This window comes from Chimaeribacter coloradensis (genome assembly GCF_002858715.1).
Lineage (GTDB): Bacteria > Pseudomonadota > Gammaproteobacteria > Enterobacterales > Enterobacteriaceae > Chimaeribacter > Chimaeribacter coloradensis.
The window spans coordinates 55,439-111,744 of the sequence record NZ_PJZH01000013.1 but is presented as its reverse complement, the minus strand read 5'-3'; the positions used below and the strand labels follow the sequence as shown (position 1 = coordinate 111,744).

Below are 56,306 nucleotides of genomic sequence, written 5' to 3'. Positions count from 1 at the left end.
ATCGGGAACATCACCCGTTCGCGGAAACGGTCATAAACCCGGCCCTGGTCGTTGGTGACGAGCATACCGGCGTCATTCAACGCGGTGCGGCTGTCACTGTTTTTACCAAAGCGTTTCAGGGTGTTATCCCATCCGGCCGGGGCGAAGCCGATGGCGAAATGCTGGACAATCTCCTGGCTCAGCCCGCGCTGTTGCAGATAGTCGCGGGCGACCTGCGCAGTGGGCTGGTTCAGGGCTTGCTGATAATGGGCACTCAGTTGTTCCATCAACTGATACAGGCTCTGGCGCTGATGGCGCTCAAGCTGGGAAGGGCCGGACCCCGCCTCGTAAGGCACGTCCAGGCCATGCATGGTGGCCAGCTCCTCAATGCTTTCGACAAACTCCAGCCTGTCGTAATTCATCAGGAAATCGATGGCATTGCCGTGCGCGCCGCAGCCGAAACAGTGGTAAAACTGCTTCTCGCCGTTGACGGTGAAAGAAGGGGTTTTCTCATTGTGGAACGGGCAGCACGCATGATAGTTCCTGCCCTGCTTTTTCAGCTTCACCCTGGCATCGATCAGATCGATGATGTCAGTGCGCGCCAGCAGGTCATTGATAAATACACGCGGGATTCGTCCAGCCATAAGCCCCTTGCTCACCAGCCTATAAACGACAACAAGCCGCGCATTCCTTTCGGAAAGCACGGCCTTCGTATACAACTACTCAGTCTGCGCGTTTTTCGAAATTAACAAACCACGCTGTGGGGTCGCCCCCGAAAAATTAGTACAGACGAGTGCGGCGTGCGTTTTCGCGAGCCAGTTTCTTCGCGTGACGTTTCACAGCAGAAGCTTTAGCGCGTTTACGTTCGGTAGTCGGTTTTTCATAGAACTCACGACGACGAACTTCAGCTAAAACACCCGCTTTTTCGCAGGAACGTTTGAAACGACGCAGAGCTACGTCGAACGGCTCGTTTTCACGTACTTTAATTACCGGCATGTGCCTCTCACCTCAATAAAATCGGTTTGTCGCTGGCCTGTGGCGCCAGCCATTTTCAAAATGGTGCGGAATTTTACTTCAATGGGTGCTGCTTTGTAAAGCACCGCAGCAAATTGCAATGGGCAGGACGGCCAGCAAATGTGCTCGCTTATGCGCAAGGGGGCGATTATATACCAATCAATCGCCATTACCCGTGATTAATCAACGCCGGGCGTAAATTTCCCCGGTTTTGCCCCTGGGGAAGCGCCGTGCGGGGTACCGGAATGGTGTTGGGCTGCGCCATATAGTGGTAAACTGCGCGCCGCGCCGCCCGCGACGGGGCGCCGAACGAAACAGGTGGAAAAGGCAATGCGTGTATTAGGTATCGAAACCTCCTGCGATGAGACCGGCATCGCAATCTATGACGATCAACAGGGCCTGCTGGCCAACGAATTGTACAGCCAGGTGAAATTGCACGCGGACTACGGCGGCGTGGTGCCGGAGCTGGCCTCGCGTGACCACGTCCGCAAGACGGTGCCGCTGATCCAGGCGGCGCTGAAGGATGCGGGCCTGCAGGGCAGTGACATCGACGCCGTGGCCTACACCGCCGGGCCGGGGCTGGTGGGCGCGCTGCTGGTCGGGGCGACCATCGGCCGTTCGCTGGCGTTTGCCTGGGGCGTGCCGGCGGTGCCGGTGCACCATATGGAAGGCCACCTGCTGGCCCCGATGCTGGAAGATAACCCGCCGTCGTTCCCGTTTGTGGCGCTGCTGGTCTCCGGCGGCCATACGCAGCTGATCAGCGTCACCGGCATCGGCGAGTACCGGCTGCTGGGCGAGTCCATTGACGACGCCGCCGGCGAAGCCTTTGACAAAACCGCCAAGCTGCTGGGGCTGGACTACCCCGGCGGCCCGATGCTGTCGAAGATGGCGCAGCAGGGCCAGGCGGGGCGCTTCACCTTCCCGCGGCCGATGACCGACCGCCCGGGGCTCGATTTCAGCTTCTCCGGCCTGAAGACCTTTGCGGCCAACACCATCCGCGGCAATGAGTCTGACGACCAGACCCGGGCGGACATCGCCCGCGCCTTTGAGGATGCAGTGGTGGACACGCTGGCGATCAAGTGCCGGCGCGCGCTGGATGAAACCGGCTTCTCCCGGCTGGTGATGGCAGGCGGCGTGAGCGCGAACCGCACCCTGCGCAGCCAGCTGGCGCAGATGATGCAGAAACGCAACGGGGAGGTGTTCTACGCGCGCCCGGAATTCTGCACCGACAACGGCGCGATGATCGCCTATGCGGGCATGGTGCGGCTGAAAGCGGGGAATACCGGCGGGCTGGGCATCACGGTGCGGCCGCGCTGGCCGCTGGCGGAGCTGCCGCCGGTCTGATGGGCTGACCCCTGCCGCGCACGCCAGGAAACGGTACGCCAGGAAAACAGCACGCAAAGAAAAAGCGCCGGGCATCTGCACCGGCGCTTTTTTTATCTTTCCCCGGCGCAGGGCCGGGGGGAAGAGGGGTCAGAGCTGCATATCGGTCGCGGCTTTGGCCTCAACCTTGCTCTCGCTGGCCGGCACCACGTCTGCCGGGGAATCCTGCGGGATCATCGGCGGTGGGGTCAGTTGCAGCGTCTGGCTGGTCACCTGCCACTCCTGCTCGGTCAGCTGCGGGTTACCGTTCAGCTTCTGGCCGTAGGTTGGGATGATTTCACGCATCTTCGCCTGCCAGGCCGGGGTGGCCATCTTGTCTTTGAACGCTTTCTCCAGCAGGTTCACCATGATAGGTGCTGCGGTGGATGCGCCCGGAGACGCGCCCAGCAGGGCTGCCAGGGTGCCTTCTTTGTCGCTTACGATCTCAGTACCGAGACGCAGCACGCCGCCTTTCTCTTCATCTTTCTTGATGATCTGCACGCGCTGGCCTGCCTGCCACAGACGCCAGTCTTCTTTACGCGCCTGCGGGAAGTACTCCTGCAGCGCCTTGAAGCGGTCGTCGTCAGACATCATCAGCTGGCCGGCCAGGTATTCCACCAGCGGGAACTCGTCGATACCCACATGCATCATCGGCACGATGTTATGCACGGTGGTGCTCTTCGCCAGATCCCACAGCGAACCCTCTTTCAGGAACTTGGTGGAGAAGGTAGCGAATGGCCCGAACAGCACAACACGTTTGCCGTCCAGCATACGGGTATCCAGGTGCGGAACCGACATCGGCGGGGAGCCGACAGAGGCTTTGCCGTAGACTTTCGCCAGGTGCTGGTTCGCCACTTCCGGGTTCTCGGTCACCAGGAACGAGCCGCCCACCGGGAAACCGGCGTAGTTTTTGCCTTCCGGAATACCGGATTTCTGCAACAGCGGCAGAGAAGCACCGCCCGCCCCGATAAAGACGAATTTCGCATCAATGGTGTGCTCTTCGCCGTTATTTTTCAGGTCAGCCACGGTCACGTGCCAGCTGTTGTCCGGGTTGCGTTTCAGATCGCGCACTTCCGTGGAGAGATCCAGCGTGAAGTTTTTCTTCTGTTGCAGGTTGCCGACGAACTGGCGGGTGATCTCGCCGAAGTTAACGTCAGTGCCGATCGGCATCCAGGTCGCCGCGACTTTCTGCTTCGGATCACGGCCATTCATGACCAGCGGGATCCACTTCTGGATCTCTTTCGGATCGTCAGAATACTGCATGCCCTGGAACAGGGTGCTTTTCTGCAGCGCCAGGTAGCGTTTGTGCAGGTAATCGACGTTCTCTTCACCCCAGACGAAGCTCATGTGCGGCGTGGAGTTAATAAAGGAGTGCGGGTTTTTCAGGACGCCCTGTTTAACCTGGTGAGTCCAGAACTGGCGGGAGATCTGGAAACCTTCATTGATCTCAACCGCTTTGGCGATCGCAATTTCGCCGTTCTCTTTTTCCGGCGTGTAGTTCATTTCTGCCAGGGCAGAGTGACCGGTGCCGGCATTATTCCAGCCGTTGGAACTCTCTTTAGCCACACCATCCAGGCGCTCGACCATGGTCATTGACCAGTCAGGCTCCAGCTCACTCAGATAGGTGCCCAGGGTGGCGCTCATAATACCGCCGCCGACTAACAGGACATCCACTTTCTGGTTTTCCGCTGCGTGCGCGAGCGTGCTGCTGAGCAGGACGGATGAGCACAATAAAGCAACAACTTTCATCTTCATTACGACTACCTTGCCAGAACTTATTCAGGGAATAGATTATTTATCAATAACATGAAAACGCCCCTCGTCGCTGGAGGAGCCTTTTGAAGATATGATAATGACTAAGCAAATGTGCAACCTTTATGCAACGCGGCGGAATATATCATTTAACAGCGGTTTAATTAAAGCCTCTTTCTCAGGAATTGGCGCGATAAGTCAATAACCCTTCAGTAACGCCTTGTTATTAACCTTGAGCAACCTGCGGAACTTAAATCAAATCATGTCAGGCGGCAGAATAAATGTGCGTAATAACGCCGGAAAGCGGTGTGGAAATAAACCGCAAAGTAAAAAGGGAAATAGGGCAGACTGAATGGAAGAAAAAAAGGAAATAAGAAGCGGAGACTATTTCAAGGTTAATGACATGTTAAATTAATGTAATAATTAACAAGCCGGAAATAACACGATCGTCCGGCCTGCAACATTATTCGTCAGTGTAGAGCCGGTCAAGGGTCTGCTGCCAGACAAACGGCGTTAACTGCGCATAGGTGAGATCGCGCGCCGCCAGGGCGTCGGCCAGTCCCTGCTGGGTCTGCGCGGTGGCCTGGCTCATGGCGGCGGGCACCTGCACATCCTGCAGGGTTTTCACCACCTCCTGCATCTCCTCGGCGCGGCGTCGGCCATGCTCCGCTACCCGGCTGATCAGGTAGTGCGGGAACTGCGCGTTCCAGCCGAGGGAAGGGAAGCTGGCGTGCAGCGAATCAAGCACCGCCTGTTCAACGCCATACCGGCGTGCAGCGCTCAGGCACTCAGTGGTCAGTGCTTCCAGCCCTTTGATCATTACACTGCGGCACATTTTAATGGCGGACGCCTCGCCCACCTCCCGGCCCCAGACCCGGCTGTTAAAACCCAGCCCATTCAGCAGCGGGCCGATTTCCTCTGCCCGTGGGCCGCCAATCAGCAGCGGCGTCGCGAGGCGCTGCGGCGGCACCGGGGCCATCACCGCCACGTCGAGGTAATCCGCGCCATGCTGTTCGACCTGCGCGGCAGCAGCGCGTTTGGTGTTGGGGGCCACGGAGTTGAGGTCAAGAAACACCTGCCCGGCAGTCAGCAGCGGGGCGCACTCGGTGGCCACGCCCAGCGCATTGGCGGCGGTAACCGTGGAGAAGACCAGCGCCGCGCCGCGCAGGGCATCCGCCAGTGACAGGGCGGGGCGCACGCCGCAGCGCGCCGCTTTGGCCAGCATCGCGTTGCGTGTCCCGCCCAGCAATTTGATGTCCCAGACGGTGACCTGCACGCCGCGCGCCTGTATCTCTTCCGCCAGAATGGCCCCGGCTTCGCCGAAGCCTACCAGCGTCACATGGGATAGCTTCATGATGTCGCTCCTTCACCCGGCCACACCGCAGCCGGAATCAATACATTGCCGTCAACGATCAGCCGGGCGGTGCGCAGCAGGCCGCAACCGGCCAGCTGTTGTTGTGCATCCAGCCGCAACAGCACGCTGAACTCGCCGCCCGGGTGCTCCACGCTCAGCCGTTGCGGGTTTTGCCCCGTGTTCAGCTGCGCCAGCCCCTCTGCCACGCTGCCGGGGATCAGGCAGGCGCTGGCGACGCTCACCGCGCCCAGCACCCCGATGGAGGCGTGGCAGCGATGCGGGATAAAGGTACGGCTGGAGATCGTGCCGCCCTGGCGCGGCGCGGCCAGCAGCGTCATTTTCGGCACCGTGCGTTCACTGACGTCACCGAGGTTCATCTTCGGCCCCATTTGCAGGCGAATCGACTCCAGCCGCTGTTTCAGCTCACTGTCGGCGTCGAGCTGCTCGCGGCTCTCGTAGCCGCTGCGATCCAGATCGGCGGCACGCACCAGCACCACCGGCATCCCGTTATCGATGCAGGTCACCTCGATGCCGTCAACGCGGTCACGGGCCGCGCCGGTCGGCAGCAGCGCGCCGCAGCTCGACCCGGCGATGTCGCTGAAGTTCAGCACCACCTCGGCGGCGGTGCCGGGCACGCCGTCAATGTGCAGATCGCCGTCATAATTGACCGCGCCATCCGGTGTGGCGACCTGGGCCACCGCGATCTGGCCGGTGTTCTCCATGAAAATGCGCACGTCGGTCACGCCCTGCCGGGGAGCCACCAGCCCGCGCTCAATGGCGAACGGGCCAACGGCGGCGAGGATATTGCCGCAGTTCTGGCCGTAATCCACTACGGCTTTATCCACATTTACCTGGGCGAACAGGTAGTCCACATCGGCGTCCGGCCGTTCAGAGCGCGCCACAATCGCGACCTTGCTGGTCAGCGGGTCGGCACCGCCGAGGCCGTCGATCTGGCGCGCATCGGGAGAGCCCATCACCGCCAGCAACACGCGGTCACGCAGCGCAGGGTCGGCGGGCAGATCGGCGGCCAGGAAACAGGCCGCTTTCGAGGTGCCGCCACGCATCAGCAAACAGGGGATCCGGCGCTGGCGCATCTTACTCCTCCACCTCATCCAGGTTGTCGACATAGCGTAGCCCCTTCTCCGCCAGGCGCGGGCGCATCTGGTAGATGTCCAGCCCCAGCTCCCCGGCGGCCATACGGGCGCGTTTGCCCTCTTCAAGCGCCGCGCGTTTGCGGCTGGCTGCGGCCACATCTGCCGCCCCGGCGTGGCGCACCACCACGACGCCATCATCATCCGCTACCACCACATCACCGGGGTAAATCAGTTGACCGGCGCACACCAGCGGCACGTTAACTGAGCCGAGCGTCTCTTTGACGGTGCCCTGGGCATAGACAGCACGTGACCAGACGGCGAACCCCATCTCGCGCAGGGTGCGGGTGTCACGCACCCCCACATCGGCGATCAGCCCGCGCACGCCGCGTGACTGGAGTGAGGTCGCCAGCAGGTCGCCGAAATAGCCGTCACTGCACGGGGAAGTGGGCGCAACCACCAGCACATCGCCTGGCCGGCACTGCTCCACCGCCACATGGAACATCCAGTTGTCGCCGGGGGCCACCAGCACAGTGACGGCGCTGCCGGCGATGCCGTGATCCTGCTGGATCGGGCGGATCGCCGGGTCCAGCAGCCCTGTGCGCCCCTGCGCCTCATGCACCGTCGCCACGCCGAACTCTGCCAGCGTGTCGATCACCTGCCGATCGGCGCGGGGAATACGGCGCACGACCACACCGCGTTTGCCGATATCACTCATGCCAGATCCTCCGTCACGCGCGGGAAGATGCTCTGATAGCCTTCGCCATAGATGATGTCGCGGCTGCTGGTGATGCCGACGTTGCGTTTGGCCTGCACGCCGCGCTGCTGCGCCACCCGGGTGTAGTATTCCCACAGGTGCTCCTGCCCGGCCATGCACTGGATCGCCTGGTATTTCTTGTCCCAGACGGAGGTGATGTCGAGCAGCACATCCGGCTTCCAGTCACACTGTTCCGGCTGGTGCGGTTCGAAGCAGTAGACCGGCGGCGCGCCGACGATCGGCTCACCGGGGCGGTAACCTTCGGCCTGGGCGATGATGCGCGCCTCCTGCGCCAGGTGGGTCGCCAGCGGGTGATCGTAGTTGTAGGGGTCTTTCAGCGAATGGGTCAGCACAACGTGCGGCTGCACGCGGCGGTAGACGTCCGCCAGGCGGAACAGCGCCTCTTTGTCGGCCCGCAGCGGGTAGTCGCCCATGTCGAAGAACTCAATGCTGGCCCCGAGGATCTCCGCGGCCGCGTTGGCCTCTGCCCGGCGCGCCTCTTTGACTTTCTCTTCCGTCATGTTGCCTTTGCGCCACAGCTTGGCGGACTCGCCGCGCTCGCCAAAGGAGAGGCAAACCACATGGACATCGTAGCCCTGGGCATGGTGCAGGGCGATGGCACCGCCGGCGCGCCAGACGAAATCGGCAGAGTGGGCGCTGACGACCAGCGCGCTTTTTTTCAACGTTGCATTGCTCATGATGACCTCCGGGTTTTTTTCCATGCTGTCACTCCGGCGGGGGCGGCGATAATTCATTCGATTGCAGCAGGTATGCGTTTTATTTATATTGCCGGACGGGTCCGCGTTTTGGCGCAGGGGAAAATGATGCAGGAAAACGAAGGCGGGGATGGCGTAAACCTGATGCAGATCAGGGCGTTCATTCAGGTGGTGGCACAGGGCAGCGTTTCACGCGCGGCAGATGAATTATTCCGTACCCAGTCGGCGGTGACGCGGGCGATCCGCGATCTGGAGCAGCGGCTGGGGGTGCCGCTGTTTGAGCGCCATGCGGGCGGCATGATGCTCACCGACTTCGGCAAATGCGTGCTGCCGCGGGCGCGCCGGGCGCTGGAGGAGCTGCATCAGGTACCGCTGCTGCTGGCGCGGCTGCGCGGCCGCCCGCTGCCGGCACGGGGCGAGGCGGAGCCGCTCTGGCTGTTCAACGTGCGGCGGCTGCACATCTTCACCACCCTCTGCCAGACCCGCCACATGCAGACGGTGGCCGCCCAGCTCGGCCTCAGCCAGCCGGCGGTCAGCGCTGCGCTGAAAGTGCTGGAAAACGGCGCGGGCATTGCGCTGCTGGAGCGTACCCCGCACGGCATGATGCCGTCGCTGGCCGGGCGCGAGATGGAGCCGAACATCCGCCGCGCCCTGAATGAGCTGCGCCACATCCCGGCGGACATCGCCGCCCGGCGCGGGGTGCTGGCGGGCACGGTGCGCATCGGTGCGCTGCCGCTGGGGCGCACCCGGCTGCTGCCGCAGGCGATTATCCGCCTCACGGCGCGCTACCCGGCAGTCCGGGTAATCACCAACGAGAGCGCCTTCGGCACCCTGGCCGCCGAGATGCGCGCCGGAGACATCGATTTTATTTTCGGGGCGCTGCGTAACAGCAATGATGCCGCCGACATCACGCGTGAGACGCTGTTCCGGGAGGATATGCTGCTGCTGGCGCGGCGCGGCCACCCGCTGGCGGCGCGCCCGCCCGGCACGGAGGATCTGCGCCGGGCGCGCTGGGTGCTGCCGCGGGCCGCGACCCCGGCACGCCGGTTGCTGGACAGCTGTTTCCGGGCGATGGGCATCCCGGCACCGGAGCCGGTGGTGGAGAGCGGCGATCTGGCGCTGGTGCGCGGGCTGTTGCTGCATTCGGAGATGGTGGCGGCGGTCTCCGCCCATCAGCTGGAGCATGAGCTGGCCAGCGGCGAGCTGGTGGCGCTGCCGCTGAGCCTGCCGGACACCGGCCGCGACATCGGTTTGACCTGCCGCGCGGGCTGCCTGCACTCACCCGCCGCGCAGGCGATGATCGACTGCCTGCGCGAGGTGTGTGCCGAAGGGGAGGGTCAGGCCGGTTTGCCGGAGGGGGCTTTGCCCGCCACCGAGTAGAGCACCTGCTGGTTACGGGTTTTCTGGAACTCTTCCAGCGTCTGGCCGCGCATCGCGGAGTAGATGTGCAGGTTAGAGACGCCCACCACGGCACCGAGCTTCTCCAGCAGGAAGAAACTGACGCCGTAATGGATCAGCCCGCGCCAGTCCAGGGCGCTCAGCAGGGCCTGCTCCTCCGGCGTCAGCCCGCCTTCGGCATAGAGCGCCTGCGGCTCAGCGAGGAAACGTTCACGCCAGGCGGGCTGGATAAGCCGGTGCAGGAAACGGTTGAGGCGGATCGCCTTCAGGCTGCGCGCATGGGTGAAGGGGTAGGTACCCGGCAGCGTTTCCACCCCGGCCAACTGGGCGTTGATCTTGTCGCGCTGGCGCTGGTGGACATCCACCGGGGCCTCCCGCGCACGGTTTTCCAGAATCAGCGTGGCGATGCCGGTCATCGACGGCAGGTAGTAGGCCTCGTGCAGCTTCTCCACATTGGCAGAGAGCGCGCCGCGCATCACCAGCCACATGATCACTTCCGCCCCCTCCAGGCCGCCCAGTGTGGCGTACTCCGCCAGCGTCATCTCCGTCAGCCGTTCCGGGTCGTTGACCAGCATATCGATGAACTGCGCGTCCCACGCCGGGTTATTGAAGCCGCAGCGCTCGCCGTGCACCTGGTGGGAGACGCCGCCGGTCGCCACCACCGCCACGTTCAGATCCTCCGGGAAGCTCTCAATGGCGCGGCGCAGCGCCTGGCCCAGTTTGTAGCAGCGGCGCGCGGTCGGGATCGGGAACTGCAACACGCCGATCTGCAACGGCACCACCGGCACCGGCCAGCCGTTTTCCCACGGCAGCAGCGCGGAGAGCGGCGAGAAGAGGCCGTGGTCCAGCGCTTTGTCCTGGAAGAAGGCCATGTCGAACTCATCGGCCATCAGGCTGGCACCGATGTGCTGGGAGAGCGCGGCGTGGCCCGCCACCGGCGGCAGGTCACGCGGGCCGCCGCCCTCATCCGCCACCTCGTAGTGGTCATCGATCCCCAGCACAAAGGTGGAGTAGTGATCGAAAAAGAACGAGGTGACGTGGTCGTTGAAAATATAGAGCAGCACGTCCGGCTTTTTCTCGTCGAGCCACTGCTGCATCGGCGCGAAGCCCTCAAAAATCGGCGCCCAGGCCTGCTCCTGCTGTTTGTTGTGATCCACGGCGAAGCCGATCGTCGGAGTGTGTGAGACTGCAAGCCCACCAATTATCTTTGCCATCGTTGACCTCGGGTTATCGGTTATTCAGGGTGCGGGAGAGGGCGGGCAGATCGTTGAGATCGATCCCTTTGACCTGCTCCGGCGGATGCGCTTTCTGGTGCCGGGTGATGGTGATCGCCGCCAGCAGGGCCGGGATCGCCAGAATAATAAAGATGCTGGTGGTGCCGGGGAAGGTGACCAGCAGCACGCCGCCCAGCGAAGAGCTGAGGATCGCCCCGCTGCGGCCGATGCCGTGCATCCAGCTGACGCCGGTGGCGCGCATCTCCGTCGGGTAGAAGGCGGGGGAGAAGCCCTGCAACCCATTTTGCGCGCCGTTGATGCAGAAGCCGCTGAAGAACACCAGCACCGCCAGCACGGCCGGGCCGAAGGCACTGAACCCCTGCGCCAGCAAACAGGCCATGCCCAGCAGGTAGAAGAGGCCGATGACATATTTCGCGGCGAAGCGGTCCATCAGGTAGCCCACCAGCAGCCCGCCGAGCGGGCCGCCGAGCTGGAACAGCCCGGCGATCATCGCGGCGCGCTCCAGGGAGAAGCCACTGGTGCGCATGATGGTCGGCAGCCAGCCGTTCAGCAGGTAGATGACGAACAACCCCATAAAGTAGGTGATCCAGAGCACCAGGGTGCCGCCCGCATAGCCTTTGCTGAACAGCTGCAACACCGCGGCACGTTTGCGGATCACCGGGGTATTCAGCACAAACGTCGTGCCGGGCGCGAAGCGGCCCCCGGCGCGCCGGAGCACGGCGGCGATCTTCTCGCGGCTGACGCGGCGCACCACCATGTACATCGCCGACTCCGGCAGGACGACGATCAGCACCGGCAGCATCAGCAGCGGCACCAGCCCGCCGAGGGCGAGCACCGCCTTCCAGCCGAAGTCCGGCAGCAGCCCGGCGGCGATAAACCCGCCTGCGCCGGAGCCGATATTAAAGCCGCTGTACATCAGGGCGATGGTCAGCCCGCGGCGGCGCGACGGCATATACTCCGACACCAGCGTCACGCAGTTGGGCATCACCGCGCCCAGCCCCAGCCCGGCCAGGAAACGCAGCACCGCCATCTCCAGCGGCGTGCGGGCAAAGGCGCAGAGCAGGCTGAACAGCGCAAACCCGAAGACGGAAACCAGCAGCACCCGCTTGCGGCCGAGCCGGTCTGACCACGGCCCGGCAATCAGCGCGCCAATCGCCACGCCGAACATCGCCGCGCCGAGGATCGGCCCCATCTCTGCCCTTGATATGCCCCACTGCTCAATCAGCGCCGGGGCCACAAAGCCCATTACCGCCGCGTCATAGCCATCAAACATGATAATGATGAAACAGAGCCCCAGCACCAGCCACTGATAGCCGGAGATGGGGCGGGAATCTATCCAGCCTTTTACGTCAACAATCGGGTGATCGCTCATCGGGTACGCTCTCTGTTTTTTTTATCAATAACGTGATCGGGTTAAAAATTCTGCCGGCTGCCACCGGCGAAAGCGGCACGTACCCTGACCGCAGCAGGGGACGCATTTTGTTATTTTTATAAATTTATCAATAAATTATGTGTGGGCTTATTCTTGGTGCAGTTAACACGTTAGGCAGGTGAGGAGGCTTTGTCTGCTGTAAAACAGTGATTGAGGTATGCGTTTTATTTATTTGGTGAGCGGTGTCGGAAAACCGGGAAAGCAAAGTGAAAAGGCGGCAGGGCAGGGAAGATCACAGGGAAACAGAGGGCGGGGGAAAGCAGCGTGCGCCGCGCGGGCGCACGGGGATCAGGAAGGTTTGCGGTCAGCGGCCGCTTTGCGGGCTTCGCGACGCTTGCGCAGCTTCTGCCAGATTTTGGTCTCCTGGCCGCGCCACAGGCGCTGGATGTTGTCATGGTGGCGCATCAGGATCAGGCAGGAGAGCATCGCCACCGGGAAAGTGAACTGCGGCTTGAACCACCAGACGTAGAACGGCGCAATCAGCGCGCTGACGATCGCCCCCAGCGAGGAGTAACCGCTCAGCAGCACCGTCAGCAGCCAGGTGCCGGTGACCAGGCCGGTCAGGTCCCAGCCAATCGGCGCGATCGCCCCGAACGCCGTCGCCACCCCTTTGCCGCCGCGGAAATGGAAGAACACCGGCCAGATGTGGCCGAGGCAGGCGGCAATCGCCGTCAGGCCGAGGTAGAAGGGCGGCACGTGGGATTTATAGGCCAGCCAGACCGGCAGCATCCCTTTCAGCACATCGAAGATCAGCACTGCGGCAGCGGCAGCCCGCCCGCCGATGCGCAGGACGTTGGTGGCACCCGGGTTGCCGGAGCCGCTCAGGCGCGGATCGGGCAGGCGGGCGATGCGGCACACCAGAATAGCACTGGAAATTGAGCCACACAGGTACGCGAGGATAATCATCCCAAGCGCGGTAGCACTCATAACGTGGTTCCGTTCATTAGGGGTCGTTTTAATCGCAGCATCTATGGATAATACGTATATTCCGCTGGAAGTGGTATCCGGCCGCGCCAAAAACAGAGAATGAGATGATGGACATCGTATTTATAGAACAGCTCACCGTGATCACCACCATCGGCGTTTACGACTGGGAGCAGACCATTCAGCAGAAGCTGGTGTTTGATATTGAAATGGCGTGGGACAACCGCCCGGCCGCTGCCAGTGATGACGTCAACGACTGCCTGAGCTATGCCGATGTCAGCCAGGCGATTTTGCAGCATGTTGAAGGCCAACGCTTTGCGCTGGTGGAGCGGGTGGCAGAGGAAGTATCTGAATTGTTGCTCACACGCTTCAAATCCCCGTGGGTACGTATTAAGGTCAGTAAGCCCGGCGCGGTCGCACAGGCGGCGCGGGTTGGGGTGATCATTGAGCGTGGCAGTCGCCGGCACTGATTCTGCGGCCAGCAAAATGTCACTGAAATGAAACCAACGGCCGGTAAGCTGGTCATAACGTGAAGAAATTTAGCGGCATCTCCTTATGCCGCTTTTTTATGACGTTAATTTTAGGGGAAAGGAAGATTTCATGACGGATGTTCATTCGTTGGTGGTGGCGTTTATTCTGGGCGTGGTTGAAGGGCTGACGGAGTTCCTGCCGGTATCCTCTACCGGGCATATGATCATCGTAGGCAGTTGGCTCGGCTTTACCGGTGACAAAGCCAAATTCTTTGAAGTGATTATCCAGTTAGGGTCGATTCTGGCCGTGGTGGTGATGTTCTGGCGCCGCCTGTTCGGGCTTATCGGCATCCACTTCGGCCAGGTGCCGCATGAGGGCGTGACCAAAGGGCGGCTGACGCTTATCCATATCCTGTTGGGGATGCTCCCGGCGGTGGTGATTGGCCTGGCGCTGCATGACAAAATCAAAGCGCTGTTTGAAGTCGAGAACGTGATGTATGCGCTGGTGGTGGGCGGTGTGCTGCTGCTGGTCGCGGAGTGGCTGAAGCCGAAACAGCCGCGTTCGCCGGGGCTGGATGACATCACCTACCGTCAGGCGTTTATGATTGGCTGCTTCCAGTGCCTGGCGCTGTGGCCGGGCTTCTCGCGCTCCGGGGCGACGATTTCAGGCGGGATGCTGATGGGCGTCAGCCGTTATGCGGCGTCGGAGTTCTCGTTCATCCTGGCGGTACCGATGATGCTGGGTGCCAGTATCCTTGACCTCTACAAGAGCCTGGGTTTCCTCAGCATGGCTGACCTGCCGATGTTTGCCGTGGGCTTTATCACCGCCTTCGTGGTGGCCCTGATCGCCATCAAAACCTTCCTGGCGGTGATCAAACGCTTCTCCTTTGTCCCGTTCGCCATCTACCGCTTTATCGTGGCCGGTGTGCTCTATATGGTCTTCTTCTGAGCCCCCTGACCCCGTGACAGAAAAAAGCCCCGCATTGCGGGGCTTTTTTTATGGGCGGGAGAGTCAGGTTTACCCCTCCACCGGCAACAGCTGTTGCTGCTGCTTCCAGTCGGTGAGCGCGGTGATGCGGCGGCGGCGCAGTTCGTCGCGGATCGCCGTGCCCTGGAAACCGGCATCCAGCACCTCTTTGATCGAGACGCTGTGAGCCGCGCGATACGCAGCGCGCAGGTAGTCGCCCTGCGGGTAAGGGTTGTTCTCCAGCCCGGTGCGGCCGCGGGCATCCGCTTCGCTGGTGAGGATCATCTGCTCCAGCCGCTGCGGTTTACGCCACACATCAATGCTGTCGAACAGCTTGAGCAGCGTCTCCGGCCGCAGCCGGTTGATGGTGTGGATCAGGTCATGGTGCTCCGCCACCAGCAGCGCCAGATCGCGCACCGGGTTCGGCACCCGCAGGCGGCGACAGACCTCGTCGACCAGCGTGACCCCGGCCGGGCCGTGGCCGGGGTGGTGCGGCCAGTGCTCCGGCGGCGTCAGCCCTTTGCCGAGGTCATGGCAGAGCGCCGAGAAGCGCACATCCACCTCCGGGCTGAGCTGGGCGGCGATTTTCAGCGTCATCAGCGTATGGATGCCGGTGTCGATCTCCGGGTGCCACTTCGCCGGGGCCGGTACGCCAAACAGCCGGTCGACCTCCGGGAACAGCACCTTCAGCGCGCCGCAGTCGCGCAGCACCTGGAAATAGACCTGCGGGTCCGGCGTCAGCAACGCTTTCTCCGTCTCCTTCCAGACCCGCTCCGGCGTCAGGTGTGCCAGCTCGCCGCCGCGGGCCATCTCCTGCATCAGCGCCTGGGTTTCCGGCGCGACGGTAAAGCCGAGGTGGGCGAAGCGGGCGGCAAACCGCGCCACCCGCAGCACCCGTAAGGGGTCTTCGCTGAAGGCGGCGGAGACGTGGCGCAGCACCCGGTCATTCAGGTCACGCACGCCGTGGTACGGGTCGATCAGTGTGCCGTGCGCGTCGCGGGCGATGGCGTTGATCGTCAGGTCGCGGCGCAGCAGATCCTGCTCCAGGGTCACATCCGGTGCGGCATGGCACTCAAACCCGGTATAGCCATTGCCCGATTTCCGCTCGGTGCGCGCCAGCGCATACTCCTCACGGCTGACCGGGTGCAGGAACACCGGGAAATCGCGGCCGACCTGCTGGTAACCCTGCGCAAGCAGCTGGTCGGGTGTGGCACCGACCACCACCCAATCCTGCTCGGTGACCGGAAGATGCAGTAACGCGTCGCGGACGGCACCGCCCACCAGGTAAATCTTCACGTTTAACTCCTGACATGATGACGGCCGGGCAACGGGAAGCCCGTCGTACCGGCAAGGTAACTGCTTTCAGTGTAGCGTGGTGCGTGCGGGAAAGACAAAAGGGCACGGATGTGCCCTGACGTGCAAAAAGCGGGGGAGGCAGCGGGGCCTCAGCTCATCCAGCGATCTTTTTTCTTGCGGCTTGGGATCAGGTGCGGCAACAGCAGGCCGAGGATCAGGCCGGCACCGAGCACGCCGCCGCCGTACATAAACCATTGCAGGATAATGGTGCGCTGCTTGTCATCCAGCTGGACGTTCACCGCATTGACCTTTTTATCCGCCACGATCAGCTGATCTTTCAGCTTCTGGTTTTCGCTTTTCAGGCCGTTGATGATGCCGTCACTGGCTGCGACTTTATGCTGCATCTCAGCGGTGCGCTGGTTCCAGCTGCTGTCGATGTTGGTCAGCTTGTCGGTCAGGGTTTTGACCTGCTGCTCCAGCGCCGGGACCCGGGTGCGCAGGCTCGGCTGCTCGCTGAGCTGGTCCAGCGGGATCCAGGTGGTGCGCCCTTTGCTGTCCTGAATCTGGCCGTAATGGGTGCTGTCATTGGTGCTCAGCAGGGTAACTTCGTCACCGGCGTTCAACGTGCCGACGATACGGTATTGGTTGCCGGGGCCGCTGTGAACGTAGGTATTCAGTTCATCGGAGATATAGCGCTTTTCTTCGGCATGGGCGCCCCAGGTGACGCTCAAAGTGAGCAAAGTAAGGCAAATCAGGCGTAATTTCTGCATTATTCCATCGTATTTGGCTAAATTTAGGGGAACGATACTAATAAGTTAAGTGTGACGACGCAACGCAAAAACCGGAATGAGAACTATCTTACTATCCTGCTGCCGGCCGCCGTCTGTGCCACAGGCAATCACGCCTTTACCGGCCACTCCGGCAGGAACCCCGTACTTAAGCGAAATTTCCCGGGGGTTGTGCGGAAGTGCCCGGTGAATGCGCGACAGCGCAGCGGTGGCGTCATCGGTAATCTGACAGCGGGCAGGGCAAAAAAGTTTCGTAGGTAACCGCGCGGGGGCCTGTGCGGCGCGAGACTCATTGCGGCTCTTGCGATACTATTTAGTAAAATAAATGGCTTAGTGAATGCTTAGTCGGCCATATGGCACCAGCCCCCGGGTGGGGCTGCCCCTCTCAGGCCCGCCCGGCTGCCGCGGCGGTGCCGGAAAACTTCGGTGTGAAAAAACCATGACTGTAGAAATTGAACTGAAATTTATTGCTGCGCCGGAGGCCATCGCGGCATTGCCGGGCAAAGTTTCTACCCTGAAAAGCCGGCACAGCGCCCCGCAGCAGCTGACCAACATCTATTACGAAACCGCAGACAACACCCTGCGTGAGCAGGGCATCGGGCTGCGCATCCGTGGCTTTGACGGCCAGTATGAGATGACGGTGAAAACCAGCGGGAAGGTGGTGGGCGGGCTGCACCAGCGGCCGGAGTACAACATCCCGCTGGAGGAGCCGGTGCTGGATCTGGCGCGCTTCCCGGCGGAGATCTGGCCGGAAGGGTGCGACGTGGCGATGCTTCAGGCGGAGTTGCAACCGCTGTTCAAAACCGATTTCATGCGTGAAAAGTGGGTCGTCACGTACCAGCAGAGCGAGATTGAGATTGCGCTCGACCAGGGCGCGGTGCAGGCCGGTGAACTGAGCGAGCCGCTGGCGGAGATTGAGCTGGAGCTGAAAGAGGGCAACGTGGCAGACCTGCTGCACCTGGCCGCCTGGCTGGGTGAAGAGGGCGGCCTGCGCCAGGGCGGTTTCAGCAAGGCGGCGCGCGGCTTCTGGCTGGCGCGGGGCAACGGCGCGCGCAAAATCCGCCCTATCCCGGTCTGGACGCCGCCGGCCAAGGCCACGGTGGAGCAGGGCATGGCGGGCGTGCTGGAGCAGGCGCTCAGCCACTGGCAGTATCATGAGGAGCTGTGGTTGCGCGGTGACAAGCAGGCACGCCATGCGATGATTGAGGCGCTGGGCATGGTGCGCCAGGCGCTGGCGCTGTTTGGCGGGCTGGTGCCGCGCAAGGCCACCAGCGAGCTGCGTAACCAGTTCAATGCGCTGGAGCCGCAGCTGGCGGAGCCGGAAGCGAATGCCGCCGCGCTCTGCTTCAGCACAGACTACCTGAAATGCAAGTTAGCGCTTACCCGCTATCTCGCCAATGCGGAGTGGCGCACCTTCGTTGATGAGAAGAGCCGCAAAAAACTCGACGGCTCCTTTAAGCGTTTCGCCGACATCATGCTGAGCCGCGTGGCCGCCGACATTAAAGAGGCGTTCAGCCAGCCGCTGACGGACGAAGGCTACCGCGACCAGTTACCGCGCCTGACCCGCCAGATCATCGCCCTGCACCTGCTGGCCGGGGCCTACCCGCAAAGCGCCTGGCAAGGCTACATCGAAAACTGGCAGGCGCTGCAACAATCCATTGTGCAACAGCAGCAGGCCTGGCTGGAGGCCGCCCGCAAACATGCGGTGCAGCAACCCGCCTTCTGGCTGAATGGTGCCCCTGCCAAAGCTGACTGATTCCCCTGATTTCCGGCCCGCCTTGTGCGGGCTTTTCTCACTAAGGAATTTGACATGTTACCTCTGCCCTCCCTGCTGCGTGCGCATGCTGACGCGCAGGCCGCCCGCCTGCCTGACCCGGCCACCCTGACGCCACAGGCGGTAAGCGTGCTGGCGCTCAGCGATTTTGTCAGTGACAGCCTGGCCGCCCACCCCGACTGGCTGCCGGCTTTGCAGGCGGCCCCGCCGCAGCCGGAGGAGTGGCAACACTACGCCGGCTGGCTGGCTGAAGCGCTGGCCGGGGTGACAGAGGAAACCGCGCTGATGCGCGAATTGCGGCAGTTCCGCCGCCGGATCATGACGCGCATCGCCTGGTCGCAGGCGTTGCAGGCGAGCAGCACCGGGCAGACCCTGCAACAGCTCAGCACACTGGCTGAGACGTTGATCGTCGCGGCGCGTGACTGGCTCTACGCCGCCTGCTGCCGTGACTGGGGCACGCCCTCCAATGCGCAGGGCGAGCCGCAGCCGCTGCTGATCCTCGGCATGGGCAAGCTGGGCGGCGGTGAACTCAACTTCTCCTCCGACATCGACCTGATCTTCGCCTACCCGGAAAACGGCGAAACCCGCGGCGGGCGGCGGGTGCTGGACAACGCCCAGTTCTTTACCCGGCTGGGGCAGCGGCTGATCAAGGCGCTCGACCAGCCCACCGTGGACGGCTTCGTCTACCGCGTGGATATGCGCCTGCGGCCGTTCGGCGACAGCGGCCCGCTGGTGATGAGTTTCCCGGCGCTGGAGGATTACTACCAGGAGCAGGGGCGGGACTGGGAGCGCTACGCGATGGTGAAAGCGCGGCTGATGGGCGGGGCGGACGACGCCTACAGCCAGGAGCTGCGCAAAATGCTGAAGCCGTTCGTGTTCCGGCGCTACATCGACTTCAGCGTGATCCAATCCCTGCGCAACATGAAAGGGATGATTGCGCGCGAAGTGCGGCGGCGCGGCCTGAAAGACAACATCAAGCTTGGGGCGGGCGGCATCCGCGAGATTGAGTTTATCGTGCAGGTGTTCCAGCTGATCCGCGGCGGGCGCGAGCCGCTGCTGCAACAGCGCGCGCTGCTGCCGACCCTGCAGGCGCTGGGCGAACTGGGGCTGCTGCCGCAGTCGCAGGTGGCCGATCTGCGTGAGGCCTACCTGTTCCTGCGGCGGCTGGAGAACCTGTTGCAGGCGATTGCCGATGAACAGACCCAGACCCTGCCCACGGACGCCCTGAATCAGGCGCGGCTGGCGTGGGGGATGCAGAAAACGGGCTGGCCGCAGCTTATGGCCGACACGGATGCCCATATGCAGGCGGTGCGGGCGGTGTTTGACCAGCTGATTGGTGATGACGCGCCGGAGCAGGGGGAAAACGGCGTGCCGGAGCACTACACCAGCCTGTGGAATGATGCGCTGGAGGAGAGCGAACTCGCGCCGCTGGTGCCGCAGCTCGCCGCGCCGCGCCAGGCGCAGCTGCTGCGCAGCCTGCGTGATTTCCGGCTGGATATGGACAAGCGCACCATCGGCCCGCGCGGGCGTGAGATGCTCGACCTGCTGATGCCGCGCCTGCTGATGGAAGTGTGCGCTTACCCCCATGCGGATGCGACGCTGGCGCGCCTGACGCCGCTGCTGCTGAACATCGTCACGCGCACCACCTATATCGAGCTGCTGGTGGAGTACCCCGGCGCACTGAAACAGCTGATCCGCCTGTGTGATGCCTCGCCGATGGTGGCTGACCAGCTGGCGCGCTACCCGCTGCTGCTTGATGAGCTGCTCGACCCGCAGACCCTCTATCAGCCGATTGCCCCGGATGCCTACCGCGATGAATTGCGGCAATACCTGATGCGGGTGCCGGAAGAGGAGGAGGAGCAGCACCTTGAGGCGATGCGCCAGTTCAAACAGGCACAGCTGTTGCGCATCGCGGCGGCGGACATCGCCGGGGTGCTGCCGGTGATGAAAGTCAGCGATCACCTCACCTATCTGGCTGAGGCGATGATCGAGAGCGTAGTGCAGCAGGCGTGGAACCAGATGGTGGCGCGCTACGGCGAGCCGTCGCACCTGGCGGGGCGCGACGGGCGCGGCTTTGCGGTGATCGGGTACGGCAAACTGGGCGGCTGGGAGCTGGGCTACAGCTCCGATCTCGATCTGGTGTTCCTGCTCGACTGCCCGGAAGAGGTGATGACCCTCGGCGCGCGCAGCATCGACGGCCGCCAGTTCTACCTGCGGCTGGCGCAGCGCATTATGCACCTGTTCAGCACCCGCACCTCCTCCGGCATTCTGTATGAGGTCGATGCCCGCCTGCGCCCCTCCGGCGCGGCCGGGATGCTGGTAAGCACCGTGGAGGCGTTCGCCCTCTATCAAGAGCACGACGCCTGGACGTGGGAGCATCAGGCGCTGGTGCGGGCGCGCATCGTCTATGGTGACCCGCAAATCCACCGGCAGTTTGACGCGATCCGCCGGGAGATCCTGTGCCGCCGCCGCGACGGCGACACCCTGCGGCAGGAGGTGCGCGAGATGCGCCAGAAGATGGTGACGCACCTCGCCAGCAAGCAGCCGGACCGGTTTGACCTGAAATCTGACCCCGGCGGCATCACCGATATTGAATTCATCGCGCAATATCTTGTCCTACGCTACGCCGCAGACGAAACGGCGCTGACCCGCTGGTCAGACAATGTGCGGATTTTTGCCCTGATGGCGCAGTACCGGATCATGGACGAGCAGGAGGCCGCTGCCCTGACCCACGCCTACGTGACCCTGCGTGACGAGATCCACCACCTGGCGTTGCAGGCGCTCTCCGGCAAGGTGGCCACCGGCCAGTTTGAGGCGGAGCGGCAGCAGGTGCGCCGGAGCTGGCAGGCGTGGCTGGGGTAAGCGGCACAGGGGCGGGGGATGCCCGCAGAATGTCATAAATCTGTTGCCTGCGAGCGCGGGGATAAACCGCGCTTATGTTAATATCACGCGAATTTTTCAGTTTTGATCAGTCTGGAGTATGGGATGAAAGTAACACTGCCTGATTTTCGCCGTGCCGGTGTGCTGGTGGTTGGTGATGTCATGTTGGATCGCTACTGGTACGGGCCGACCAGCCGTATCTCGCCGGAAGCCCCGGTACCGGTAGTAAAAGTCGATACCATTGAGGAGCGTCCCGGTGGTGCGGCCAACGTGGCGATGAACATCGCCTCCCTGGGGGCGGCGTCGCGCCTGGTGGGGTTAACCGGCGTGGATGACGCCGCGCGCGCGCTGAATGCCAAGCTGGGCGAAGTGAATGTGCAGTGTGATTTCGTCGCGGTGCCGACCCACCCGACCATCACCAAGCTGCGCGTGTTGTCACGCAACCAGCAGCTGATTCGCCTCGATTTCGAAGAGGGGTTTGAGGGCGTTGACCCGCAGCCGATGCTGGCGCGGATGCAACAGGCACTGCCCACCTGCGGCGCGCTGGTGCTCTCCGACTACGGCAAAGGGGCGCTGGCCGATGTGCAGGCGATGATCGTGCTGGCGAACGCCGCAGGCGTGCCGGTGCTGATCGATCCCAAAGGCAACGATTTTGAACGCTACCGCGGTGCCACGCTGCTGACGCCGAACCTCTCTGAGTTTGAGGCCGTGGTAGGCCGCTGCAAAGATGAGGCGCAGCTGGTGGAACGCGGCATGCAACTGATTGCCGATTTCGACCTGTCGGCGCTGCTGGTGACCCGCTCCGAGCAGGGCATGACGCTGTTGCAGCCGGGCAAAGCGCCGCTGCACCTGCCGACGGAAGCGCAGGAAGTCTACGACGTGACCGGTGCCGGCGATACGGTGATCGGTGTGCTGGCGGCCGCGCTGGCGGCGGGCAATTCGCTGGAGGAGTCCTGCTTCCTGTCGAATGCCGCAGCGGGTGTGGTGGTCGGCAAGCTCGGCACCTCCACCGTCTCCCCGGTGGAGCTGGAGAACGCCATCCACGGCCGCGCGGAGAGCGGCTTCGGCATCATGACCGAAGCGGAGCTGAAGCAGGCGGTGGCGGATGCCCGCAAACGCGGTGAGAAAGTGGTGATGACCAACGGGGTGTTTGACATCCTGCACGCCGGGCACGTCTCCTACCTCGCCAACGCGCGCAAGCTGGGCGACCGCCTGATTGTGGCGATGAACAGCGACGCCTCCACCAAACGGCTCAAGGGCGAGTCCCGCCCGGTGAACCCGGAAACGCAGCGCATGATCGTGCTCAGCGCGCTGGAAGCGGTGGACTGGGTGGTGCTGTTTGAAGAGGATACGCCGCAGCGCCTGATCGCGGAGATCCTGCCTGACCTGCTGGTGAAAGGCGGCGACTACCAGCCGCATGAGATCGCCGGCAGCAAAGAGGTGTGGGCCGCAGGCGGTGACGTGCGCGTGCTGAACTTTGAAGATGGCTGCTCCACCACCAACATCATCAAATCGATCAAAGAGGGGCGTGGCTGACAGGCTGCCCTGACAAAAAAGGACACCTGAGGGTGTCCTTTTTTTATGGCTTACTGTTTGTCCGATGGTGCCGGCGGGCTGTCCGGGGTCACGATGATTTCCGGCGCGGCGGTGGGTTCGCTAATCACAGAGCTCTCCGGGATCACCGCCGTCGGCGGGGTGACCTGCCGGCTTTCCAGCGCTTCCAGGCGTTGTTCCAGCAGCGCCAGCTTTTCGCGGGTGCGCAGCAACACCTGGGTCTGCACGTCGAACTCTTCGCGGTTGACCAAATCAAGGCGGGTCAGCTGGGATTGCAGCACTTGCCGGATCTTCTTCTCGACATCGCCCCCGAAGTCGCGGATGCCTTTCGGCATGGACTCATGCACCTGACGTGCAATTTGTTCTATTTTTTTCGGGTCAATCATGATCGTTCCCTTGTTTGGATAAAATTATCTTAAGCGTTCTTTTAAGCGTAGTGTAATCCGAGTTCGGCATGGGATAAACCCTTGCAAATGATTCAGCGGATGAATCAGATAAACCGGCCGCGGCCCCGGCGAATTTGCCATGAAAAGCAGCAAAGCTTAGCGAAAAACGTGAATTGCCCTGTTAAAACATTGGCGCTATAGTGATCACGCTTATTCTCAGGGCGGGGTGAAAGTCCCCACCGGCGGTAAACCATACACCACGGCTATCAATGGCCGGTATGGAAGCCCGCGAGCGCTTGCGGCTTTCACAGCGTAAGGACAGCAGATCCGGTGTAATTCCGGGGCCGACGGTTATAGTCCGGATGGGAGAGAGTAACGGCTGTTGCCGGGCATGACGCCCGCATTGCGTTATTTTTTAAATCGCCCCGTTCTGTGTTGGGTGCGATTGGCCTCCTAAGCTCGCCCTGATTCTGGTAATCCATAATTTTAATGAGGCTTTTTACCATGAATCAGACGCTACTTTCCGAATTCGGTACGCCGGTTGAACGTGTTGAACGTGCAATTGATGCGCTGCGCAATGGCCGCGGCGTGATGGTGCTGGATGATGAAAACCGCGAAAACGAAGGTGACATGATTTTTGCCGCCGAAACCATGACCGTCGAGCAGATGGCGCTGACTATCCGCCACGGCAGCGGCATCGTCTGCCTCTGCCTGACCGAGGAGCGCCGCCAGCAGCTTGAGCTGCCGATGATGGTGGAGAACAACTCCAGCCAGTTCCAGACGGCGTTCACCGTGACCATTGAAGCGGCCGAAGGCGTGACCACCGGCGTCTCCGCCGCTGACCGCATCACCACCATCCGCGCGGCCACCGCCGATAACGCGAAACCCAGCGACCTGAACCGCCCCGGCCACGTCTTCCCGCTGCGCGCGCAGAACGGTGGCGTGCTGAGCCGCCGCGGCCACACGGAAGCGACCATCGATCTGGTGTCGCTGGCCGGCTTCAAACCGATGGGCGTGCTCTGCGAGCTGACCAACGATGACGGCACCATGGCCCACGCGCCGGAGGCGATCGCTTTCGCCAAACAGCATGCTATGCCGGTGGTGACCATTGAGGATCTGGTGGCATACCGCCAGGCCGCGACGCGCCAGGCGAGCTGATCCGCGAAGGGCAGTGTGGTTGATGAAAAAAGGGCTGCCGGTTGGGCAGCCCTTTTTTATGGCGGCGTTTATGGCGCGCTCGTCAGCCTGCGCCGCCGCTCTGGAGCAGGGTCAGGCTGAAGCCCATTACCGACATGCCGCACAGCACGCCGTAGCTTGGGTTATTGTTCGGGTCGATCTCTTTGGCCAGCGGCATCAGCTCATCCACCGACAGCGCCACCATAATCCCCGCCACGGCCGCCATGATCGACGCCATCAGCACCGGTGACACCAGCGGCCCAAGCAGGCTGAAGGCCAGCAGGCCGCCGAGGATCTCCGCCATGCCGGAGACGCCTGACCAGAGCAGCGCCTTGGTTTTCGAGCCGGTGGCGGCATACACCGGCCCGGCCACCGCCAGCCCTTCCGGGATATTGTGGATGGCGACCGCCAGCGCGATGCCCAGCCCCAGCTCCAGATCGGTGCTGGCCGTGACAAAGGTCGCGATGCCTTCCGGGAAGTTGTGCAGGCTGATGCCGAGCGTCAGCAGCAGGGCGGTGCGTTTCAGGCTGCCCGGCGATAACTGGCCGTCAGTGAGATCCTGTGGGTGGGCGTGGGGCAGCAGCCGGTCGAGCGCGAAATAGCCCAGCAGGCCGAGCATAAACATGCCGTAGCCGAGCATCGGTGACATGCCCGGGGTGTGCAACGCGGCGGGCAGCATCTCCATCAATGAAATTAACAGCATAATACCGGCAGCGAACCCGAGGGCAAATGCCAGCACCCGGTTGGAGGGCTTCTGCCCGATAATGCCCAGCAGCGCCCCGGCAAAGGTGGCTCCCCCGGCCAGCAAGGTAAGGATTAGCGGTACTGACATGACAGCTCCTTTCAGTAAATTCCATTAACCGCGGGCCATATCGCCCGGCATCATGGCCGGAAGCGCACTGCCGGCGGCATAAAGGTTCAAAATTTCTGAACATCTCCTTCACGCTTATCCGGCTGTAAGCCCCTGTAAAAGAGAGTAACGTATTTTGTTATCGGCGGCAGGGGCTTTTGCCTTTCGCTGCATTCAAAATAATCGCAGCAAGGATATTTTATGACTACCCCACGTATGCCCGCGCTGTTCCTGGGCCACGGCAGCCCAATGAACGCGTTACAGGAGAACGCCCATACCCGCGCCTGGCGCGCCCTGGCGGACAGCCTGCCGCGGCCCACGGCGATCCTGGCAGTCTCCGCGCACTGGTACACCCGCGGCACGGCCGTCACGGCGATGGCTGAGCCGCGCACTATCCACGATTTCGGCGGCTTCCCGCAGGCGCTGTTTGACATCCGCTACCCGGCACCCGGCTCACCGGCGCTGGCTGCGCAGATCCAGCAAGTGCTGGCCCCGGTCCCGGTCGCAGCCGATCAGGGCGAATGGGGGCTGGACCACGGTGCCTGGGGCGTATTGATCAAGATGTACCCGGAAGCCGGTGTGCCGGTGGTGCAGCTCAGCATCGACGGCACCCAACCGCCGGAATACCACTACGCGCTGGGGAAAAGGCTGGCCGCGCTGCGTGACCAGGGGGTGTTGATCGTGGCGAGCGGCAATGTGGTGCATAACCTGCGCATGGCGAAGTGGCAGGGCGATGCCCCGGCGTACCCCTGGGCGGAATCCTTCAATAATTATGTGAAAGCGAACCTGACCTGGCAGGGCGACCACCACCCGCTGGTGCATTTTATGGAACATGAGGGGGCGGCGCTCTCTAACCCGTCGGTAGAGCACTATCTGCCGCTGCTCTATGTGCTGGGCAGCTGGGACGGGCAGGAGCCCATCACCACGCCCACCGACGGCATCGAGATGGCGTCACTGAGTATGCTGTCTGTGCGGGTCGGGTAAGGGGTCAGCCGCTGAACCCACAGGAGCCGCGGATCACCAGCGTCGGCGGCAGGATAATGCGTTTCGGCGGCTCATCATTGCCCTGCATCCGGCTGAACAGCAGCCCACCGGCGGTGCGGCCAATCTCCCGCGCCGCCACCGAAACGGTAGTCAGCCCCGGTTCCACCAGCGATGCCTCAATGATGTCATCAAAGCCAATCAACGCGACGTCGCGGCCAACGTGCAGGTTCAGCGCGCGCAGCGCCTGCATCACACCCAACGCCACGACATCCTGATAACAGAGCGCCGCGGTGATCGCCGGGTGCGCCCTAAAGAGCTGCGCCGCGGCCTCGCGGCCCGCGCCCTGTCCGGCATCACAGCACACAATCCAGTCAGGGTGAATCGCCAGGCCGTTTTCCAGCAGGGTGCTGGTGTAGCCGCCCAGCCGCTGTGCACGGGTGGCTGAGGCCGCCGCGCCGCCGATAAAGGCGATATGCCGGTGGCCCATGGCGATCAGGTGGCGGGTGGCGAGCTGGGTGCCGAGAAAATTATCGGTACCGACAAAATCGAAACAGGCGTCATTGACCGGCCGCACCACCATAATGGCCGGGATGTTGCGCCGCTTCAGCACTTCGAAAAACAGCGGCGGCGTCTGGCGGGCGGCGCAGAGCACCATGCCGCCGGCGCTGTGCTGTAACAACGATTCAACGAATTTCTGCTGGCGCGGCACCGACTCTTCGCTGTTTGCCAGAAACAGCATCAGATCGTGGCGCTCCATCTCCTGGCTCAGCCCGGCCGTCATCTCCGCATAGAACGGGTTGGTGATGTCATGCAAAAGCAGCCCGATCTGGTTGCTGCGGCGGTTACGCAGGTTGGCCGCCGTCTGGTTGTAGACATACCCCAGCGTATCAATCGCCGCCAGTACCCGCTGACGGGTCGCCGTGGAGATACGGCCGCGGTTACGCAGCACCATCGACACCGTGGCCGTCGACACCCCGGCATGCGCGGCCACATCGGCCAGGGTCATGCTGGTCATCGCGTGCTCCTCTCTGTTCACCCTTTTCCCTAGGGTATATCGATTAACCTTCTGCCGGCAGCGCCGCTATTTACTCTGTGAAGCGGCTCATACATTCCCGGCCGTCTGGCAGCAAATTTCCAACGCCTTGAAGTTAATCCCATTAATCACCCTGCTCATCGCAAGGTTAATCGATTAATCTGCTGGTTTTTCAGGCAGAGGATGCAGCGATGTCAACAGCAGACAACAACAGCCAATACGATAAATTCCCCGAAGTCGCGATCGCAGGCAGGTACCACGAGGCCTGGCAGGGGTGGCCGCAGGTCGTTGCTGCGCTTCAGGAGGCGCTGGCGGCGCAGCCGCGGCAGAAAACGGTGCTGGTGGTGGAGTGCTATCACGGCGTCGCGCAACAGGAACTGTTGAAGGCGTTAATCCTACCGCTGCGCCCGGCCGCGCTGTTTGATGCAGCCGATGCCCGGCGCAGCACGGCGGAGATTGAGGCGCTGATCGCCGGCGACCTCACGGACGATCCGGTCTTCGGGCGGCGCTCGTCGCTGCCACTGGCGGCCTTTTTCGACCCAGCGAAATGCGCGCAGATGCAACAGGCGATCGCCGCCGTCAGCCACGGGCTGGTGGTGGTCGCAGGCACCGGCGCGGCGCTGATGGCCGACGGCGACCTGCTGGTTTATGCCGACCTGGCCCGCTGGGAGATCCAGCAGCGTTTCCGCCGCGGCGAGCTGGGCAACTACGGCGCGGATAATGCCCGGGCCGATCTGCTCTCCCGCTATAAGCGCGCCTTTTTCATCGACTGGCGGGTGCTGGATCGCCATAAAGTTCCGCTGTTGCAGCGCGCTGATTTTCTTCTTGATACCCATCAGGCCGGTTCACCGCGGTTAGTCAGCGGTGCTGCCCTGCACGCCGGGCTGCGGCAGGTGGCCCGCCAGCCGTTCCGCGTGGTGCCGTTTTTTGACCCCGGCGTCTGGGGCGGCCAATGGATGAAACACCAGTTTGATCTCGATCCGGCGGCGGCCAACTACGCGTGGTGTTTTGACTGCGTGCCCGAGGAAAACAGCCTGCTGATGCGTTTTGGCGACGTCCGGGTCGAGATCCCCGCCCTGGATCTGGTGCTGCTCTACCCGCAGCCGCTGCTGGGGGACGCAGCCTATGCGCGCTTCGGCGCGGAGTTCCCGATCCGCTTTGACCTGCTGGACACCGTCGGCGGTCAGAACCTCAGTTTACAGGTTCACCCCACGCTGCCCTACATCCGGCAGCAGTTTGGTATGGCCTATACGCAGGATGAGAGCTACTACCTGCTGGCCGCGGAGCCGGACGCCGGCGTCTGCCTGGGGGTGAAAACCGGCACCCGGCCCGATGAGATGATGGCGGCGCTGGCGCAGGCGGCGCAGGGGGAGGGCCGCTTTGATGATGCGCGCTTTATTAACCGTTTCCCGGCGCGCCGCCACGATCACTTCCTGATCCCGGCCGGGACGGTGCACTGCGCCGGGGCGGGCAGTGTGGTGCTGGAGATCAGCGCCACGCCCTATCTTTTCACCTTCAAATTATGGGACTGGGGGCGGCTGGGGCTGGACGGCCGCCCGCGCCCGCTGCATCTGCACCACGGCGGCAACGTGATTGACTGGCAGCGCGATACTGACTGGGTCACGCGCGAGCTGGTTAACCGCGTGGAGCCGGTGGCGGCCGGGCCGGGCTGGCAGGAGGAGCGCACCGGCCTGCACCCGAGCCAGTTTATCGAGACCCGCCGCCACTGGTTCAGCGTGCCGGTGCTGCACCACACCGACGGGCGCGTCAACGTCCTGAACCTGATCGAGGGGGAAGAGGCGGTGGTCGAAAGCCCGTCCGGCAGCTTCGCCCCTTTTGTGGTGCACTTTGCCGAGACCTTTATCATCCCGGCGGCTGTCGGGGCTTACCGCATCCGCCCCTGTGGCCGCAGCCTGGGCCAGCGCCTGGGTACCCTCAAGGCGTGGGTGCGTGAGGAGGAGACGCCATGTTAACGGTCATCATTGCCACCCACGGCCCGCTGGCGGACGCCCTGCTGACCAGCGGCCGCATGATCTGGGGCGTGCTGCCGAGAACCCACAGCATCACGCTGGAGGAGGACGGCGGCATCGTCGCTTTTCAACAGGCCTTCACCGCCGGACTGACAGAGGCGGTATACCACAGCAGCGGCGTGCTGGTGCTGTGCGATATGCTCAGCGGCACGCCCTGCAACCTCGCTTCCCGCTTTGCAATGATGCCCGGCCTGCCGGCACCGGTGGCCGTCGTGGCGGGAGTAAACCTGCCGATGGTGCTGATGAGCGCCGAACTGCTGGAGGAGCCGGATGTGCACCAGGTGGCGCGGCGGCTCATCGCGCAGGCGCGGGAGAGCATGACCGGCGTTCGCCCGGCCACCACACCGCAACCTGACACCTTCTGAGGAGAAAAGCATGGCGCTTTCGTTTGTACGTATTGATGACCGCGTGATCCACGGCCAGCTGGTGACCCGCTGGGCAAAGGAGCTGCCGTGTGACGGCATCGTGGCGATTGATGATGAGGTGGCGGCGGATGCGCTGCTGGCGTCGGTGATGAAAGGGGCGGTTCAGGATACCCCGGTCTGGCTGTTCACGGTGGCACAGGCGATAGAGAAGCTGCCGAAAGTGATCGCCAGTGATAAGCACTATTTCGTGATCGGCAAATCCCCGGTGACGTTGCAGCAGTTGGTGGCCGCGGGCATTGACCTGCATAACCGGTACCGACGGATCAACGCCGGGCCGATGTCGGCGCGGGCGGGCACCGTGACCATCGGCCCCAACCAGTCGGTAACCGCCGAAGAACGCGCCGCGTTCGATTTTCTGGCGGACAAAGGGTATGCGATTGAGTTCCGGCTGGTGCCGGATGCCGGCAGCTTCAGCTGGCAGGATGCGCAGAAAAAACTGAGGCCGTCAGCCTGACGGCGGGGAGGCAGGTATGTGGTTTGAAGCAACGCTTATTGGTGTGCTCTGTTATCTCGGGGCGTTGAGCAGCCCGTGGTTACTGGGGCTGACCGGCGGCTGGTACATCCTCAGCCGCCCGCTGGTCTCCGGGATGCTGGTGGGCGTCATCCTCGGCGATGTGCAGAACGGGATCGTGATCGGCGTGGCGGTGCAGGCGGTCTATATCGCGATGGTGACGCCGGGCGGCTCGATGCCTGCAGACCTGAACTTTGTCGCCTGGCCGGCGATCGCGCTCGGCATTCTTTCCGGCCAGGGCACGGCGGTGGCGGTGGCGCTGGCAGCCACCATCGGCATTCTCGGCACGGTGCTGTTTAACGCGATGATGGTGCTCAACTCCTACTGGAACCACCGGGCGGATCTGGCGGCCGCGCGGGGGGATGAGCGCGGAATCTACCTCAACAGCGCCATCGGCCCGCAGGTCACGCATTTTTTGCTGCGTTTTGTGCCGGCCTTTATCGCGGTGTTTTTCGGCGCGCGCTATATCAGCGGCGTGATGGACGCGCTGCCTGCCACGGTGCTGACCACCCTGAATGTGCTGGGCGGCATTCTGCCGGCGGTAGGGATTGCCATCCTGCTCAAGCAGATCATCCGCCACGCCAGTATGCTGATCTACTTTCTGGTGGGGTTTATCTGCATCGTGTTTCTGAAGCTGAACATGGTGGCGCTGGTGATTGTCGGCGCGCTGCTGGCCCTGATCCACTACCGCTACAAACCGGAACCGGCCGCCATAGCCGCGCCGGATGAGGAGGCGTTCTGATGGAGACGACCCCTGTAACCCTGACGAAACAGGATCTGCGCCGCTGCTGGCGCGCCTGGATGATGTATAACCTCTCGTCGATGAGCTTTGAACGGCTTCAGGCGTATGGGTTCTGCCTCGGCATGCTGCCCGCGCTGCGCAAACTCTACCCGGATGCCGCACAACGCACCGAGGCGATCCGCCGCCACGCCTCGTTTTATAACACTGAGCCGCAGATTGGGGCGATCGTCAACGGCATGGTCATCGGGCTGGAGGAGAAGCGCGCCAACGGCGAGCCGGTGGACGGCGAGACCATCAACACGCTGAAAGTGGGGCTGATGGGGTCGCTGGCGGGCATCGGCGATTCGATGCTGCCGGGGATGCTGATCCCGATTTTGCTCAGCATCGGCATGGCGCTGGCGGCGGGCGGCAGCATACTGGGGCCGCTGTTCTATATCATCGCTTACGCCGGGATCGTGATCCCCGCCTCCTGGTGGCTGTTTAACAAGGGCTACCGGCTCGGTTCCGGCTCTGTGGAGATGCTGGTGAACAGCCGGTCTGTACGCCTGCGGGAAGCGCTCTCGCTGCTGGGGGTGTTTGTGATGGGCGGGGTCGCCGCCAGTTACGTGAAGCTCACCACCGGGCTGACGCTGTCGACCAAAGAGGGGGTGAAGATTCAGCTGCAACAGATGCTGGACGGCATCTTCCCGCAACTGCTGCCGCTGCTGGTGCTGCTGGCGACCTGGTACCTGATGAGCAAGCGCGGGCTATCGCCGGTGAAGGCGATGCTCGGCCTGCTGGCGCTGGCGGCCGTGGGGGTGGTCACCGGCCTGTTTTCCTGAGCCGGACGCCCGGAGGAAAAGCCCGGCCGCGGCCGGGCTGGGCTGGGCTTACGCGCTCATGGCTCGAAATGGGCCCACTTTTCCGCGATGCGCCCCGGTTGTGAGATGAATTGCAGCCGGGCGGGCGACTGTTCAAACTGCCGGTAGATTGGCGCATCGGTCAGGCCAAATTCCGTATAGCGGCGCGGCGTCACCACCTGTAACCGGCCGGGCCGGTAGCGCGGGTTCTGCTGCCAGACGATATGCCTGCCCTGCAACAGCGGGTACCACGCCAGCCCCTGGTGTTTCCGCACCGCCTGATACTCAAACCCATACTCCCGGTCACACCAGGCGGCGAACGTCAGCGGCGTTTCCGGGTCGGCGGAGAGGGTCGCGTGCGCCCAGCCCGGCGGCACCAGCACCTGTTCGCCCGGCCCGGCGCACACCGCAAAACAGCGGCCCGGGTCATGCGCCACCCGCTCCTGCATGTAGATTATCGCCCGGCCCTGCCACACCTCATACAGCTCCGGCGGTGACCAGCCGCTGTGCGCGCTGATGCGGTGGATATGCCCCTGGCTGCGTACCGGCTCCGCGCCCAGCCGCCCAGGGGCGTAAGTGACGATGCCGAACAGCAGCATCCGTTTCTTTAATTCCGCCAGGTGCGGCTGCCGGGCGACGTCCATGGCAATTGCATAGACCTGTTCCGGCCCGTCACAGTGCGGGTCCCGCAGGGAGGGACGGATCTGGTCCAGCGTGCGGATCTCCGGCAGCGGGCCGATCACATCACCGCCGTAACCAAAGCCCAGCGGCGCGTGGGAGATGCGTACTTCCAGGCCGTAACGGGCCATCGAGAGGGCCTCAGGCATGTTGCACCTCCGCCTGCCAGCCGTCGCCGTCCGCCATGATCCGCACCCCAAACCCCTGCGCCTGTAACGCCTGATAATCATGCCCGGCAGTCGCCGGCCACACCGCCAGCGCCGACAGCGTCCCGCTGCCGGGGTTGATCAGCCGGTGGGCGGTGAAAGGGGGGATATAGTGAACGCTGCCGGGAAACAGAGGCTCCAGCACGCACTGGCCCGCCTGCTGGAGCAGCAGCAGGCCGCGCCCCCGCAGGCCGAAATAGTACTCTGCCTGTTCACGGCGCTGATGGAAATGGCCGCGTGTCATATAGAACTCCCGCCCGACCCGGCCGGGGTAGAGGTGGGTCACGCCGCTGAGCAGTTCGCCCTCCTGCTGCGGCGCAGGCAGGATCGCCACGGTGTAGAGCGGCGTCCCGGCCGGCAGCGCCTGCCAGGCGGCCTGATCGGCAAACAGCCCGGTCAGCATCCCAACGGTAGTGGTGTGTTCGTGAAGAACTCCGGCAGTAAATTGCCCCGACGCCAGATCAATCTGGCGCGGCATTCGTGTTTTCAGATCCATATCTGGTTACTCCGCCCGAGGAGAACAGACGCGGCCAGCATAGGGAATTCGTGGGGTAACCGGTGTGACAGCGGGCAGAAAAACGCGCCCGGCGGCGCGTTTTCTGTGTGGCGGGGAAATCAGCCGATGATGGTGTGCGGGTAGAAGCGGGAGAGATCCTGGGTGATCAGCTCGCGATCTTCGCGTAACCCCATGCCGCAGGGTTGATCGTCCACCAGCCAGCTGCCGATCACCACATAGCTGTCGCCGAATTTCGGCAGCGGATGGAACTGCTGGACGATCATGCCCTCTTCACCGTAAGGGCCGTCAACATGGGCCACCTGCTGCCCCTGTTGAATGATGCTGATATTCGCCCCCTCGCGGGAGAACAGCGGCTTGACCACGTAATTTTCCAGTGGCGGGTGATCGTCCTGTGCAAAGTAGGCCGGCAGCAGGTTAGGGTGGTTGGGGAACATCTCCCACAGCAGCGGCAACAACGCCTTGTTGGAGAGGATGCTTTTCCAGGCCGGTTCCAGCCAGCGCACCCCGGCATCTTCCAGCTTGGTGGCGAACATCTCGCGGAACATAAATTCCCACGGATAGAGCTTGAACAGGTTGGCGATCACCTGATCCTGCAGATCGGTGAATTGCCCCTTTTCGCCCAGGCCAATCTCATCGATGTAGAGGAATTCCGTGGGCAGCCCCGCCTCCTGCGCGCAATCCTGTAAATATTGCACCGTGCCACGATCCTCCTCGCTGTCACGGTAGCAGGTGAGGTGCAGCAAATTGAAGCCGTGGCGCGCCTTCAGGTCGGCAAAGCGGGCGATCAGCTTCTCCTGCAGGCTGTTGAACTGATCCGCCTCCGGCGGCAGGTGGCCGGCGGCGATCTGGTCTTCCAGCCACAGCCACTGGAAGAACGCCGCCTCATACAGCGAGGTCGGGGTGTCGGCGTTATTTTCCAGCAGTTTAGGCGGGTTTACGCCGTCATACGCCAGGTCAAACCGGGAGTAGAGCGACGGCTGGCCGGTGCGCCAGGCGCTGTGCACAAACTCCCGGCAGTGCCGCGGGATTTGGCAGCGGTCCATCAGCGCATCGCTGCTGACCACCCTCTCCACCACTTTCAGGCACATCTGGTGCAGCTCGGCGGTGGCCGATTCAATCTCTTCAACCTGGGCCAGCGTGAATTCGTAGCAGGCATCCTCACACCAGTACGGCTCGCCATACATGGTGTGGAACTGGAAACCGAACTCGGCGGCTTTTTCACGCCAGTCCGGGCGCTCCGGCAGGGGACGTCGTTTCATGCAGGCTTAACCCCCGAATGAGCGTGAGCCGGTGCCCATGCTGCTGCGCTGGGCGGTGGCCTGTTTCGCCACCGTTTCACCGAACCCGCCCCGGGTGGTGGTGCGGGTGGTGGCCGGTTTTGGCGCGAGCGCCGATTTCGGCACCGTCACCGTGCGGCCCGGCGTGGCCGCGCCGTAGTTACGGCCGCTGGCATCCACGAACTGGCCGTTGGCCGGGTTGCCGGGCGCGCGCGAGGTGAACAGCGGCTGCTGCGCATAGCTGCCGCCGCCCATCATCCGGCCCATCATGTAACCGGCCATCAGCGGCATCCAGAAGCTGCCGCTCTCGTGCGGCTGGGCCACGGCACCGGCCTGCGCCGGGGTCTGGGTGCATTGCCCCTCGCCGAATTCGGCCACGCAATCTTCACGGCTGGCATATTTCGGCGCGGTGCGCGCGGCCTCTTTCTGCGCCTCGGTATAGGCGGCTTTGCACTGTGCGGCATTGGAGGGGTTAGCGTTGGTGCAGTCGTCGGCGTTTTGGTACATCGAGACTTTTTCGTCGGCCTGTTCGCAGCCGGCCAGCGCAAAAGCCGCGCCGATAGCCAGCGCCAGCGGTGCCATGCGGCAACCCTTGCGGAAGGCCGACAGATTAATCTGTTGAGTCCGTTTCATCATTATTTCTCCCCTTGTTATAAGAGCGAAAAGCCCTTCCCAGTAGGGCGTAAGGATAGGTGAAAGCTGCCTGTTTTTAAAGCAACGGCGGGTTGCAATGCGCCATAGCGCCCAAACATAGAAAGGGGGAAAGAAAAACGGCACCGGCCGGGAAGCGCGGTGCCGTGGCGGCAAACCTCAGCTTAGTGCTGGAACGGGTTGCCGGAGGCGGAGGCCGTGCTGCTTTTCGCGGCGGCTTTCGCCGGGCGGGCCGGAGCAGTGGACTGACCCTGCATCGCCGCTTCGCCGCTTTCCGCTTTCACACCGCCGTCAGCGGCGGCATCCTGCTGGGCGTTCTCCGGGGCGACCGCTTCCGGGGTGGTCGGCACCGGTTTGCCGAGCGCGTTGTTCAGCATCTGCAGGTCGCTGATGTTCAGCGTGCCGAGGGCAGATTTCACATTCAGCTGGTTAATCAGGTAGTTGTAGCGCGCGCTGGAGAGCTGCTGCTTGGCGTTGTAAAGCGTGGTGGTGGCGTCCAGCACGTCAACGATGGTACGCGTCCCGACCTGGTAACCCGCTTCTGACGCATCCAGGGAGCTTTGCGCCGACACGACCGCCTGTTTGTAGGCGTTGATGCTGCTGATCGAGGCGGAGATATTGTTGAAGGAGGAGCGCACCGTCTGCACCACGGAACGGTGGGCGCTCTCCAGCTGTTCGCTGGCCCCGACGAAGTTGAACTGCGCCTGTTTGACCTGCGAACTGACCGCGCCGCCGCTGTAGAGCGGCAGGTTGAAGCTCAGGCCGATCTGGTTCTGCCCGGCATCGGTGTCATCCGCAGCGTTGCGCGAGCCGCTGTATTTGCTGTTGCTGATGCCGCTGGAGGCGGTGAGGTCCAGCGTCGGCATGTGGCCGGTCTGGTAGTAGCGGATCTGCTCACGGGCCAGATCCTGCGACAGGCGGGCGGAGAGCAGGGTCAGGTTACGGCTTTCCGCCTCTTTCAGCAGGCTGTTTACCGCCTGCGGGCGCTGGGTGGAGAAGGTGTCGATGTTCAGCGACGCCAGCTCCGGGTAGTACTGGCCGGTCACCTGGCGCAGGGATTCCAGCGCGTTGTCGAGATCGTTACGGGCCGTGACTTCGCTGGCCAGTACGCTATCATATTGGGCGCGGGCGTTCTGCACATCGGTGATCGCCACCAGGCCGACGTTAAAGCGCTGGGTGGTCTGGTCGAGCTGGCGGTAAATCGCCTGTTTCTGCGCTTCGGTATAGGAGAGCGAATCGATGGCGCTCAGCACGTTGAAGTAGGCAGTCGCCGTGTTCAGGATCAGGTTCTGCTGCGCCGTCTGGTAGGTGACGTCCTGGATCCCGGCCTGCTTCTCCTGCAAGGTCAGCGCGCGCCATTTGGACATATCAAAAATCGTCTGGGTCAGCTGCAGTGCCCCGCTGGTGACATTACTCTCCGTGTCACGGGCATCTTTAAAACCGCTGGTGTAGGTATAATCCACACCCAGCCCCAGCTGCGGCAGCAACGGACTGCGCGTTTCATTAATCTTCTCAAAGGCTGCATCGCGCTCGGCGGCAGACTGGCGCAAATCCGGGTTACTTTCGCGCGCCTGCTGGTAGACCTGAAGCAGGTTTTCAGCCTGGCTCAGGGAGCTCATGCCGGTCAGGCTCAGTCCGATAAGAAAGGGGAGCAGTTTCTTCATTTGCATTCCTTGTTGTGCAGCATGGGTGCTTATTATGTAGGTGCTGTCGAGAGCGAAAATTTTGCCGATTCTATCAGAGTATTAGGCACTGGCGAGGTGACTTAACGTGCCATCGCCCTTGAATAGTGTCAATCTACCACAATCATGCCCGAGTATAATTAATGAACATTCACGGTACTGACCTAAAACAGGCCAGGGGCACCGTTATACTCACCAGAGAGGGAACATCATGGCTTCATCCAATCAGGTTTCGCCGGTCACTTTCACCAAAAATGATGTAGAAATTATTGCACGTGAGTCACTTTATAGTGGTTTTTTTTCGCTCACCGCCTATCGTTTCCGTCACCGCCTGTTTAATGGTGAAATGAGCGGCGAAGTACGCCGTGAAGTCTTTGAGCGCGGCCATGCCGCCGTGCTGTTACCCTATGACCCGGTACGTGATGAAGTGGTGCTGGTGGAGCAGCTGCGTTTCCCGGCGCTGGAGACCAGTGACACCCCGTGGCTGCTGGAGATGGTGGCCGGGATTATTGAGCCGGGCGAAAGCCCGGAGCAGGTGGCCCGCCGCGAGGCGGTCGAGGAGGCCGGCCTGACCGTGGCCCGCTGCAAACCGGTGCTGAGCTACCTCGCCAGCCCCGGCGGCACCAGCGAGCGGCTGTCGGTGATGGTCGGAGAAGTGGATGCCGGGACGGCAGAAGGTCTGCACGGACTGGCAGAAGAGCATGAGGACATCCGGGTACATGTGGTCAGCCGTGAGCAGGCCTGTCGCTGGGTAGAAGAAGGAGCTATTGATAACGCCGCCTCAATCATTGCCCTGCAATGGCTGGCGCTGCACCATGAATCGTTACGAAAAGAGTGGTCAACTGATGATTAAGCGCTATACCCCTGATTTTCCCGAGATGATGCGGCTGTGCGAAACCAATTTCGCGCAATTACGCCGGTTGCTGCCGCGCAACGACACCGTCGGTGAGACGGTAAGTTATCAGGTAAATGGCGCCACCTACCGTTTGACGATTGAGGAATCGACGCGCTATACCTCTTTAGTGGCGATCCAGCAAACTGCCCCCGCCGTGAGCTACTGGAGCCTGCCGGCCATGACCGTGCGGCTCTATCATGATGCGATGGTGGCTGAAGTGTGTTCAAGCCAGCAGATCTACCGCTTCAAAGCACGTTATGATTATCCTAATAAAAAGTTGCATCAACGCGATGAAAAGCATCAAATTAACCAGTTTCTTGCTGATTGGTTGCGCTACTGTTTAGCGCATGGAGCGATGGCGGTTCCGGTTTGTTAAACAGACGGAGATAACAAAGGACACCATTTGGAAAGCCTGTTTACGCTGCCTGTGGCCGGTGACGCCAGGGTCAGGATATTACAAATAACCGATACGCACCTGTTTGCCGGTGAACATGAGACTTTGCTGGGCGTCAACACCCTGCGGAGTTATCACGCGGTGCTGGACGCGATCGCCGCGCAGCAGCGGCCGGTGGACATCATCGCCGCAACCGGCGATCTGGCCCAGGATCATTCGCTGGCGGCGTACCGGCATTTTGCGGCCGGTATTGCGCGTTTTCCGGTGCCCTGCCTTTGGCTGCCGGGTAACCACGACTTCCAGCCGGCGATGGTGGATGCGCTGGCCGGGGCGGGGATTGCGCCCTCCAAACAGGCGCTGCTGGGCGACCACTGGCAGATGGTGCTGCTGGATACGCAGGTCTCCGGTGTGCCGCACGGCGAGCTGAGTGAGTACCAGCTGGCGTGGCTGGGGCGCTGCCTGGCGGCTTACCCCGACCGCTATACCCTGCTGATGCTGCACCACCACCCGCTGCCTTCCGGCTGCACCTGGCTCGATCAGCACAGCCTGCGCAACGCCCATGAACTGGCGGCGCTGCTGGCGAACTACCCGAAAGTCACCACGCTGCTGTGCGGCCATATCCATCAGGAGATGGATGTGCCGTGGCATGGCCGCCGGCTGCTGGCCACGCCGTCGACCTGTGTGCAGTTCAAACCGCACTGCACCAGCTTCACCATCGACAGTGCGGCGCCCGGCTGGCGTTACCTCGATCTCTACCCGGATGGCCGGCTGGAGACAGAGGTGCACCGCCTCGACACCCACGAGTTCAGCCCTGATATGGATTCGGACGGTTACTGATGAGCACCTTACTCTACCTGCACGGTTTCAACAGCTCGCCGCTTTCGGCCAAGGCTACGGCCCTGAAGGCGTGGCTGGCGGTGCACCACCCGCATATCGACATGGTGGTGCCGCAGCTCGCGCCGTTCCCGGATGCGGTGGCCGAGCAGCTGGAGTCGCTGGTGATGGCGCGCGCAGGCGAAAACCTCGGCATTGTCGGCTCGTCGCTGGGCGGCTACTACGCCACCTGGCTGTCGCAATGCTTCGCCGTGCCGGCGGTGGTGGTCAACCCGGCGGTGCGCCCCTACGAGCTGCTGCTCGACTATTTAGGGCAGAACCAGAACCCCTACACCGGCCAACAATATGTGTTAGAGTCTCGCCACGTCTACGACCTGAAAACCATGCAGGTCGATCCCCTGGAGTCGCCGGATTTGCTCTGGCTGCTGCAACAGACCGGAGATGAGATTCTCGATTACCGTCAGGCCGTGGCCTTCTATACCGCCTGCCGCCAGACGGTAGAGCCGGGCGGGAACCACACCTTTACCGGGTTCGAACGCTTCTTCTCTCCGATTGTGGATTTTTTAGGGCTGGCGTCTGACTGACGCCCTGTGTCACAGCCCGCCGCGAACCGGGCGGTTGACCGGCCGCCGCGCCGGTTCCCGCCAGCCCACCAACAACTGGCCACGAATAGTAATCAAAGATGAGTCAATCAAGTTATAACGCAGATTCCATTGAGGTTCTCAGCGGCCTTGAACCGGTGCGCCGTCGCCCGGGCATGTATACCGATACCTCACGCCCCAACCACCTTGGTCAGGAAGTCATCGATAACAGCGTCGATGAGGCGCTGGCCGGCCACGCCCGCAAGGTCGAAGTGATCCTCCACGCTGACCAGTCGCTGGAAGTGATCGACGACGGCCGCGGCATGCCGGTGGACATCCACCCGGAAGAGGGCATCCCGGCAGTGGAGCTGATCTTCTGCCGCCTCCATGCGGGCGGCAAGTTCTCCAACAAAAACTACCAGTTCTCCGGCGGCCTGCACGGCGTGGGGATCTCCGTGGTCAACGCCCTCTCGACCCGGGTGGAAGTCACCGTCAAGCGCGGCGGCCAGGTCTATGAGATGGCGTTCGAGAATGGCGATAAAGTGCAGGATCTGGGCGTCACCGGCACCTGCCCGAAACGCGTGACCGGTACCCGCGTCCAGTTCTGGCCGGACGGCAGCTTCTTCGACAGCCCGCGCTTCTCCGTCAGCCGGTTGTCGCACCTGCTGAAAGCCAAAGCGGTGCTCTGCCCGGGCGTGGAGATTGTCTTCAAAGACAAGCTCAACAACACCGAGCAGCGCTGGTGCTACGAAGATGGCCTGACCGACTACCTGATGGAGTCCGTCAACGGGCTGGTGACCCTGCCGGAGAAACCCTTTGTCGGCTCGTTCGCCGGGGACACCGAAGCGGTGGACTGGGCGCTGCTCTGGCTGCCGGAAGGCGGCGAGCTGCTGACGGAAAGCTACGTCAACCTGATCCCGACCATGCAGGGCGGCACCCACGTCAACGGGCTGCGCCAGGGCCTGCTGGACGCGATGCGCGAATTCTGCGAATTCCGCAACATCCTGCCGCGCGGCGTGAAGCTGTCGGCCGAGGACATCTGGGACCGCTGCGCACATGTGCTTTCGGTCAAGATGCAGGACCCGCAGTTCGCCGGCCAGACCAAAGAGCGCCTTTCGTCGCGCCAGTGCGCGGCCTTTGTTTCCGGCGTGGTGAAAGATGCCTTCAGCCTCTGGCTGAACCAGAACGTGCAGGCGGCGGAGCAGCTGGCAGAGCTGGCGATCTCCAGCGCCCAGCGCCGGATGCGCGCCGCCAAGAAAGTGGTGCGTAAAAAGCTCACCAGCGGCCCGGCGCTGCCCGGCAAACTGGCGGACTGCACCTCGCAGGATCTCAGCATGACCGAGCTGTTCCTGGTCGAGGGGGACTCCGCAGGCGGTTCCGCCAAGCAGGCGCGTGACCGCGAATACCAGGCGATCATGCCGCTGAAAGGGAAAATCCTGAACACCTGGGAGGTCTCCTCCGACGAGGTGCTGGCGTCGCAGGAGGTGCATGACATCTCCGTCGCCATCGGCATGGATCCGGACAGCGAAGACCTGACCCAGCTGCGCTACGGCAAGATCTGTATCCTGGCGGATGCGGACTCCGACGGCCTGCACATCGCCACGCTGCTCTGTGCGCTGTTCGTGCGCCACTTCCGCTCGCTGGTGCAGGGCGGCCACGTTTATGTGGCGATGCCGCCGCTCTACCGCATCGACCTCGGCAAAGAGGTCTACTATGCGCTGGACGAGGAGGAGAAGGCCGGGGTGCTGGATCAGCTCAAGCGTAAAAAGGGCAAGCCGAACGTTCAGCGCTTCAAAGGGCTGGGCGAGATGAACCCGATGCAGCTGCGTGAAACCACCCTCGACCCGAACACCCGCCGCCTGGTGCAGCTCACCATCAGCGATGAGGATGTGGACCAGACCCTGGCGATCATGGATATGCTGCTGGCCAAAAAGCGTTCTGAAGACCGCCGTAACTGGCTGCAGGACAAAGGTGACAAGGCCGAGCTGGCCGTATGATGCCTCTCCCGGCCGCCGCCCCGGCGGCCGGGCTTTTCTTCTGCAAGGTTGCCGATGAAACTCACCCTGGACGAACTCTCCGCCTTTGTGGCCGTCACTGACAGCGGCTCCATCACCGCCGCCGCAGAACAGCTGGGCCAGACCTCATCCGGCATCAGCCGTGCGCTGAGCCGCCTGGAAACCAAGCTCGATATTACCCTGTTGCGCCGCACCACCCGCCGCCTGGAGCTGACGGAGGAGGGGGCGCTGTTCCTGACCCACGCGCGCCAGATTATGGCGTCGGTGGAGCAGGCCGAGGAGCAGATCGCCCTGCGGCGCGAAACCCCGGCCGGGCGGCTGCGCGTCAATGCAGCCGCGCCCTTTATGGAGCATGTGATTGTGCCGCTGATCGGCGGCTTCCGGCAACGCTACCCGCAGATCACGCTGGAGCTGAACACCGACAACCAGATCATCGATCTGCTGGAGAAGCGCACCGACGTGGCGATCCGCATCGGCACGCTGCGGGATTCCACCATCCATGCGCGGCTGCTGGGGCGCAGCCGGTTGCAACTGCTGGCCAGCCCGGACTATCTGGCGCGCCACGGCACGCCGGAGCGGGTAGAGGATCTGGCGCGCCACAGCCTGCTCGGCTTTACCCAGCCGGAGTCCCTGAACCAGTGGCCGGTGCTGACGGATGACGGCGCACGGCTGACGATTACGCCGTCGCTGTCGGCCTCCAGCGGTGAAACCCTGCGCCATCTGGCGCTACAAGGCGAGGGGATTGTGCAGCTGGCAGAGTTCATGACGCGCGAAGATTGCCGCCGGGGGCGGCTGGTGCCGGTGCTGGCGGCGCTCACCGAGCCGGAAACCCAGCCGGTCAATGCCGTCTATTACCGCAACACCCAGCTGGTGGCGCGCATCACCTGCTTCCTGGACTACCTCAGCGAACGTATGGCTGAGGGGCTGCTCTGAGACGCGGGAAAAGGGCATAAAAAAAGCCGCATCGGGCGGCTTCTCAGGAAAACAGGCGGGGATCAGGGTTTGTCGAGAATGTGGATCACCACCTCTTGCACATCCTGTTTAATCGCTTCGCGATGGTGGTGCATATGCGCCTGTTGCTGGTGCTGTTCAAGGTGGTTCAGGCTCTCCCACTCTTCCAGCATGAAGATGGAATCGGGGGCGGTTTTGCGCCACGGCACCTGCCCGTTGAAGTCGATCATCGGCACATAACTGCCGCAACCCTGCTCCGCGCGCACGGTAGGCAGCAATGCGTTAATCTGCTCCAGCACCGCCTCCCGGCGACCGGGCCTGACCTTGATTTCAGCAATAACAGTAATCATATGTGTCCTCGTCGGCATCCGTGCGGATGGGGAGGGAAAGGGCAGCACTCCGTGGCGGCCCTTTCGTCATACAGTGACGCTTACAGTGTGGGCATTGCTGTCAAAAGATGCCATCGGGCATCGTCTGATTTCACCGCTGGGATCAGATATTAAAGACGTGATCCAGGTGCGCGCGGTAGCGGGCGATGTCGTTTTCGATCTCTGGCTGCTTGATCACATCGTTACAGATGAAGGTCGGCAGGCCGGCCATGCCGATGAACTCATTGGCTTTGTGGAAGTGCATGTAGAGGCCGTCCACGCCGACGCCGTGGAAGAACTGCTCTTTGTCGGTGAACGCTTCCAGCGGGGCGTTCCAGGTCAGGGAGAGCATGTAGGTTTTACCCTGCAGCAGGCCGCCGGAGCCATATTTTTTCGACGCATCAGCGCGGGTGCGGCCGTCGCTGGCGTAGAGCTTGCCGTGGCCTTCGGTAAAGACTTCATCGATGTACTTCTTCATGATCCACGGCTCGCCCATCCACCAGCCCGGCATCTGGTAGATCACCGTGTCGGCCCAGAGGTAGTTTTCCACTTCCGTGGGGACGTCATAGCCCTGGTCGATATGGACGACGCGCACCTCATGGCCGCTGTCACGCAGGAAGCCGGCGGCCACATCAGTCATGGTGTTGTTCAGGGCGCCCTTGGAGTGGGCGAACTCTTTTGCCGCATTCAGGATCAGGATATTGCTCATGGATTCTCTCCGGTTCGTTTTCGGGGCCTGGTTTTTGATTCAGGGAGTCTACGCGGGAAAACGCCCGGGAAAAATGAGCAACGCGTCACAAAACTTTTGCTTAAAACGCAACAATCACCGGGTTAAACCCGCATTTGCTGCGGGAATAGCGGGCGCGCCCGGGCCGCGGTCAGGGGGATTTTGTGGTATAATTCCCGCCATACACACCGCCTGCGGCCGCGGCCTGACTGCCGCACCGCCCTTGCGTTTCCACATCCTTTTAACACCGCTTAGCGTGCATACATCGCTGTGACAGCGCGATGCCGGATAAGGTACTATCGCCGCATAAAGTACGCTTGCAAAAGACAGTACGCTTGCAAAATAAGCACTCTCGCCGGCAACGCCTGCCGGCTGCGGCATAAAGAGACAACACGGTCTGAGGAATAATGATTAATGAGTGATATGACTCATGACGGTGCTGAGCGCCTTGCGCTGCACACGTTTACTGAGAACGCCTACCTGAACTACTCCATGTACGTGATCATGGATCGGGCACTGCCGTTTATCGGTGACGGTCTGAAGCCGGTACAACGCCGGATCATCTATGCGATGTCGGAACTGGGGCTGAACGCCAGCGCGAAATTCAAGAAATCGGCCCGTACCGTGGGTGACGTGCTGGGGAAATACCACCCGCATGGTGACAGCGCCTGCTACGAAGCGATGGTGCTGATGGCGCAGCCATTCTCCTACCGCTACCCGCTGGTCGACGGCCAGGGCAACTGGGGCGCGCCGGATGACCCGAAATCCTTCGCGGCGATGCGTTATACCGAGTCGCGCCTGTCGAAATATGCCGAAGTGCTGCTGCGCGAGCTGGGCCAGGGCACCGTGGACTGGGTGCCGAACTTTGACGGCACCCTCGACGAGCCGAAAATGCTGCCGGCACGGCTGCCGAACATCCTGCTCAACGGCACCACCGGGATCGCGGTCGGCATGGCCACCGACATCCCGCCGCACAACCTGCGTGAAGTGGCGAAAGCCGCGGTGCTGCTGCTGGACAAACCCAACACGGAACTTGATGAGCTGCTGGCCCATGTGCAGGGGCCGGACTTCCCCACCGAAGCGGAGATCATCACCCCGCGTGACGAGCTGCGCAAACTCTACCAGACCGGGCGCGGCTCGGTGCGGATGCGCGCGGTATGGAAGAAAGAAGAGGGCGACGTGGTGATCACCGCGCTGCCGCACCAGGTGTCCGGTGCCAAGGTGCTGGAGCAGATCGCCAGCCAGATGCGGGCGAAAAAGCTGCCGATGGTGGAAGACCTGCGCGACGAGTCGGACCACGAGAACCCGACCCGGCTGGTGGTGGTGCCGCGCTCCAACCGTGTGGACATGGATCAGGTGATGAACCACCTGTTTGCCACCACCGATCTGGAGAAAAGCTACCGCGTTAACATGAACATGATCGGGCTGGATGGCCGCCCGACGGTGAAAGGGCTGGTGGAGATCCTCGCCGAGTGGCTGGTGTTCCGCCGCAACACCGTGCGCCTGCGCCTGAACCACCGGCTGGAGAAGGTGCTCAAACGCCTGCATATCCTCGAAGGGTTACTGACCGCCTTCCTGAATATCGATGAAGTGATCCACATCATCCGCAGCGAAGATGAGCCGAAAGCGGTGCTGGTGCAGCGTTTCGGCCTGAGCGAAACCCAGGCGGAAGCGATTCTGGAGCTGAAACTGCGCCACCTCGCCAAACTGGAAGAGATGAAAATCCGCGGCGAGCAGGATGAGCTGGCCAAAGAGCGCGACCAGCTCCAGGCGCTGCTGGCCTCAGAACGCAAGCTGAATACGCTGATCCGCAAAGAGATCCTGGCGGATGCCGACGCCTACGGGGATGACCGCCGTTCGCCGCTGCATGAGCGTGATGAAGCCAAAGCGATGAGCGAAACGGACATCCTGCCGTCGGAGCCGGTGACCATTGTGCTGTCGCAGATGGGCTGGGTGCGCAGCGCCAAAGGCCACGACATCGACCCAACCGGCCTGAGCTACAAAGCGGGTGACAGCTTCCTGGCGGCCGCGCGCGGCAAGAGCAACCAGCCGGTGGTGTTCATGGACTCCACCGGCCGCAGCTATGCGCTGGAACCCACCACGCTGCCGTCGGCGCGCGGGCAGGGCGAGCCGCTCACCGGCAAGCTGACACCGCCGCCGGGCGCGGTGATTGAGCAGGTGCTGATGGCACCGGACGACCAGAAACTGCTGATGGCCTCAGACGCCGGTTACGGCTTCGTCTGTACCTTTAGCGACCTTGTGGCGCGCAACCGCGCCGGTAAGGCGATGATCACCCTGCCGGAGAATGCCAAGGCGCTGACGCCGCTGGAGATCCACGGTGAGGATGACATGCTGCTCTCCATCACCGCCGCAGGCCGGATGCTGATGTTCCCGGTGGCGGATCTGCCGCAGCTCTCCAAAGGCAAAGGCAACAAGATCGTCTCGATTCCGTCGGCGCAGGCCGCGGCCGGGGAAGATCGCCTCGCCTGGCTGTTTGTGCTGCCGCCGCAGACCTCGCTGACGCTCTACATCGGCAAGCGCAAACTGACGCTGCGCCCGGAAGATTTGCAGAAATACCGGGCGGAACGCGGCCGTAAAGGCACCCTGTTGCCGCGCGGCCTGCAGAAGATCGACCGGGTGGATGTGGATGCCCCGGCCCGGCCGGAGAGCGCCGCCGGCGACGAGGCGTAATCCCGCTGCCGGAAAAGAGACGCCCCGGGGCCAACTGCCCCGGGGCGTTATGCGTCCTGGGCATAAACGTGCCCGGCCTCACCGGATTAACGTTTTTTTCGGTGAATATTCATCGTTTGCATTAATATAGCCGGGGCATCACCCCGGTGAACAGATTCTTACCCCGGTGAACGCACCAGTGAACAATGGGTGAGCAGGGCACCTTCTTCGCTAAAAAGAAACCCTGCTGTTTCATCAGGAAGCAAGGAGACCGGCACTCCGGCCGCACGCGCCAGAGGCCGGATATACGCTAAAGAGGTTGTTATGTTGTTGATAGTGCGTACTATTATTGCCGTGTTGTTCTCAATTCTGGTCTGTATTTTTGGATCGATTTTTTGCCTTTTCAGCCCGCGCGACCCGCGCCACGTGGCCCGTTTCGGCCATATGTTCGGGAAGCTCTCCACCCTGTTCGGCATTACCGTCGAGAAACGCCTGCCGCCGGGCGCAGCGCAGTACGGTAACTGCATCTATATTGCCAACCACCAGAACAACTACGACATGGTGACGGTCTCCAACATGGTGCAGCCGCGTACCGTGACCGTGGGCAAAAAGAGCCTGTTGTGGATCCCGTTCTTCGGCCCGCTCTACTGGCTGACCGGTAACCTGCTGATTGACCGCGACAACCGCGCCAAAGCCCACAGCACCATCTCCCAGGTGGTGGAGCAGTTCAAAAAACGCGACATCTCCATCTGGATGTTCCCGGAAGGGACCCGCAGCCGCGGCCGCGGCCTGATGCCGTTCAAAACCGGTGCTTTCCATGCGGCGATTGCCGCCGGGGTGCCGATTGTGCCGATCTGCGTCTCCAACACGCACGGCAAAATCAACCTGAACCGCTGGTCAAACGGGCTGGTGATTGTTGAAATGCTGCCGCCGATCGAGACCACCGGTTACGGCAAAGAGCGCGTCCGTGAGCTGGCCGAGCTGTGCCGGGCGCAGATGCAGGCTAAAATTGCCGAACTGGATGCGGAAGTCGCGCAACGCGAAGCCGCCGCCAAAAAAGGCAAGTAGCCAGGTAAATAGCCCGGCGGCGTGCGCGCCGCCAACGGGTAATGCCCTTCCGGCCTGGGGATCAGGCCCGTGCGCAGCCCGCAGGCCGCGCCATTTTCACCCGGCCTGTGGCCGGGTTTTGCACACAGTCTTGATATTGCTTTTCATGGAGAAGATATGTCACTCAGTCGGCGTCAGTTTTTACAGGCATCGGGTATGGCATTGGCTGCCGGTACCCTACCGCTGAGGGCAGAGGCGAGCGGAACGCAGGTGGCGCTGCCGGTGCCCCCGTTGCTGGAATCCCGCCGCGGCCAGCCGCTGTTTTTGACCCTGCAACGCGCCCACTGGTCATTTACCGGCGGGGCGAAAGCCAACGTCTGGGGCGTCAACGGGCTCTACCTCGGGCCGACGGTGCGCGTCTTCAGCGGTGATGACGTCAAGCTTATCTACAGCAACCGGCTGTCGGAGCCGGTCGCGATGACCATCAGCGGCCTGCAGGTGCCCGGCACCCTGGCCGGCGGTGCCGGGCGCATGATGTCGCCGGGCGTGGACTGGTCACCGGTGCTGCCGATCCGCCAGCAGGCCGCGACCTGCTGGTATCACGCCAATACCCCGAACCGCATGGCACCGCACGTCTATAACGGGCTGGCCGGGCTGTGGCTGGTGGAAGACAGCGTCAGCAAATCCCTGCCGCTGCCGAGCCACTACGGGGTCGATGATTTCCCGCTGATTTTGCAGGACAAGCGGCTGGATAACTTCGGCACGCCGGAGTATGACGCCCCGGCGCAGGGCGGCTTCCTGGGGGATAACCTGCTGGTTAACGGTGTGGAAAACCCCTATGTCGAGGTGTCGCGCGGCTGGGTACGTTTGCGCCTGCTGAACGCCTCCAACTCGCGCCGCTTTATGCTGCAAATGAGCGACAACCGCCAATTCCATGTGGTCGCGTCCGATCAGGGCTTCCTGCCTGCGCCGGTCGCAGTGTCGCGCCTGTCACTGGCACCGGGCGAACGCCGGGAGATTCTGGTCGATATGTCGCAGGGCGACGAGGTGTCGATCACGGCCGGGGAATCCGCCGGGATCATGGACCGGCTGCGCGGGCTGTTTGAGCCGTCGAGCATCCTGATCTCCACCCTGGTGCTGACGCTGAAACCCACCGGCCTGCTGCCGCTGGTCACTGACAACCTGCCGATGCGGCTGCTGGCTGACCAACTGCTGGAGGGCAGCGTGGTGCGGGTACGGGAGTTCCGGTTGGGGGACAACCTGGCCGGGATCAACGGCGCGATCTGGGACATGAACCGCACCGACGTGCAGGCGCTGCAGGGCACCTGGGAGCGCTGGACGGTACATGCCGACCTGCCGCAATCCTTCCATATCCAGGGCGTCTCGTTCCTGGTGAAAAGCGTCAACGGCGGCCCGCCGCTGGTGGAAGATGCCGGGTTCAAAGACACGGTATGGGTGGATGGCGAAGTCGAGCTGCTGGTCTACTTCAACCAGCCGTCGTTTGAGCATTTCCCCTTCCTCTACTACAGCCAGACGCTGGAGATGGCCGACCGCGGCTCCGCCGGCCAGCTGGTGGTGCAGCCCTCTGCCTGACGCCCTTTGCGGCAGTGCGATCCCGCCCTGCCGTTTTGCCTTTTCCCTGTGCCTGCTCCCCTCCCACGTAATACACCGCAAGATCGGGCCGGCCGTCCTTTCTGGATCTAACTCACAGAACCCATTAAAAACGGTAACCGGTAACTGAAACCGGTTGCTGACCTGCGCAATTACTGACCATACTTCACGTCAACGCCCAACTGCCTTTCTGCTGGTTGGCGGCAAACATACCTCCCCAAGCCCTTCATTGTGAAAAGGAATTCAGAAAAAAACCAGCTTGGGTAGCACGCTTGTTCCTTGCCTGACAATACTACCGCCTGCTTTCCGGCAGCGCGTACGGCTTGTAAATCTGGGAGCGGCTCCGCATCGCGGGGGCGCGGTCTCTGTCTGGTTCAGAGGGTTACATACATGAGCGTCAGTCAGTCTGTCTTCAGCTTTATCGAAACACGCATCAGCCCGATTGCGGGCCGGCTCTCCACCCAGCGCCATGTGATGGCGATCCGGGACGGCTTCATCTCCGCCATGCCATTTATGATCGTCGGCTCTTTCTTGCTGGTGTTCGCTTACCCGCCGTTTTCGGCCGAGAGCGGCTGGAGCCTGGCGCGCTGGTGGCTGGCGATCGCCGGGAATTATGAAACCGAGATCCTGACGCCGTTTAACATGACGATGGGGATTATGTCGATCTACATCACCGCCGCCATCGCCTATAACCTGGCGCAGAGCTATAAGCTCGACCCCTTTATGGCGGCGATGCTGGCGCTGATGTCTTTCTTACTGGTGGCCGCCCCGCAGGTGGACAAGGCGCTGCCGACCGCGGCGCTGGGCGGCATCGGCATTTTCACCGCCATTCTGGTGGCGCTCTATACCACGGAGCTGATGCGGCTGCTGAAGCACTACCACATCGGCTTCAGTTTGCCCGATCAGGTGCCGGCCAAGATCAAGCAGTCGTTTGACCTGCTGATCCCGATTCTGGTGGTGGTGCTGACGCTCTACCCGCTGAGCCTGCTGATCCAGAACCAGTTCCAGATGCTGCTGCCGCAGGCGATTATGGCGATCTTCCAGCCGCTGATCTCCGCGGCGGATTCGCTGCCGGCGATCCTGCTGTCGGTGCTGCTGGCGCACCTGCTCTGGTTTGCCGGGATCCACGGCGCGGTGATCGTCTCCGGCATGTTGCAGGCGTTCTGGCTGACCAACCTGGGCGTCAACCAGAGTTCACTGGCCGCCGGGCTGCCGCTGCCACACGTCTTTATGGAGGCGTTCTGGTCGTTCTTTATTGTGATCGGCGGCTCCGGGGCCACCTTTGGGCTGGTGCTGCTCTACCTGCGCAGCCGCAGCGCGCACCTGCGGGCGATTGGGAAGCTGAGCCTGGTGCCGAGCGCGTTCAACATTAATGAGCCGGTGATCTTCGGCACGCCAATCGTGATGAACCCGACCTTCTTCCTGCCGTTTATCGTCGCGCCGCTGGTGAACTCGGTGATCGCCTATGCCGCCGTTAAAATGGATCTGATGGGCCGGGTCATTTCCGTGGTGCCCTGGACAGCCCCGGCCCCTATCGGCGCTGCCTGGGGCACCGGCTGGGATTTCCGCGCCGCGCTGCTGGTGGTCGTGCTGGCGCTGGTCTCTGCGGTGGTCTACTACCCGTTCTTTAAAGTCTATGAAAAGCAGTTGCTGGCACAGGAAGCGGAAGAGGCAGCCGCCTCGGCCCAGGCGCAGGCCGGCACCGCCAGCGCCGCCCACTGACGGCAACCGGCAATAAAAAAGAGCCTCGTCAGAGGCTCTTTTTGCAGGGAAGGGGGATTATTTGGTGTCCGGGTCCGGGCCGAGGCGTTTGCCGCTGTCCAGTTTGGCGATTTCGCTCATCTCCTCTTTTTGCAGGCGGAAATCGAAGACGTTGAAGTTCTCCACGATGCGTTTCGGCGTCACCGATTTCGGGATGACGATTAACCCGCTGTCGAGGTGCCAGCGGATAACAATCTGCGCCGGGGTCTTCTCATACTTCTCAGCCAGTTTCTGGATAATCGGCTGGTCAAAGACACCTTCACCCCCCTGTGCCAGCGGGCTCCAGGATTCCGTGGCGATGTTGTGGGTGGCGTTCCAGGCGTGCAGCGGGCGTTGCTGCATCAGCGGGTGCAGCTCGATCTGGTTAATCACCGGCGCGCTGCCGGTCTCATCCAGCAGGCGTTGCAGGTGCGGGATATGGAAGTTACAGACGCCGACGCTTTTGGTCAGCCCCTGTTCTTTCAGCTTCAGCAGCGCTTTCCAGGCCTCAACGTAGTTATCCTGTTTCGGCTCCGGCCAGTGGATCAGGTAGAGATCCACATAGTCGAGTTTTAACCGTTCCAGACTCTTCTCCAGCGCTTCCTGGGCATTTTGCTGGTCGTCGTTCCACAGCTTGGTGGTGATAAACAGCTCTTCACGCGGCACCGAGGCTGACTGAAGCGCATTGCCGACCCCTTCCTCGTTTTTATAGATCATCGCCGTGTCGATATGGCGATAACCGGTCTCCAGGGCTTTTTCAATGGCGACGAGCACCTCTTCGTTGCTGGCCTGCCAGACGCCAAGGCCCAGTTGCGGCATCAGGTTGCCATCGTGCAGTTTGATAATGGGTTGCGTCATGGGTATCTCCTTATGCGGGTTTTCCGTGCAGGGCACGGAGCAGAGTGCAGATGAGCTTATTAGTGTAGTCAATAAGTGTGGTGAAGAGGGGAGGAGTTACCGCTGCGGTGAATACCTGATGTGTTGGGCCGGATTGACGCCCAGGCGAAGGCGGTGGGGAAAGAAATAAACCGGCACGGGCAATAAAAAAACGGCGCTACTGAGAGCGCCGCAAAATAAATCAAGGAAAAATAACAGTGGTTATTGTTAATACCGTTATGAGGGTAACGGGCATTAACCCGGTTATTACTTCGTCCGCGTGTTAGGCATCAGAAGTAAATACGCATCCCGGCGGCGATGCGGTTGTCATCGCCCACGGTTGCGAAGTCATGTTTCACGTTATTAACGTCAATCCATTTATCAGATTCAGTGTTGATATAGGCGTATTCACCCCAGATTACGACATTTTTGGTGAAGTAGTAATCGGTACCAATCACGTATTTCTGCTCTTTCCAGTTATACAGCTCGTCGTCACCGTCTTTCAGGTAGTAACCGCCGTAGATGCTGTTATCACCGTCGTAAGCCCATTTCACGCCCAGGCCCAGCAGGTTAACGGTCGCGGTGTCGCCCACGTAGAACAGCGCTTTATCAGCGTTCTGGCTGCCGTCATAGCCGACGTCACCGGAGACAACGTTATCCAGGTAGATCTGGCCGACGTCGATGGCGAAGGAGAGGTTGGTCGGTTTGTGGGTCAACTTACCGGACAGGCCCCAGATCTGCTCGGTGCCGTCTTCGCCGTCATAGGTGCTGCCGTTGCCGACAGTGGTGTAGCTGCCGGATTCATTCTGGGCCAGGCTTATCCCGTTCTCATCCAGGTGCGCATAGCCGTAACCGGCGCCGACGTACATATCCAGGTTGTCGGTGCCGAAGTTGTAGAACGCCGCCAGCGTATAGGCGTTTTGCAGGCCGGTATCGCCGTCATCCTGCTCGGTCTGCATGGTGTAGGTGCCGCCGAAGCTGAAGCCGTTGAAGTCCGCGCTCATGATGCGGATGGTGTTGGAGACGCGGGCGATGAATTCATCTTCGCCGGTACCGGTGCCGCTGGTACGGCCGATAAAGCCGCCGTTGTAAGCGCCGAAGCCGAGTGCGCCGCCGTACTCATAGGTGAAGTCAGAACGGGCCATATCATCGAACGGGGAGGTGACGCGGCCGAAGGTCAAATCACCGACGCCGTCCATGCGGAAACCGGCCCAGCCCTGGCGGTTGGCCATTTCAAAATCGCCTTCGCCTTTCTGGGTATCGTTACCGAATTCCAGATAACCGATGCCGTGCGCCTGGCCCTGGTTAAAGGCGTGGTCAAAGCTGAAACCGAAGCGGGAATCCTGGTCTTTCAGCTGGGTGGAGTCTTTGCCGGGGTTATATTGATCGCGGGAGTCGGAGTTTTCCATCATTAACCGGATGGAGCCGGTGAAATCAATTTTGGTGCCTTCGTTATCATACAGATTGGTGGCCTGGGCACCGGCTGCCGCCAGCATCAGGGGAAGCGCCATTGCTATCAAATTTTTCTTAAACATAGGAGATCCTTTCTTAATCGAGTTGGCTCTTATTAATTAGGGAAGAAACGAATAAATTTATTTAGAATTGAACTTTTCGCGCTTTATATAATCGCTCTTCGCGCTGATTTTCAATTTATGGTTTATTAATAAGAAATTAATCTGTATTTAACTCATTAATTTAATATTTAAGAAATTTATTAGTAAATTAGTCTGGCGAATAAATAAAAACCCCGCCGGAGGATGTTGCCGGCGGGGTTTTTAACGGTTCCTGTTACGCGTTCATGTTATTTGGCTGTGGCCCTTTTTTTGCGGATCATCATCACCACCACACCGGCCAGCCCCAGCACCAATAACAGCATCGGCAGCACCATCAGCCCGGCCATCACCGCGTCTTCATGGCGCTTCACCAGCGGGATCTGGCTGAAGGCGAACCCTAATGTCACCACCACGCTGACCCACAGTGCGCCGCTCAGCCAGTTAAAGAACTGGAAGCGGGTATTGCTCAGCCCGGAGATGCCGGCCATGGTCGGCAGCAGGGTGCGCACAAACGCCAGAAAACGCCCTACCAGCAGCGCCATCAGCCCGTGCCGGTTAAACAGGTGAAACGCCCGCTGGTGGTAATGGGCGGGCAGTTGCAGCAGCCAGTGGCGCACCAGCCGCGTGTCACCCAGCCAGCGCCCCTGCAGGTAACTCAGCCAGCAGCCGAGGCTGGCGGCCGCCGTGAGGATCAGCAACGTAGGGATGAAGCTCATCACCCCTTTGGCCACCAGCGCGCCCGCCAGCAGCAGCAGGCTGTCGCCCGGCAAAAAGGAGGCAGGCAATAATCCGTTTTCAAGAAACAGGGTGGCGAACAACACGCCATAGATAATCCAGATCACGCCCGGATCGGCCAGCGCGCTGAAGTCCTGTTGCCAGAGCGCGTGGAGAATGTGTTTCAGTACTTCCATTGTTCTTCCCGTTGCGAATAAAACGTGCGCCGATCAGGCAGGGCTGTCGGCTCCCGGCCGCATGGTCTGCGACCGGCGGCGACTCTCCGTCGGTTTCCCCTGAGTCTTTCCCGTGAATAACCTAAGTATAGTGCGGCGCGGATCAGGCGCAGCGCAAACGGGCAAACCCGGCGGCCAGATCCTCAATTAAATCGTCGCAATGTTCCAGGCCGATGTGCAGCCGTACCAGCGTGCCCTGGAAGGCAAGGGTCTCCGCCGGGCGGATCGCCTGCAACTCTTCCGGCTGGTTAGCCAGAATCAGCGACTCAAACCCGCCCCACGAATAGGCCATGCTGAAGTGGCTGAAGTGGTCGAGGTAGTGTGCCAGCTGGGCGTCACTCAGGCGATCTTTCAGGATGAAGGAGAACAGGCCCGCGCTGCCGGAGAAGTCACGCCGGAAAAATTCATGGCCGGGGCAGCCGGGCAGCGCCGGGTGGCGCACTTCCGCCACTTCCGGGCGGGTTTCCAGCCAGCGCGCCACGCGCAGGCTGCTCTCCTCATGCTGCTTGAGCCGCACCCCCAGCGTGCGCAGGCCGCGCGCGGCCATGTAGGCGGTATCGGCGTCGACCATCTGGCCCATCAGGTAGGAGTGCTCGCGCAGCTGCTCCCAGCAGCGGGCGTTGGCAACGGCGGTGCCGATCATGGCGTCGGAGTGGCCGATGATGTACTTGGTGCCCGCCTGGATCGAGATGTCGATGTCGTGCGACAGCGCCGGGAACAGAATGCCCGCCGCCCAGGTGTTATCGATCATGATCACCACGTCCGGTGCCGCCGCGCGCACCGCCTTGACCATCGCCGGGATGTCCGGCACTTCCAGGGTGATGGAGCCGGGCGACTCCAGGAACACCACTTTGGTATTGGGCTGCACCAGATCGGCGATGCCTGCGCCGATCATCGGCGGGAAATAGGTGGTGCTGACCTGCATCTTCGCCAGCACTTTGCTGCAGAAATCCTGCGTCGGCTCATAGGCGGAGCCGATCACCAGCAGGTGGTCACCCGCGCCGACAAAAGAGAGGATCGCATTGCTCACCGCCGCCGCGCCGCACGGGTAGAGTACGCAGCCGGCACCGCCTTCCAGCTCGGTCATCGCCTCCTGGAAAGCGAAGTGGGTCAGGGTGCCGCGGCGGCCGTAGAACAGCTCGCCGTCGGCGCGGTGGGCCGTGGCATGTTTTTTTGCCGCCACGGACTCGAACACCAGCGACGAGGCGCGCTGGATCACGGCGTTCACCGAACCCTGGGTATACTTTTTCTGCCGCCCGGCACTGACCAGCGCGGTATCACGATGTTTTCCTGCCATATTGCCCTGTTACCTGTTGTTAAGGTTGCGCACTTTTGCCTAACTTACCACGCAGCCGGGCAGCTGGGGGATGCTTTTGCCCGCCGCCCGGAAAAACAGCAGATTCAGACAGCATTCTGCCGGAGAAGAGAAAAACCTCCGGCAGAAAAGCAGTGAAAAAAGCCCGCAGCGAGGCGACGCGGGCAAAAGGGGAGATCAGTAGCCGGCGTGAACGCCAAACCAGTTGGGCAGGAACAACGAGATCGCGGGGACGTACGTCACCAGCATCAGAACAATAAACAGCACGGCGTAAAACGGCAGCATCGCCTTCACCACCTCCTCGATTTTCCGCTTGCTCACCGCACTGGCGACAAACAGCACCGAGCCGACCGGCGGGGTGATCAGGCCGATGCCGAGGTTCACCATCATGATCATGCCGAAGTGTACCGGGTCGATGCCGAGCGAGGTCACCACCGGCAGCAGCACCGGCGTCAGGATCAGGATAATCGGGGCCATGTCCATTAAGGTGCCGACCAGCAACAGCATGATATTAATGCACATTAAGATGACATATTTGTTATCCGAAAACGCGGTGAAGAAGTCGGTGATGCGGGTCGGCAGCTGCATAAAGGTCATCACCGCGCCGAAACAGGCGGCGAAGCCGATCAGGATCATCACGATGGTGACGGTTTTCACCGTGCGGTACATCAGCTTCGGCAGCTCAGACCATTTGTAGTCACGGTAGATAAACATGGTGACGAAGAAGGCCCAGAGGCAGGCGATGGCCGCCGACTCGGTGGCGGTGAAGATGCCGCTCAGGATGCCGCCCATGATGATCACCACCGTCATCAGCCCCCACAGGGTGTCGATGAAGATCTTCAGCGCATCGCGGAACGCCACCCGCTCGCCTTTCGGGTAGCCGCGCGCATGGGCAAAGCCGACGCACATCACCATCAGCGACACACAGAGCAGGATGCCGGGCAGCACACCGGCGATAAACAGCGCCGCCACCGAGACGCTGCCGCCGGTGGCCAGCGAGTAGATCACCGCGTTGTGGCTGGGCGGGATCAGGATCGCCTGCACCGAGC

51 protein-coding genes and 1 riboswitch (2 of these 52 running past the window's edge) are annotated in these 56,306 nt (G+C 62.1%); of the genes, 24 read left to right on the top strand and 27 right to left on the bottom strand.

Annotated features, from left to right (window positions below; all coding sequences use genetic code 11):
* Together dnaG and rpsU are read right to left on the bottom strand one after the other, a co-directional pair.
* Window positions 1–623 carry the 5' portion of a DNA primase gene (gene dnaG, locus CYR32_RS13605; RefSeq protein ID WP_101825310.1) on the bottom strand. It extends 1,126 nt beyond the left edge of the window, so 623 of the gene's 1,749 nt are visible here — the first part of the coding sequence; the start codon lies at window positions 621–623; its stop codon lies beyond the left edge, outside the window.
* A 136-nt stretch (window positions 624–759) separates the two neighbouring features.
* A complete protein-coding gene (gene rpsU / locus CYR32_RS13600) occupies window positions 760–975 on the bottom strand; it encodes a 30S ribosomal protein S21 (protein ID WP_001144069.1) in 216 nt (71 codons plus the stop codon).
* Between the two features lie 348 nt (window positions 976–1,323).
* Between rpsU and tsaD the strand changes: the two genes are divergently transcribed.
* Window positions 1,324–2,337 (top strand): tRNA (adenosine(37)-N6)-threonylcarbamoyltransferase complex transferase subunit TsaD, encoded by a 1,014-nt coding sequence (gene tsaD, locus CYR32_RS13595; protein ID WP_101825268.1) that lies wholly within the window; start codon window positions 1,324–1,326, stop codon window positions 2,335–2,337.
* Between the two features lie 129 nt (window positions 2,338–2,466).
* Here the strand turns inward: tsaD and mqo are convergent, their stop codons facing one another.
* From mqo to galB, 5 genes are all read right to left on the bottom strand, one after another.
* Window positions 2,467–4,110: a malate dehydrogenase (quinone) gene (mqo, locus tag CYR32_RS13590; RefSeq protein ID WP_101825266.1), complete on the bottom strand. Its 1,644-nt coding sequence runs from the start codon at window positions 4,108–4,110 to the stop codon at window positions 2,467–2,469.
* Between the two features lie 460 nt (window positions 4,111–4,570).
* Complete coding sequence (locus CYR32_RS13585; protein WP_101825263.1) at window positions 4,571–5,461, bottom strand: NAD(P)-dependent oxidoreductase; 891 nt, start codon at window positions 5,459–5,461, stop codon at window positions 4,571–4,573.
* On the bottom strand, window positions 5,458–6,555 hold the full coding sequence (locus CYR32_RS13580; RefSeq protein WP_101825261.1) for a 4-oxalomesaconate tautomerase: 1,098 nt from the start codon (window positions 6,553–6,555) through the stop codon (window positions 5,458–5,460). The genes CYR32_RS13585 and CYR32_RS13580 overlap by 4 nt, the downstream gene beginning before the upstream one ends.
* A 1-nt stretch (window position 6,556) precedes the next feature.
* Window positions 6,557–7,270, bottom strand: coding sequence for a 4-carboxy-4-hydroxy-2-oxoadipate aldolase/oxaloacetate decarboxylase (locus CYR32_RS13575; protein ID WP_101825258.1), 714 nt, complete (start codon window positions 7,268–7,270; stop codon window positions 6,557–6,559).
* The gene (galB, locus tag CYR32_RS13570) at window positions 7,267–8,007 is read right to left on the bottom strand and encodes a 4-oxalmesaconate hydratase (RefSeq protein WP_101825309.1); all 741 of its coding nucleotides are present in this window, start codon (window positions 8,005–8,007) and stop codon (window positions 7,267–7,269) included. The genes CYR32_RS13575 and galB overlap by 4 nt, the downstream gene beginning before the upstream one ends.
* Before the next feature lie 126 nt (window positions 8,008–8,133).
* Between galB and CYR32_RS13565 the strand changes: the two genes are divergently transcribed.
* A complete protein-coding gene (locus CYR32_RS13565; RefSeq protein ID WP_101825307.1) occupies window positions 8,134–9,405 on the top strand; it encodes a LysR family transcriptional regulator in 1,272 nt (423 codons plus the stop codon).
* On the opposite strand, the gene CYR32_RS13560 is transcribed toward CYR32_RS13565, so the two are convergent.
* From CYR32_RS13560 to plsY, 3 genes are all read right to left on the bottom strand, one after another.
* Window positions 9,363–10,637 carry a gallate dioxygenase gene (locus CYR32_RS13560; RefSeq protein WP_101825255.1) on the bottom strand — a complete coding sequence of 425 codons (1,275 nt, stop codon included), beginning with the start codon at window positions 10,635–10,637 and terminating at the stop codon, window positions 9,363–9,365. The two genes, CYR32_RS13565 and CYR32_RS13560, sit on opposite strands and share 43 nt — an antisense overlap.
* 13 nt (window positions 10,638–10,650) lie before the next feature.
* Window positions 10,651–12,030: an MFS transporter gene (locus CYR32_RS13555; RefSeq protein ID WP_101825251.1), complete on the bottom strand. Its 1,380-nt coding sequence runs from the start codon at window positions 12,028–12,030 to the stop codon at window positions 10,651–10,653.
* Window positions 12,031–12,378: 348 nt separating this feature from the next.
* Window positions 12,379–13,017: a glycerol-3-phosphate 1-O-acyltransferase PlsY gene (gene plsY / locus CYR32_RS13550; RefSeq protein ID WP_101825248.1), complete on the bottom strand. Its 639-nt coding sequence runs from the start codon at window positions 13,015–13,017 to the stop codon at window positions 12,379–12,381.
* A gap of 107 nt (window positions 13,018–13,124) precedes the next feature.
* On the opposite strand from plsY, the gene folB reads away from it, so the two are divergent.
* Window positions 13,125–13,484: a bifunctional dihydroneopterin aldolase/7,8-dihydroneopterin epimerase gene (folB, locus tag CYR32_RS13545; RefSeq protein ID WP_101825304.1), complete on the top strand. Its 360-nt coding sequence runs from the start codon at window positions 13,125–13,127 to the stop codon at window positions 13,482–13,484.
* 130 nt (window positions 13,485–13,614) lie between these two features.
* Window positions 13,615–14,433 carry an undecaprenyl-diphosphate phosphatase gene (bacA, locus tag CYR32_RS13540; RefSeq protein WP_101825245.1) on the top strand — a complete coding sequence of 273 codons (819 nt, stop codon included), beginning with the start codon at window positions 13,615–13,617 and terminating at the stop codon, window positions 14,431–14,433.
* 69 nt (window positions 14,434–14,502) lie between these two features.
* Here bacA and CYR32_RS13535 read toward each other — a convergent pair whose 3' ends face one another.
* Window positions 14,503–15,747, bottom strand: a complete 1,245-nt coding sequence (locus tag CYR32_RS13535) for a multifunctional CCA addition/repair protein (RefSeq protein ID WP_101825243.1) — start codon at window positions 15,745–15,747, stop codon at window positions 14,503–14,505.
* A gap of 149 nt (window positions 15,748–15,896) precedes the next feature.
* On the bottom strand, window positions 15,897–16,517 hold the full coding sequence (locus CYR32_RS13530) for a TIGR04211 family SH3 domain-containing protein (RefSeq protein WP_101825240.1): 621 nt from the start codon (window positions 16,515–16,517) through the stop codon (window positions 15,897–15,899).
* Between the two features lie 457 nt (window positions 16,518–16,974).
* Here CYR32_RS13530 and CYR32_RS13525 point away from each other — a divergent pair, with 457 nt between their 5' ends.
* The 3 genes from CYR32_RS13525 (at window position 16,975) to hldE (ending at window position 22,725) form a co-directional block, all read left to right on the top strand.
* A complete protein-coding gene (locus CYR32_RS13525) occupies window positions 16,975–18,291 on the top strand; it encodes a CYTH domain-containing protein (RefSeq protein ID WP_101825238.1) in 1,317 nt (438 codons plus the stop codon).
* A gap of 54 nt (window positions 18,292–18,345) precedes the next feature.
* Window positions 18,346–21,171, top strand: a complete 2,826-nt coding sequence (gene glnE / locus CYR32_RS13520; protein ID WP_101825235.1) for a bifunctional [glutamate--ammonia ligase]-adenylyl-L-tyrosine phosphorylase/[glutamate--ammonia-ligase] adenylyltransferase — start codon at window positions 18,346–18,348, stop codon at window positions 21,169–21,171.
* A 123-nt stretch (window positions 21,172–21,294) separates the two neighbouring features.
* Window positions 21,295–22,725, top strand: coding sequence for a bifunctional D-glycero-beta-D-manno-heptose-7-phosphate kinase/D-glycero-beta-D-manno-heptose 1-phosphate adenylyltransferase HldE (gene hldE / locus CYR32_RS13515; RefSeq protein ID WP_101825233.1), 1,431 nt, complete (start codon window positions 21,295–21,297; stop codon window positions 22,723–22,725).
* Between the two features lie 50 nt (window positions 22,726–22,775).
* Here hldE and ubiK read toward each other — a convergent pair whose 3' ends face one another.
* Window positions 22,776–23,129, bottom strand: a complete 354-nt coding sequence (ubiK, locus tag CYR32_RS13510; RefSeq protein WP_101825231.1) for a ubiquinone biosynthesis accessory factor UbiK — start codon at window positions 23,127–23,129, stop codon at window positions 22,776–22,778.
* 208 nt (window positions 23,130–23,337) lie between these two features.
* A riboswitch (FMN riboswitch) is annotated at window positions 23,338–23,507 on the top strand.
* 126 nt (window positions 23,508–23,633) lie between these two features.
* Here ubiK and ribB point away from each other — a divergent pair.
* Complete coding sequence (gene ribB / locus CYR32_RS13505; protein ID WP_101825228.1) at window positions 23,634–24,287, top strand: 3,4-dihydroxy-2-butanone-4-phosphate synthase; 654 nt, start codon at window positions 23,634–23,636, stop codon at window positions 24,285–24,287.
* Window positions 24,288–24,369: 82 nt separating this feature from the next.
* On the opposite strand, the gene zupT is transcribed toward ribB, so the two are convergent.
* Window positions 24,370–25,137 (bottom strand): zinc transporter ZupT, encoded by a 768-nt coding sequence (gene zupT, locus CYR32_RS13500; RefSeq protein WP_101825226.1) that lies wholly within the window; start codon window positions 25,135–25,137, stop codon window positions 24,370–24,372.
* Between the two features lie 219 nt (window positions 25,138–25,356).
* Between zupT and ygiD the strand changes: the two genes are divergently transcribed.
* The gene (ygiD, locus tag CYR32_RS13495) at window positions 25,357–26,139 is read left to right on the top strand and encodes a 4,5-DOPA-extradiol-dioxygenase (protein ID WP_101825224.1); all 783 of its coding nucleotides are present in this window, start codon (window positions 25,357–25,359) and stop codon (window positions 26,137–26,139) included.
* Between the two features lie 4 nt (window positions 26,140–26,143).
* Here the strand turns inward: ygiD and CYR32_RS13490 are convergent, their stop codons facing one another.
* Window positions 26,144–27,154: a LacI family DNA-binding transcriptional regulator gene (locus CYR32_RS13490; RefSeq protein ID WP_101825221.1), complete on the bottom strand. Its 1,011-nt coding sequence runs from the start codon at window positions 27,152–27,154 to the stop codon at window positions 26,144–26,146.
* 209 nt (window positions 27,155–27,363) lie between these two features.
* Between CYR32_RS13490 and CYR32_RS13485 the strand changes: the two genes are divergently transcribed.
* The 5 genes from CYR32_RS13485 to CYR32_RS13465 are packed head-to-tail and all read left to right on the top strand — an operon-like array spanning window position 27,364 to window position 31,701.
* Window positions 27,364–29,145 carry a class I mannose-6-phosphate isomerase gene (locus CYR32_RS13485; protein WP_101825219.1) on the top strand — a complete coding sequence of 594 codons (1,782 nt, stop codon included), beginning with the start codon at window positions 27,364–27,366 and terminating at the stop codon, window positions 29,143–29,145.
* Complete coding sequence (locus tag CYR32_RS13480) at window positions 29,139–29,567, top strand: PTS sugar transporter subunit IIA (RefSeq protein WP_101825216.1); 429 nt, start codon at window positions 29,139–29,141, stop codon at window positions 29,565–29,567. Before CYR32_RS13485 ends, CYR32_RS13480 begins: the two co-directional genes overlap by 7 nt.
* Before the next feature lie 10 nt (window positions 29,568–29,577).
* Window positions 29,578–30,081 (top strand): PTS sugar transporter subunit IIB, encoded by a 504-nt coding sequence (locus CYR32_RS13475; protein ID WP_101825214.1) that lies wholly within the window; start codon window positions 29,578–29,580, stop codon window positions 30,079–30,081.
* Between the two features lie 16 nt (window positions 30,082–30,097).
* Window positions 30,098–30,880: a PTS mannose/fructose/sorbose/N-acetylgalactosamine transporter subunit IIC gene (locus tag CYR32_RS13470; RefSeq protein WP_101825212.1), complete on the top strand. Its 783-nt coding sequence runs from the start codon at window positions 30,098–30,100 to the stop codon at window positions 30,878–30,880.
* A complete protein-coding gene (locus CYR32_RS13465) occupies window positions 30,880–31,701 on the top strand; it encodes a PTS system mannose/fructose/sorbose family transporter subunit IID (protein ID WP_101825210.1) in 822 nt (273 codons plus the stop codon). The genes CYR32_RS13470 and CYR32_RS13465 overlap by 1 nt, the downstream gene beginning before the upstream one ends.
* A gap of 56 nt (window positions 31,702–31,757) precedes the next feature.
* Here the strand turns inward: CYR32_RS13465 and CYR32_RS13460 are convergent, their stop codons facing one another.
* The 5 genes from CYR32_RS13460 to tolC form a co-directional block, all read right to left on the bottom strand.
* Window positions 31,758–32,528: a glucose-6-phosphate isomerase family protein gene (locus CYR32_RS13460; RefSeq protein WP_101825302.1), complete on the bottom strand. Its 771-nt coding sequence runs from the start codon at window positions 32,526–32,528 to the stop codon at window positions 31,758–31,760.
* 10 nt (window positions 32,529–32,538) lie between these two features.
* A complete protein-coding gene (locus CYR32_RS13455; RefSeq protein WP_101825208.1) occupies window positions 32,539–33,099 on the bottom strand; it encodes a glucose-6-phosphate isomerase family protein in 561 nt (186 codons plus the stop codon).
* Window positions 33,100–33,218: 119 nt separating this feature from the next.
* Entirely contained in the window at window positions 33,219–34,379 is a 1,161-nt protein-coding gene (locus tag CYR32_RS13450; RefSeq protein WP_101825206.1) for a glutathionylspermidine synthase family protein, read from the bottom strand.
* Between the two features lie 6 nt (window positions 34,380–34,385).
* The gene (locus tag CYR32_RS13445) at window positions 34,386–35,030 is read right to left on the bottom strand and encodes a DUF1190 family protein (RefSeq protein ID WP_101825300.1); all 645 of its coding nucleotides are present in this window, start codon (window positions 35,028–35,030) and stop codon (window positions 34,386–34,388) included.
* A gap of 182 nt (window positions 35,031–35,212) precedes the next feature.
* The gene (tolC, locus tag CYR32_RS13440; protein WP_101825204.1) at window positions 35,213–36,712 is read right to left on the bottom strand and encodes an outer membrane channel protein TolC; all 1,500 of its coding nucleotides are present in this window, start codon (window positions 36,710–36,712) and stop codon (window positions 35,213–35,215) included.
* 229 nt (window positions 36,713–36,941) lie between these two features.
* Between tolC and nudF the strand changes: the two genes are divergently transcribed.
* From nudF to CYR32_RS13410, 6 genes are all read left to right on the top strand, one after another.
* Entirely contained in the window at window positions 36,942–37,583 is a 642-nt protein-coding gene (nudF, locus tag CYR32_RS13435) for an ADP-ribose diphosphatase (protein ID WP_101825203.1), read from the top strand.
* Entirely contained in the window at window positions 37,579–38,001 is a 423-nt protein-coding gene (locus tag CYR32_RS13430) for a DUF1249 family protein (protein WP_165698242.1), read from the top strand. Before nudF ends, CYR32_RS13430 begins: the two co-directional genes overlap by 5 nt.
* Before the next feature lie 27 nt (window positions 38,002–38,028).
* The gene (cpdA, locus tag CYR32_RS13425; protein WP_101825198.1) at window positions 38,029–38,856 is read left to right on the top strand and encodes a 3',5'-cyclic-AMP phosphodiesterase; all 828 of its coding nucleotides are present in this window, start codon (window positions 38,029–38,031) and stop codon (window positions 38,854–38,856) included.
* Window positions 38,856–39,437, top strand: a complete 582-nt coding sequence (yqiA, locus tag CYR32_RS13420) for an esterase YqiA (protein ID WP_101825196.1) — start codon at window positions 38,856–38,858, stop codon at window positions 39,435–39,437. Before cpdA ends, yqiA begins: the two co-directional genes overlap by 1 nt.
* 98 nt (window positions 39,438–39,535) lie before the next feature.
* Entirely contained in the window at window positions 39,536–41,431 is a 1,896-nt protein-coding gene (parE, locus tag CYR32_RS13415; RefSeq protein WP_101825194.1) for a DNA topoisomerase IV subunit B, read from the top strand.
* A 54-nt stretch (window positions 41,432–41,485) separates the two neighbouring features.
* Window positions 41,486–42,382 (top strand): LysR substrate-binding domain-containing protein, encoded by an 897-nt coding sequence (locus CYR32_RS13410; protein WP_101825192.1) that lies wholly within the window; start codon window positions 41,486–41,488, stop codon window positions 42,380–42,382.
* Between the two features lie 62 nt (window positions 42,383–42,444).
* Here CYR32_RS13410 and CYR32_RS13405 read toward each other — a convergent pair whose 3' ends face one another.
* Together CYR32_RS13405 and CYR32_RS13400 are read right to left on the bottom strand one after the other, a co-directional pair.
* A complete protein-coding gene (locus CYR32_RS13405) occupies window positions 42,445–42,750 on the bottom strand; it encodes a putative quinol monooxygenase (protein WP_101825190.1) in 306 nt (101 codons plus the stop codon).
* Between the two features lie 142 nt (window positions 42,751–42,892).
* The gene (locus tag CYR32_RS13400; protein WP_101825188.1) at window positions 42,893–43,477 is read right to left on the bottom strand and encodes an NAD(P)H-dependent oxidoreductase; all 585 of its coding nucleotides are present in this window, start codon (window positions 43,475–43,477) and stop codon (window positions 42,893–42,895) included.
* Between the two features lie 432 nt (window positions 43,478–43,909).
* Between CYR32_RS13400 and parC the strand changes: the two genes are divergently transcribed.
* The 4 genes from parC (at window position 43,910) to CYR32_RS13380 (ending at window position 50,545) form a co-directional block, all read left to right on the top strand.
* Window positions 43,910–46,186, top strand: a complete 2,277-nt coding sequence (gene parC, locus CYR32_RS13395; protein ID WP_101825185.1) for a DNA topoisomerase IV subunit A — start codon at window positions 43,910–43,912, stop codon at window positions 46,184–46,186.
* Between the two features lie 303 nt (window positions 46,187–46,489).
* Window positions 46,490–47,233, top strand: a complete 744-nt coding sequence (locus tag CYR32_RS13390) for a 1-acylglycerol-3-phosphate O-acyltransferase (RefSeq protein ID WP_101825183.1) — start codon at window positions 46,490–46,492, stop codon at window positions 47,231–47,233.
* A gap of 156 nt (window positions 47,234–47,389) precedes the next feature.
* Window positions 47,390–48,805 (top strand): cell division protein FtsP, encoded by a 1,416-nt coding sequence (ftsP, locus tag CYR32_RS13385; protein WP_101825181.1) that lies wholly within the window; start codon window positions 47,390–47,392, stop codon window positions 48,803–48,805.
* Window positions 48,806–49,213: 408 nt separating this feature from the next.
* Window positions 49,214–50,545 carry a PTS sugar transporter subunit IIC gene (locus tag CYR32_RS13380; RefSeq protein WP_101825178.1) on the top strand — a complete coding sequence of 444 codons (1,332 nt, stop codon included), beginning with the start codon at window positions 49,214–49,216 and terminating at the stop codon, window positions 50,543–50,545.
* Window positions 50,546–50,602: 57 nt separating this feature from the next.
* Here CYR32_RS13380 and dkgA read toward each other — a convergent pair whose 3' ends face one another.
* From dkgA to CYR32_RS13355, 5 genes are all read right to left on the bottom strand, one after another.
* Complete coding sequence (gene dkgA, locus CYR32_RS13375) at window positions 50,603–51,421, bottom strand: 2,5-didehydrogluconate reductase DkgA (RefSeq protein WP_101825176.1); 819 nt, start codon at window positions 51,419–51,421, stop codon at window positions 50,603–50,605.
* Window positions 51,422–51,729: 308 nt separating this feature from the next.
* A complete protein-coding gene (locus tag CYR32_RS13370; protein WP_101825174.1) occupies window positions 51,730–52,974 on the bottom strand; it encodes a porin in 1,245 nt (414 codons plus the stop codon).
* Between the two features lie 266 nt (window positions 52,975–53,240).
* Complete coding sequence (locus CYR32_RS13365) at window positions 53,241–53,903, bottom strand: DedA family protein (protein ID WP_101825172.1); 663 nt, start codon at window positions 53,901–53,903, stop codon at window positions 53,241–53,243.
* Window positions 53,904–54,045: 142 nt separating this feature from the next.
* A complete protein-coding gene (gene metC, locus CYR32_RS13360; protein ID WP_101825170.1) occupies window positions 54,046–55,239 on the bottom strand; it encodes a cystathionine beta-lyase in 1,194 nt (397 codons plus the stop codon).
* Between the two features lie 195 nt (window positions 55,240–55,434).
* A protein-coding gene (locus tag CYR32_RS13355) for a TRAP transporter large permease (protein ID WP_101825168.1) crosses the window boundary here: on the bottom strand, window positions 55,435–56,306 show its 3' portion. 424 nt of this gene lie beyond the right edge of the window; 872 of the gene's 1,296 nt are visible here — the last part of the coding sequence; the start codon falls outside the window, past its right edge; its stop codon occupies window positions 55,435–55,437.

What these genes read in the sequence shown, in the direction of transcription:
- tolC (WP_101825204.1), bottom strand. Translation starts at nt 36,712, where the DNA reads ATGAAGAAACTGCTCCCCTTTCTTATCGGACTGAGCCTGACCGGCATG.
- plsY (WP_101825248.1), bottom strand. Translation starts at nt 13,017, where the DNA reads ATGAGTGCTACCGCGCTTGGGATGATTATCCTCGCGTACCTGTGTGGC.
- CYR32_RS13580 (WP_101825261.1), bottom strand. Translation starts at nt 6,555, where the DNA reads ATGCGCCAGCGCCGGATCCCCTGTTTGCTGATGCGTGGCGGCACCTCG.
- CYR32_RS13475 (WP_101825214.1), top strand. Translation starts at nt 29,578, where the DNA reads ATGGCGCTTTCGTTTGTACGTATTGATGACCGCGTGATCCACGGCCAG.
- ubiK (WP_101825231.1), bottom strand. Translation starts at nt 23,129, where the DNA reads ATGATTGACCCGAAAAAAATAGAACAAATTGCACGTCAGGTGCATGAG.
- dkgA (WP_101825176.1), bottom strand. Translation starts at nt 51,421, where the DNA reads ATGACGCAACCCATTATCAAACTGCACGATGGCAACCTGATGCCGCAA.
- rpsU (WP_001144069.1), bottom strand. Translation starts at nt 975, where the DNA reads ATGCCGGTAATTAAAGTACGTGAAAACGAGCCGTTCGACGTAGCTCTG.
- CYR32_RS13450 (WP_101825206.1), bottom strand. Translation starts at nt 34,379, where the DNA reads ATGAAACGACGTCCCCTGCCGGAGCGCCCGGACTGGCGTGAAAAAGCC.
- CYR32_RS13465 (WP_101825210.1), top strand. Translation starts at nt 30,880, where the DNA reads ATGGAGACGACCCCTGTAACCCTGACGAAACAGGATCTGCGCCGCTGC.
- CYR32_RS13400 (WP_101825188.1), bottom strand. Translation starts at nt 43,477, where the DNA reads ATGAGCAATATCCTGATCCTGAATGCGGCAAAAGAGTTCGCCCACTCC.
- CYR32_RS13585 (WP_101825263.1), bottom strand. Translation starts at nt 5,461, where the DNA reads ATGAAGCTATCCCATGTGACGCTGGTAGGCTTCGGCGAAGCCGGGGCC.
- CYR32_RS13485 (WP_101825219.1), top strand. Translation starts at nt 27,364, where the DNA reads ATGTCAACAGCAGACAACAACAGCCAATACGATAAATTCCCCGAAGTC.
- tsaD (WP_101825268.1), top strand. Translation starts at nt 1,324, where the DNA reads ATGCGTGTATTAGGTATCGAAACCTCCTGCGATGAGACCGGCATCGCA.
- CYR32_RS13410 (WP_101825192.1), top strand. Translation starts at nt 41,486, where the DNA reads ATGAAACTCACCCTGGACGAACTCTCCGCCTTTGTGGCCGTCACTGAC.
- CYR32_RS13390 (WP_101825183.1), top strand. Translation starts at nt 46,490, where the DNA reads ATGTTGTTGATAGTGCGTACTATTATTGCCGTGTTGTTCTCAATTCTG.
- hldE (WP_101825233.1), top strand. Translation starts at nt 21,295, where the DNA reads ATGAAAGTAACACTGCCTGATTTTCGCCGTGCCGGTGTGCTGGTGGTT.
- CYR32_RS13405 (WP_101825190.1), bottom strand. Translation starts at nt 42,750, where the DNA reads ATGATTACTGTTATTGCTGAAATCAAGGTCAGGCCCGGTCGCCGGGAG.
- folB (WP_101825304.1), top strand. Translation starts at nt 13,125, where the DNA reads ATGGACATCGTATTTATAGAACAGCTCACCGTGATCACCACCATCGGC.
- CYR32_RS13530 (WP_101825240.1), bottom strand. Translation starts at nt 16,517, where the DNA reads ATGCAGAAATTACGCCTGATTTGCCTTACTTTGCTCACTTTGAGCGTC.
- CYR32_RS13470 (WP_101825212.1), top strand. Translation starts at nt 30,098, where the DNA reads ATGTGGTTTGAAGCAACGCTTATTGGTGTGCTCTGTTATCTCGGGGCG.
- bacA (WP_101825245.1), top strand. Translation starts at nt 13,615, where the DNA reads ATGACGGATGTTCATTCGTTGGTGGTGGCGTTTATTCTGGGCGTGGTT.
- mqo (WP_101825266.1), bottom strand. Translation starts at nt 4,110, where the DNA reads ATGAAGATGAAAGTTGTTGCTTTATTGTGCTCATCCGTCCTGCTCAGC.
- metC (WP_101825170.1), bottom strand. Translation starts at nt 55,239, where the DNA reads ATGGCAGGAAAACATCGTGATACCGCGCTGGTCAGTGCCGGGCGGCAG.
- glnE (WP_101825235.1), top strand. Translation starts at nt 18,346, where the DNA reads ATGTTACCTCTGCCCTCCCTGCTGCGTGCGCATGCTGACGCGCAGGCC.
- CYR32_RS13365 (WP_101825172.1), bottom strand. Translation starts at nt 53,903, where the DNA reads ATGGAAGTACTGAAACACATTCTCCACGCGCTCTGGCAACAGGACTTC.
- ftsP (WP_101825181.1), top strand. Translation starts at nt 47,390, where the DNA reads ATGTCACTCAGTCGGCGTCAGTTTTTACAGGCATCGGGTATGGCATTG.
- yqiA (WP_101825196.1), top strand. Translation starts at nt 38,856, where the DNA reads ATGAGCACCTTACTCTACCTGCACGGTTTCAACAGCTCGCCGCTTTCG.
- CYR32_RS13460 (WP_101825302.1), bottom strand. Translation starts at nt 32,528, where the DNA reads ATGGCCCGTTACGGCCTGGAAGTACGCATCTCCCACGCGCCGCTGGGC.
- ribB (WP_101825228.1), top strand. Translation starts at nt 23,634, where the DNA reads ATGAATCAGACGCTACTTTCCGAATTCGGTACGCCGGTTGAACGTGTT.
- CYR32_RS13445 (WP_101825300.1), bottom strand. Translation starts at nt 35,030, where the DNA reads ATGAAACGGACTCAACAGATTAATCTGTCGGCCTTCCGCAAGGGTTGC.
- nudF (WP_101825203.1), top strand. Translation starts at nt 36,942, where the DNA reads ATGGCTTCATCCAATCAGGTTTCGCCGGTCACTTTCACCAAAAATGAT.
- CYR32_RS13525 (WP_101825238.1), top strand. Translation starts at nt 16,975, where the DNA reads ATGACTGTAGAAATTGAACTGAAATTTATTGCTGCGCCGGAGGCCATC.
- CYR32_RS13455 (WP_101825208.1), bottom strand. Translation starts at nt 33,099, where the DNA reads ATGGATCTGAAAACACGAATGCCGCGCCAGATTGATCTGGCGTCGGGG.
- CYR32_RS13370 (WP_101825174.1), bottom strand. Translation starts at nt 52,974, where the DNA reads ATGTTTAAGAAAAATTTGATAGCAATGGCGCTTCCCCTGATGCTGGCG.
- zupT (WP_101825226.1), bottom strand. Translation starts at nt 25,137, where the DNA reads ATGTCAGTACCGCTAATCCTTACCTTGCTGGCCGGGGGAGCCACCTTT.
- CYR32_RS13575 (WP_101825258.1), bottom strand. Translation starts at nt 7,270, where the DNA reads ATGAGTGATATCGGCAAACGCGGTGTGGTCGTGCGCCGTATTCCCCGC.
- parE (WP_101825194.1), top strand. Translation starts at nt 39,536, where the DNA reads ATGAGTCAATCAAGTTATAACGCAGATTCCATTGAGGTTCTCAGCGGC.
- CYR32_RS13480 (WP_101825216.1), top strand. Translation starts at nt 29,139, where the DNA reads ATGTTAACGGTCATCATTGCCACCCACGGCCCGCTGGCGGACGCCCTG.
- parC (WP_101825185.1), top strand. Translation starts at nt 43,910, where the DNA reads ATGAGTGATATGACTCATGACGGTGCTGAGCGCCTTGCGCTGCACACG.
- CYR32_RS13560 (WP_101825255.1), bottom strand. Translation starts at nt 10,637, where the DNA reads ATGGCAAAGATAATTGGTGGGCTTGCAGTCTCACACACTCCGACGATC.
- CYR32_RS13380 (WP_101825178.1), top strand. Translation starts at nt 49,214, where the DNA reads ATGAGCGTCAGTCAGTCTGTCTTCAGCTTTATCGAAACACGCATCAGC.
- galB (WP_101825309.1), bottom strand. Translation starts at nt 8,007, where the DNA reads ATGAGCAATGCAACGTTGAAAAAAAGCGCGCTGGTCGTCAGCGCCCAC.
- CYR32_RS13490 (WP_101825221.1), bottom strand. Translation starts at nt 27,154, where the DNA reads ATGACCAGCATGACCCTGGCCGATGTGGCCGCGCATGCCGGGGTGTCG.
- CYR32_RS13565 (WP_101825307.1), top strand. Translation starts at nt 8,134, where the DNA reads ATGCAGGAAAACGAAGGCGGGGATGGCGTAAACCTGATGCAGATCAGG.
- ygiD (WP_101825224.1), top strand. Translation starts at nt 25,357, where the DNA reads ATGACTACCCCACGTATGCCCGCGCTGTTCCTGGGCCACGGCAGCCCA.
- CYR32_RS13555 (WP_101825251.1), bottom strand. Translation starts at nt 12,030, where the DNA reads ATGAGCGATCACCCGATTGTTGACGTAAAAGGCTGGATAGATTCCCGC.